Source organism: Rhizobium brockwellii (assembly GCF_000769405.2).
GTDB lineage: Bacteria > Pseudomonadota > Alphaproteobacteria > Rhizobiales > Rhizobiaceae > Rhizobium > Rhizobium brockwellii.
This window is the reverse complement of record NZ_CP053441.1, coordinates 170,864-226,940: the sequence shown is the minus strand read 5'-3', so window position 1 is coordinate 226,940 and position 56,077 is coordinate 170,864. Positions and strand designations below refer to the sequence as shown.

At 61.8% G+C, this 56,077-nt stretch carries 54 protein-coding genes (2 of these 54 cut by a window edge); 29 read left to right on the top strand and 25 right to left on the bottom strand.

Annotated elements, in window-relative coordinates:
• Positions 1–405: the start of an ABC transporter substrate-binding protein gene (locus RLCC275e_RS29155; protein WP_033183659.1), read on the bottom strand. The gene continues 801 nt to the left of window position 1, outside the view; 405 of the gene's 1,206 nt are visible here — the first part of the coding sequence; it begins with the start codon at positions 403–405; its stop codon lies off the left edge, out of view.
• Positions 406–579: 174 nt separating this feature from the next.
• On the opposite strand from RLCC275e_RS29155, the gene RLCC275e_RS29150 reads away from it, so the two are divergent.
• The gene (locus RLCC275e_RS29150) at positions 580–1,533 is read left to right on the top strand and encodes a LysR family transcriptional regulator (protein WP_033183660.1); all 954 of its coding nucleotides are present in this window, start codon (positions 580–582) and stop codon (positions 1,531–1,533) included.
• 55 nt (positions 1,534–1,588) lie between these two features.
• Here RLCC275e_RS29150 and RLCC275e_RS29145 read toward each other — a convergent pair whose 3' ends face one another.
• Positions 1,589–1,927, bottom strand: coding sequence for a cupin domain-containing protein (locus tag RLCC275e_RS29145; RefSeq protein ID WP_024319997.1), 339 nt, complete (start codon positions 1,925–1,927; stop codon positions 1,589–1,591).
• Positions 1,928–2,090: 163 nt separating this feature from the next.
• Here RLCC275e_RS29145 and RLCC275e_RS29140 point away from each other — a divergent pair, with 163 nt between their 5' ends.
• From RLCC275e_RS29140 to RLCC275e_RS29125, 4 genes are all read left to right on the top strand, one after another.
• Positions 2,091–3,278: an acyl-CoA dehydrogenase gene (locus tag RLCC275e_RS29140; RefSeq protein WP_033183661.1), complete on the top strand. Its 1,188-nt coding sequence runs from the start codon at positions 2,091–2,093 to the stop codon at positions 3,276–3,278.
• Positions 3,279–3,370: 92 nt separating this feature from the next.
• Positions 3,371–3,829: a DUF4126 family protein gene (locus tag RLCC275e_RS29135; RefSeq protein WP_033183662.1), complete on the top strand. Its 459-nt coding sequence runs from the start codon at positions 3,371–3,373 to the stop codon at positions 3,827–3,829.
• Positions 3,826–5,187: an FAD-containing oxidoreductase gene (locus RLCC275e_RS29130; RefSeq protein ID WP_033183663.1), complete on the top strand. Its 1,362-nt coding sequence runs from the start codon at positions 3,826–3,828 to the stop codon at positions 5,185–5,187. Before RLCC275e_RS29135 ends, RLCC275e_RS29130 begins: the two co-directional genes overlap by 4 nt.
• 30 nt (positions 5,188–5,217) lie before the next feature.
• Positions 5,218–5,787: a DedA family protein gene (locus tag RLCC275e_RS29125; protein WP_033183664.1), complete on the top strand. Its 570-nt coding sequence runs from the start codon at positions 5,218–5,220 to the stop codon at positions 5,785–5,787.
• 14 nt (positions 5,788–5,801) lie between these two features.
• Here RLCC275e_RS29125 and RLCC275e_RS29120 read toward each other — a convergent pair whose 3' ends face one another.
• Positions 5,802–6,845: an NAD(P)-dependent alcohol dehydrogenase gene (locus RLCC275e_RS29120; protein ID WP_033183665.1), complete on the bottom strand. Its 1,044-nt coding sequence runs from the start codon at positions 6,843–6,845 to the stop codon at positions 5,802–5,804.
• 491 nt (positions 6,846–7,336) lie between these two features.
• Between RLCC275e_RS29120 and RLCC275e_RS29115 the strand changes: the two genes are divergently transcribed.
• From RLCC275e_RS29115 to RLCC275e_RS29080, 8 genes are all read left to right on the top strand, one after another.
• Positions 7,337–7,426, top strand: coding sequence for a K(+)-transporting ATPase subunit F (locus tag RLCC275e_RS29115; protein WP_003547774.1), 90 nt, complete (start codon positions 7,337–7,339; stop codon positions 7,424–7,426).
• 69 nt (positions 7,427–7,495) lie between these two features.
• Entirely contained in the window at positions 7,496–9,199 is a 1,704-nt protein-coding gene (kdpA, locus tag RLCC275e_RS29110; RefSeq protein ID WP_033183667.1) for a potassium-transporting ATPase subunit KdpA, read from the top strand.
• Between the two features lie 9 nt (positions 9,200–9,208).
• Positions 9,209–9,364 (top strand): hypothetical protein, encoded by a 156-nt coding sequence (locus tag RLCC275e_RS29105; protein WP_165402870.1) that lies wholly within the window; start codon positions 9,209–9,211, stop codon positions 9,362–9,364.
• Positions 9,365–9,408: 44 nt separating this feature from the next.
• Positions 9,409–11,469, top strand: a complete 2,061-nt coding sequence (kdpB, locus tag RLCC275e_RS29100; protein ID WP_033183668.1) for a potassium-transporting ATPase subunit KdpB — start codon at positions 9,409–9,411, stop codon at positions 11,467–11,469.
• A 75-nt stretch (positions 11,470–11,544) separates the two neighbouring features.
• On the top strand, positions 11,545–12,114 hold the full coding sequence (gene kdpC, locus RLCC275e_RS29095) for a potassium-transporting ATPase subunit KdpC (protein ID WP_033183669.1): 570 nt from the start codon (positions 11,545–11,547) through the stop codon (positions 12,112–12,114).
• Between the two features lie 303 nt (positions 12,115–12,417).
• Positions 12,418–15,126, top strand: a complete 2,709-nt coding sequence (locus RLCC275e_RS29090) for a DUF4118 domain-containing protein (protein ID WP_033183670.1) — start codon at positions 12,418–12,420, stop codon at positions 15,124–15,126.
• Positions 15,123–15,815: a response regulator transcription factor gene (locus tag RLCC275e_RS29085; RefSeq protein ID WP_033183671.1), complete on the top strand. Its 693-nt coding sequence runs from the start codon at positions 15,123–15,125 to the stop codon at positions 15,813–15,815. The genes RLCC275e_RS29090 and RLCC275e_RS29085 overlap by 4 nt, the downstream gene beginning before the upstream one ends.
• Positions 15,816–15,872: 57 nt before the next feature.
• On the top strand, positions 15,873–16,328 hold the full coding sequence (locus tag RLCC275e_RS29080) for a PTS sugar transporter subunit IIA (protein ID WP_033183672.1): 456 nt from the start codon (positions 15,873–15,875) through the stop codon (positions 16,326–16,328).
• A gap of 114 nt (positions 16,329–16,442) precedes the next feature.
• On the opposite strand, the gene RLCC275e_RS29075 is transcribed toward RLCC275e_RS29080, so the two are convergent.
• Positions 16,443–17,459 carry a porin gene (locus RLCC275e_RS29075; RefSeq protein WP_033183673.1) on the bottom strand — a complete coding sequence of 339 codons (1,017 nt, stop codon included), beginning with the start codon at positions 17,457–17,459 and terminating at the stop codon, positions 16,443–16,445.
• 362 nt (positions 17,460–17,821) lie between these two features.
• On the opposite strand from RLCC275e_RS29075, the gene RLCC275e_RS29070 reads away from it, so the two are divergent.
• The 5 genes from RLCC275e_RS29070 to RLCC275e_RS29050 all read left to right on the top strand — a co-directional run bounded on the left by RLCC275e_RS29070 (position 17,822) and on the right by RLCC275e_RS29050 (position 22,688).
• Positions 17,822–18,847 carry a sulfate ABC transporter substrate-binding protein gene (locus RLCC275e_RS29070; RefSeq protein ID WP_033183674.1) on the top strand — a complete coding sequence of 342 codons (1,026 nt, stop codon included), beginning with the start codon at positions 17,822–17,824 and terminating at the stop codon, positions 18,845–18,847.
• Positions 18,848–18,855: 8 nt separating this feature from the next.
• The gene (gene cysT, locus RLCC275e_RS29065) at positions 18,856–19,713 is read left to right on the top strand and encodes a sulfate ABC transporter permease subunit CysT (protein ID WP_033183675.1); all 858 of its coding nucleotides are present in this window, start codon (positions 18,856–18,858) and stop codon (positions 19,711–19,713) included.
• The gene (cysW, locus tag RLCC275e_RS29060) at positions 19,703–20,575 is read left to right on the top strand and encodes a sulfate ABC transporter permease subunit CysW (protein ID WP_033183676.1); all 873 of its coding nucleotides are present in this window, start codon (positions 19,703–19,705) and stop codon (positions 20,573–20,575) included. Before cysT ends, cysW begins: the two co-directional genes overlap by 11 nt.
• A 10-nt stretch (positions 20,576–20,585) precedes the next feature.
• Positions 20,586–21,626, top strand: coding sequence for a sulfate/molybdate ABC transporter ATP-binding protein (locus RLCC275e_RS29055; RefSeq protein ID WP_033183677.1), 1,041 nt, complete (start codon positions 20,586–20,588; stop codon positions 21,624–21,626).
• A gap of 225 nt (positions 21,627–21,851) precedes the next feature.
• Positions 21,852–22,688: a cell wall hydrolase gene (locus RLCC275e_RS29050; protein WP_033183678.1), complete on the top strand. Its 837-nt coding sequence runs from the start codon at positions 21,852–21,854 to the stop codon at positions 22,686–22,688.
• A 93-nt stretch (positions 22,689–22,781) separates the two neighbouring features.
• Here the strand turns inward: RLCC275e_RS29050 and pepT are convergent, their stop codons facing one another.
• From pepT to RLCC275e_RS29015, 7 genes are all read right to left on the bottom strand, one after another.
• On the bottom strand, positions 22,782–24,014 hold the full coding sequence (pepT, locus tag RLCC275e_RS29045) for a peptidase T (RefSeq protein ID WP_033183884.1): 1,233 nt from the start codon (positions 24,012–24,014) through the stop codon (positions 22,782–22,784).
• 146 nt (positions 24,015–24,160) lie between these two features.
• Positions 24,161–25,219: an ABC transporter ATP-binding protein gene (locus RLCC275e_RS29040; RefSeq protein ID WP_033183679.1), complete on the bottom strand. Its 1,059-nt coding sequence runs from the start codon at positions 25,217–25,219 to the stop codon at positions 24,161–24,163.
• Between the two features lie 4 nt (positions 25,220–25,223).
• On the bottom strand, positions 25,224–26,054 hold the full coding sequence (locus tag RLCC275e_RS29035; protein WP_027665653.1) for a carbohydrate ABC transporter permease: 831 nt from the start codon (positions 26,052–26,054) through the stop codon (positions 25,224–25,226).
• A 4-nt stretch (positions 26,055–26,058) separates the two neighbouring features.
• Positions 26,059–26,994, bottom strand: a complete 936-nt coding sequence (locus RLCC275e_RS29030) for a carbohydrate ABC transporter permease (RefSeq protein WP_033183885.1) — start codon at positions 26,992–26,994, stop codon at positions 26,059–26,061.
• A 97-nt stretch (positions 26,995–27,091) separates the two neighbouring features.
• Complete coding sequence (locus tag RLCC275e_RS29025; RefSeq protein ID WP_033183680.1) at positions 27,092–28,351, bottom strand: ABC transporter substrate-binding protein; 1,260 nt, start codon at positions 28,349–28,351, stop codon at positions 27,092–27,094.
• Between the two features lie 35 nt (positions 28,352–28,386).
• On the bottom strand, positions 28,387–29,559 hold the full coding sequence (locus RLCC275e_RS29020) for a PLP-dependent transferase (RefSeq protein WP_033183681.1): 1,173 nt from the start codon (positions 29,557–29,559) through the stop codon (positions 28,387–28,389).
• Complete coding sequence (locus tag RLCC275e_RS29015) at positions 29,556–30,278, bottom strand: FadR/GntR family transcriptional regulator (RefSeq protein ID WP_033183682.1); 723 nt, start codon at positions 30,276–30,278, stop codon at positions 29,556–29,558. Before RLCC275e_RS29015 ends, RLCC275e_RS29020 begins: the two co-directional genes overlap by 4 nt.
• Before the next feature lie 389 nt (positions 30,279–30,667).
• Between RLCC275e_RS29015 and RLCC275e_RS29010 the strand changes: the two genes are divergently transcribed.
• A complete protein-coding gene (locus tag RLCC275e_RS29010) occupies positions 30,668–30,946 on the top strand; it encodes a hypothetical protein (RefSeq protein WP_033183683.1) in 279 nt (92 codons plus the stop codon).
• 299 nt (positions 30,947–31,245) lie between these two features.
• Here the strand turns inward: RLCC275e_RS29010 and RLCC275e_RS34730 are convergent, their stop codons facing one another.
• The 4 genes from RLCC275e_RS34730 to RLCC275e_RS28990 form a co-directional block, all read right to left on the bottom strand.
• The gene (locus RLCC275e_RS34730) at positions 31,246–31,659 is read right to left on the bottom strand and encodes a hypothetical protein (RefSeq protein WP_317278428.1); all 414 of its coding nucleotides are present in this window, start codon (positions 31,657–31,659) and stop codon (positions 31,246–31,248) included.
• On the bottom strand, positions 31,646–32,536 hold the full coding sequence (locus RLCC275e_RS29000; protein WP_033183685.1) for a LysR substrate-binding domain-containing protein: 891 nt from the start codon (positions 32,534–32,536) through the stop codon (positions 31,646–31,648). Before RLCC275e_RS29000 ends, RLCC275e_RS34730 begins: the two co-directional genes overlap by 14 nt.
• Before the next feature lie 210 nt (positions 32,537–32,746).
• Complete coding sequence (locus RLCC275e_RS28995) at positions 32,747–33,562, bottom strand: endonuclease/exonuclease/phosphatase family protein (RefSeq protein WP_020052621.1); 816 nt, start codon at positions 33,560–33,562, stop codon at positions 32,747–32,749.
• A gap of 92 nt (positions 33,563–33,654) precedes the next feature.
• Complete coding sequence (locus tag RLCC275e_RS28990) at positions 33,655–35,118, bottom strand: phospholipase D-like domain-containing protein (RefSeq protein ID WP_033183886.1); 1,464 nt, start codon at positions 35,116–35,118, stop codon at positions 33,655–33,657.
• Positions 35,119–35,276: 158 nt separating this feature from the next.
• On the opposite strand from RLCC275e_RS28990, the gene RLCC275e_RS34725 reads away from it, so the two are divergent.
• From RLCC275e_RS34725 to RLCC275e_RS28960, 6 genes are all read left to right on the top strand, one after another.
• On the top strand, positions 35,277–35,426 hold the full coding sequence (locus RLCC275e_RS34725) for a hypothetical protein (RefSeq protein WP_165402871.1): 150 nt from the start codon (positions 35,277–35,279) through the stop codon (positions 35,424–35,426).
• Between the two features lie 11 nt (positions 35,427–35,437).
• On the top strand, positions 35,438–35,947 hold the full coding sequence (locus RLCC275e_RS28980; RefSeq protein WP_368389638.1) for a uracil-DNA glycosylase family protein: 510 nt from the start codon (positions 35,438–35,440) through the stop codon (positions 35,945–35,947).
• A 75-nt stretch (positions 35,948–36,022) separates the two neighbouring features.
• Positions 36,023–36,277, top strand: a complete 255-nt coding sequence (locus tag RLCC275e_RS28975) for a DUF2934 domain-containing protein (RefSeq protein WP_033183686.1) — start codon at positions 36,023–36,025, stop codon at positions 36,275–36,277.
• A gap of 318 nt (positions 36,278–36,595) precedes the next feature.
• Entirely contained in the window at positions 36,596–36,769 is a 174-nt protein-coding gene (locus tag RLCC275e_RS28970; RefSeq protein WP_165403679.1) for a hypothetical protein, read from the top strand.
• 173 nt (positions 36,770–36,942) lie between these two features.
• On the top strand, positions 36,943–39,660 hold the full coding sequence (locus tag RLCC275e_RS28965; protein WP_033183687.1) for a hybrid sensor histidine kinase/response regulator: 2,718 nt from the start codon (positions 36,943–36,945) through the stop codon (positions 39,658–39,660).
• Positions 39,661–39,790: 130 nt separating this feature from the next.
• Positions 39,791–40,522, top strand: coding sequence for a glutathione S-transferase (locus RLCC275e_RS28960; RefSeq protein ID WP_033183688.1), 732 nt, complete (start codon positions 39,791–39,793; stop codon positions 40,520–40,522).
• 12 nt (positions 40,523–40,534) lie between these two features.
• Here the strand turns inward: RLCC275e_RS28960 and ligD are convergent, their stop codons facing one another.
• The 9 genes from ligD to RLCC275e_RS28915 all read right to left on the bottom strand — a co-directional run bounded on the left by ligD (position 40,535) and on the right by RLCC275e_RS28915 (position 50,202).
• Positions 40,535–41,413 (bottom strand): non-homologous end-joining DNA ligase, encoded by an 879-nt coding sequence (gene ligD, locus RLCC275e_RS28955; protein ID WP_033183689.1) that lies wholly within the window; start codon positions 41,411–41,413, stop codon positions 40,535–40,537.
• Positions 41,410–42,417 carry a DNA topoisomerase IB gene (locus RLCC275e_RS28950; protein ID WP_033183690.1) on the bottom strand — a complete coding sequence of 336 codons (1,008 nt, stop codon included), beginning with the start codon at positions 42,415–42,417 and terminating at the stop codon, positions 41,410–41,412. Before RLCC275e_RS28950 ends, ligD begins: the two co-directional genes overlap by 4 nt.
• A gap of 15 nt (positions 42,418–42,432) precedes the next feature.
• Complete coding sequence (glgX, locus tag RLCC275e_RS28945; RefSeq protein WP_033183691.1) at positions 42,433–44,589, bottom strand: glycogen debranching protein GlgX; 2,157 nt, start codon at positions 44,587–44,589, stop codon at positions 42,433–42,435.
• 104 nt (positions 44,590–44,693) lie between these two features.
• Entirely contained in the window at positions 44,694–45,488 is a 795-nt protein-coding gene (locus RLCC275e_RS28940; protein WP_033183887.1) for an SDR family NAD(P)-dependent oxidoreductase, read from the bottom strand.
• Positions 45,489–45,687: 199 nt separating this feature from the next.
• Complete coding sequence (locus RLCC275e_RS28935) at positions 45,688–46,902, bottom strand: MFS transporter (RefSeq protein WP_033183692.1); 1,215 nt, start codon at positions 46,900–46,902, stop codon at positions 45,688–45,690.
• A 132-nt stretch (positions 46,903–47,034) separates the two neighbouring features.
• Positions 47,035–47,517 (bottom strand): GNAT family N-acetyltransferase, encoded by a 483-nt coding sequence (locus tag RLCC275e_RS28930; protein WP_033183693.1) that lies wholly within the window; start codon positions 47,515–47,517, stop codon positions 47,035–47,037.
• Between the two features lie 76 nt (positions 47,518–47,593).
• Entirely contained in the window at positions 47,594–48,799 is a 1,206-nt protein-coding gene (gene pcaF, locus RLCC275e_RS28925) for a 3-oxoadipyl-CoA thiolase (RefSeq protein ID WP_033183694.1), read from the bottom strand.
• A 9-nt stretch (positions 48,800–48,808) separates the two neighbouring features.
• Positions 48,809–49,498 (bottom strand): 3-oxoacid CoA-transferase subunit B, encoded by a 690-nt coding sequence (locus RLCC275e_RS28920; RefSeq protein WP_033183695.1) that lies wholly within the window; start codon positions 49,496–49,498, stop codon positions 48,809–48,811.
• Complete coding sequence (locus RLCC275e_RS28915) at positions 49,495–50,202, bottom strand: 3-oxoacid CoA-transferase subunit A (protein ID WP_033183696.1); 708 nt, start codon at positions 50,200–50,202, stop codon at positions 49,495–49,497. Before RLCC275e_RS28915 ends, RLCC275e_RS28920 begins: the two co-directional genes overlap by 4 nt.
• Positions 50,203–50,364: 162 nt before the next feature.
• On the opposite strand from RLCC275e_RS28915, the gene RLCC275e_RS28910 reads away from it, so the two are divergent.
• A complete protein-coding gene (locus RLCC275e_RS28910; RefSeq protein ID WP_033183697.1) occupies positions 50,365–51,123 on the top strand; it encodes an IclR family transcriptional regulator domain-containing protein in 759 nt (252 codons plus the stop codon).
• Positions 51,124–51,226: 103 nt separating this feature from the next.
• On the opposite strand, the gene RLCC275e_RS28905 is transcribed toward RLCC275e_RS28910, so the two are convergent.
• Positions 51,227–52,771, bottom strand: coding sequence for an acid phosphatase (locus RLCC275e_RS28905; protein ID WP_033183698.1), 1,545 nt, complete (start codon positions 52,769–52,771; stop codon positions 51,227–51,229).
• Positions 52,772–52,969: 198 nt separating this feature from the next.
• Between RLCC275e_RS28905 and RLCC275e_RS28900 the strand changes: the two genes are divergently transcribed.
• The 3 genes from RLCC275e_RS28900 to arfA all read left to right on the top strand — a co-directional run.
• Entirely contained in the window at positions 52,970–54,259 is a 1,290-nt protein-coding gene (locus RLCC275e_RS28900; RefSeq protein WP_033183699.1) for a cytochrome-c peroxidase, read from the top strand.
• 405 nt (positions 54,260–54,664) lie between these two features.
• Positions 54,665–55,591 carry an ArsR/SmtB family transcription factor gene (locus RLCC275e_RS28895; protein WP_171816977.1) on the top strand — a complete coding sequence of 309 codons (927 nt, stop codon included), beginning with the start codon at positions 54,665–54,667 and terminating at the stop codon, positions 55,589–55,591.
• A gap of 210 nt (positions 55,592–55,801) precedes the next feature.
• Positions 55,802–56,077, top strand: partial view of an arabinosylfuranosidase ArfA gene (gene arfA, locus RLCC275e_RS28890; protein WP_033183700.1) — the start only. The gene runs 1,233 nt beyond the window's last position; 276 of the gene's 1,509 nt are visible here — the first part of the coding sequence; the start codon lies at positions 55,802–55,804; its stop codon lies off the right edge, out of view.

Sequence of the window (56,077 nt, the reverse complement as noted above, 5' to 3'; positions counted from 1 at the left end):
CTTGCCGGTGAGATCCGTCGTCGCCGCACCGGTGACGATGTCGATCTTCTTCTTTTCCTTGCCGATCGCCTGTACGGCGAGCGCCACCGACGAGGTCGTCAGTTCCATGATCGCATCCACCTGCTCGGTGTCGTACCACTGGCGAGCGATGTTGGAGGCGATATCAGGCTTGTTCTGGTGGTCGGCATCGACGATCTCGACCGGTACACCCAGGACCTTGCCACCGAAATCCTCGACCGCCATCTTGGCGGCTTCGACGGAGGACTTGCCGCCAAAATCGGCATAGACACCCGACTGGTCGTTCAGGATGCCGATCTTGACCTTGCCGTCGGTCGCGCTCTGCGCGAGCACCGCTGTGCTGCTTGCAAGCAGAAATGCAACTGATGCAATGAGATTCTTTCGCATATGATCTCCTCCCAGAGATTGGCCAGATTGCGGATCTGTTCAAATTTGGCCAGCCGCACTCCTCAGAACGACGGACCCTCACCTTACGATCACGGAAATTCCGCCCTGAGGCAACGGGTGATTTACAACTAATTCCAAACAGTATCTGTTCGTTTTTGAACAGAGGGGATCGCGATGAACAATCCACCGCAGTTTACTTGGGACGATCTGCAGTTTTTTCTAGCCGTCGCCCGCACTGGACAGCTATCGACGGCAGCGCGCCAGCTGCGCTCCAGCCATGCCACCGTCTCGCGCCGCATCGACCGGCTGGAGTTCACCCTCAAGGTCAAGCTGTTCGAGCGCAATCCGCGCGGCTACGTGCTGACTGCCATGGGCACGCGCTTCGTCGAGACCGCCGAAAGGATGGAGCAGGAGACCGAGCGGCTGCGCGCCGACCTCGCCGACGGCTCGATGGCGCAGCGCGGCCTCGTGCGGCTCAGCGCGCCGGAGGGTTTTGCCAATTTCTTCTTCGCGACCGTGCTGCCGCAGTTTGCCGCGCAGCATCCGCATCTCTCGCTCGAACTGGTGACGATTCAGCAGATCATGTCGTTGTCGCGCAAGGAGGCCGATCTTTCCGTCGTGCTCGACGAGCCGAAGGGCGGGCCTTACTTCGCCGAGAAGCTGACCGACTATCATCTGCAGATCTATGGCTCGCGCGACTATCTGGCGAAGGCCGCGCCCATCACTTGCCGCGAAGACCTGCTTGAGCATCCCTTCGTCAGCTATATCGAGGAGATGATTTTCGCGCCGGGCCTGGATTACCTCGGCGATGTGCACCCGCGCATCAAGCCGCAGTTCCAAAGCTCCAGCATCTTCGCACAGCTCACCGCCACCAGAAACGGTCTCGGCCTCTGCATCCTACCCTATTTCTTCGCCAGCCGTTATCCCGAACTCGTGCGCGTGCTGCCAGACGAGATCGACCTCAAGCGCCATTACTGGATCACCTGTCATCGCGACCTCAAACAGGCGCCACGCGTACGCGCCGTTATCGATTTCCTGCGCGAGGCGGTGCGCGGCGAAGATGCGCGCTTCGTGCCGCCCTATGTCACGGCCGCCGGCCCGGCGCGCCGGACAAGAACGGACATTTAATTAGACCATGAGTGTCGTGCGAAAACCGTTCACACTTTTCGGCATCATGCTCTGGTTACTTCAGGAATTCGGCCCGGTGCGGCGTGAATGCATCGATCAGCCGGCCCTTTTCCAGCGCCTTGACGCCATGGATCAGATTGGGGGGTACGATGAAGCTGCCGCCCTGCTTGAGCACCTCGGTTCGGCCATCGATCGTCACTTCGAAACTGCCTTCGGCCACGTAGCTGGCCTGGATGTGCGGATGCGAATGGGCCGCGCCCACGGCGCCGCTTTCGAAAGCCACTTCCACCATCATCATCTCGGGCAGATAGGTCATGATACGCCTGACGACGCCGGGCTCGGGATTGACCCATTCGGCGCCTTCGGCCGATACGAACAGATCGCTTGACGACATTTCCGCCTCCTCGTTCCAGAATCGATCGCGGGCAAAGTGGATCATGCCGACGCTTTTGAAAAGATGGCGCGGCCGGTCTTTTCGAGACTGCCGCCTTCTGTTGACGCGGTGGGCTGGCGGGTCTATGGCCAACTTGAGCGAGGCAAGCTGAGGAGACACCGCCATGCAGCATACGCGCGAAGTTTTCGACTGGGCCGATCCGTTCCGCCTGGTAGAGCAACTGACCAGCGAAGAGCGCATGGTGCAGGACACCGCCCACGCCTATGCGCAGGAAAAGCTTGCTCCCCGCGTTCTCGACGCCTTCCGCAATGAAAAAACCGATCCTGAGATCTTCCGCGAAATGGGCGAACTCGGCCTGCTCGGCCCGACGATCTCGCCGGATTATGGTGGCGCCGGCCTCGGTTATGTGGCCTACGGCCTGATCGCCCGCGAGGTCGAAAGGGTCGACAGTGGCTATCGTTCGATGATGAGCGTCCAGTCCTCACTGGTGATGGTTCCGATCGAAACCTTCGGCTCCGAGGCGCAGAAGCTGAAATACCTGCCGAAACTCGCCACCGGCGAATGGATCGGCTGCTTCGGCCTGACCGAACCCGATCATGGCTCCGACCCCGGCTCGATGGCAACACGCGCCAAGAAGGTCGACGGCGGCTACAGCCTCACCGGCTCGAAGACCTGGATCTCCAACGCGCCGATCGCCGATGTCTTCGTCGTCTGGGCAAAGACCGAGGATGGCCTCATCCGCGGCTTCATCCTCGAAAAGGGCTGGAAAGGACTTTCGGCGCCCGCGATCCACGGCAAGGTGGGCTTGCGTGCCTCGATCACCGGCGAAGTCGTGATGGACGGGGTCTTCGTGCCTGAAGAAAACCTTCTGCCTGATGTGACCGGCCTCAAGGGACCATTCACCTGCCTCAACTCGGCCCGTTTCGGCATCGCCTGGGGCGCGCTCGGTGCTGCCGAGGATTGTTATGCCAGAGCCCGGCAATATACGCTGGAGCGCAAGCAGTTCGGCCGGCCGCTCGCCGCCAACCAGCTGATCCAGAAGAAGCTCGCCGATATGTTGGCGGAGATCTCGCTCGGTCTTCAGGGCTGCCTGCGGCTCGGCCGCATGAAGGAGGAAGGCCATCCACCGGTGGAGCTGACCTCGATCCTCAAGCGCAACAGCTGCGGCAAGGCGCTGGAGATCGCGCGTGCGGCCCGCGACATGCTCGGCGGCAACGGCATCTCCGACGAATTCGGCATCGCCCGGCATCTCGTCAACCTCGAAGTGGTCAACACCTATGAGGGCACGCACGACATCCACGCGCTGATCATCGGCCGGGGGATCACCGGCATCGCCGCCTTTGCAAACTAGGCCGGCTGCCGGGGAAGGCGAATTGCCACGCGCCTGACAATGTGCAACCTTCCCTGACGACGGCAAGAGCCGGCAAAAAGGGGGATCGCCGCATGTTTCTGCTTCTTGCATTGCTGATTGGTGTCATATCAGGGCTTCGCGCCATGACGGCGCCGGCCGCCGTCGCCTGGGGCGCGGCGCTTGGCTGGTTTGATGTCTTGCAGACGCCGCTGGCCTTCATGGGTTATCAATGGACGCCGTGGATCTTCACGCTTCTCGCCGTCGTCGAACTGATCACCGACCAGCTGCCGTCCACGCCGTCGCGCAAGGTGCCGGTGCAGTTCGGCGCCCGCATTGTCACCGGCGCGCTGGCCGGCGCCACGATCGGTGCCGCCAGCGGCCTGCTGTTCGGCGGGTTGATCGCCGGGGTGATCGGCGCCGTCATCGGCACATATGGAGGCGCCGCCCTCCGCGGCAGGCTTGCTGCCTCCTTCGGCAAGGATCTGCCGGCCGCTCTCATCGAGGATGCCGTCGCCGTCATCGGCGCGCTATTGATCGTGGCCTTGTCATGAAGAGCTTCGACGCCATCGTCATCGGGGGCGGCCAGGCCGGCCCCTTCCTCGCCGCCCGCATGGTCGAAAAGGGCATGAAGGTGGCGCTGATCGAGCGCAAGTTCCTCGGCGGCACCTGCGTCAATGCCGGCTGCATGCCGACGAAGACGCTGGTCGCCAGCGCCCGCGCCGCCCATGTCGCGAGAAACGGCGCCGTTTACGGCGTCAATATTCCGGGCGAGATCGCCATCGACATGAAGGTGGTGAGGGCCCGTGCCGAAACCGTGACCATGAACGCCCGCAACGGCCTGATCGGCTGGTTCGCCGGCATGGACGGCATGACCGTGATCTACGGCCACGCCCGTTTCGAGGACCCGAAGACCGTCAGCGTCAACGGCGAGACGCTGACCGCACCGCGCATCTTCCTCAATGTCGGAGCGCGGCCGGTCATCCCCGACCTGCCGGGGATCAAGGATATCGATTACCTCACCAGCACTTCGATTATCCATCTCGATACGCTGCCCCGGCATCTGGCCGTCATCGGCGGCAGTTATATCGGGCTGGAATTCGCGCAGATGTATCGCCGCTTCGGCGCCGAAGTCAGCGTCATCGAGCATGGCCCGAAGCTCGCATCGCGCGAGGACGAGGATATTTCAGACGCGATCGCCGATGTCCTGCGCTCGGAGGGCATCGACATTCATACCGGCGTCAGCGACATCGCCTTCGCCAGGAGCAGCGACGGAATAACGGTCGCCACCGATTCAGCGAGGATCGATGCGAGCCATGTGCTGATCGCCACCGGCCGCAAGCCGAACACCGACGATCTGGGCCTCGATGCCGCCGGCGTCATCACCGACAAGCACGGTTATATCACCGTCAATGACAGCCTTGCCACCAATGTCGACGGCATCTGGGCGCTCGGCGACTGCAACGGCCACGGCGCCTTCACCCACACCTCCTACAATGATTTCGAGATCGCCGCCGCCAATCTGCTCGACGGCGCCGACCGCAAACTCTCGAGCCGCATCCCGGCCTATGCGCTCTACATCGACCCGCCGCTCGGCCGTGTCGGCATGACGGAGAAGCAGGCACGCGCCTCGGGACGCAAGATCATGATCTCGACCCGGCCGATGAGCCGCGTCGGCCGCGCCAACGAGCGCGGCGAGACCAAGGGCTTCATGAAGGTGATCGCCGACGCCGAGACCAAAAAAATCCTCGGCGCTGCGATCCTGGGCATCGAGGGCGACGAGGTGATCCACGGCATCATCGACGCGATGAATGCAGGAACGACCTATCCCGCTTTGCAATGGTCGGTGCCGATCCATCCGACAGTGTCGGAGCTGATCCCGACGCTGCTTGGGGATCTGAAGCCGGTTTAGCTGTACAAACCCTGAGCCGAGGACAGCTGCGTGTCTATCGAACTGCTGATCGAGCAATACGGCCTGTTGGCGATATTTCTGGGTGCGGCCTTCGAAGGCGAAACAGCCGCCTTCCTTGGCGGCGTCATTTCTCACCGCGGGCTGCTGACCTATTGGTCGGCGTCGCTGGCAGCAACGGCGGGATCTTTCGCCGGCGATCAGTTCTGGTTCTTCGCCGGCCGTTACGCGGCTCGATGGGGTCTCGTCCGCCGGCTGATGGAAAGACCGGCGCTGGCGCGCGCCACCCGGCTTCTGGAAAGATATCCCACAGGCTTCATCCTTGCGTTTCGTTTTCTGGTCGGCCTGCGGACGATCAGCCCGATCGTCATCGGGACGACGCGAATAGCGACGGGTAAATTCATCATCCTGAATGTTGCGGCCGCGCTGGTGTGGGGGCAGCTTTTCACGGCGCTCGGTTACTTGTTCGGGCACGGCATCCAACAGACATTGGGCCACCTTCCCCTTCATCGCCATCTGCTGATCGCAGTCGGAGCCGCGGCTGTCGTCGCAGGCGCGGCTCTTGTCTTTCGCAAAATGAAACTGAGAGCCCGGCCCTCATAGAAGCGCTGTAGCGCCTATTCCATCACGATTTGCAGCTTCACGTCGCTCGGCCGAGCCTCGACCGCGCGATCAAACGCCTTGATCGAATCCTCGAATTTGAAGGTCTCGGAAATCAGCGGCTTCAGATCCACGCGTCCCGAGCCGAGCAGCGCGATCGAACGCTCATATTGGTGCGCGTAGCGGAACACCGTCTCGATGCGGATTTCCTTGGTGGATGCCGTCGAGACGTCGAAGCCGATCGGGTTGACCGGCAGTCCAACGACGACGATGACGCCGCCCGGGCGCGGCAGCGCCATGATCGTTTCCCAGGCCTTCGGCGAACCCGAGCATTCGAAGACGACATCGGCGCCCCAGCCGTCGGTCAGCCGGCCGACCTCTTCGGCCAGGTTCTTCTCGCGGATATTCACCGCAATGACGCCCTGGTACTGCGCGGCGATATCGAGCTTCGGCTGGGCAAGATCGGCGACGATCGCGCGGGCGCAGCCGCCGGCAAGGGCCGCGATCGCCACCATCGTGCCGATCGGCCCGGCGCCGAGGACGACGGCAGTATCACCAGGCGTAATCTTCGCCTTGGTGGCCGCCTGCATACCGACGGCGAAGGGCTCGACCATGGCGCCTTCGGCAAAGCTGACATTGTCAGGCAGCTTGAAGGTGTAATTGGCGGGATGCACGACCTCCGGCGTCAGCACGCCGTGAATCGGCGGGGTCGCCCAGAAGGTGACGGCCGGGTCGATATTGTACATGCCGAGCCGGCTTGCCTTGGAATTCGGATCCGGAATGCCGGGCTCCATGCAGACGCGGTCGCCGACTTTCAGATGCGTGACGCCGGCCCCGACCTCGACCACCGTGCCTGCCGCCTCATGGCCGAGCACCATCGGCGCGTTGACGACGAAGGGGCCGATCTTGCCGTGGGTGTAATAATGCACGTCCGAACCGCACACGCCGACGGTGTGGATCCTGATCTTCACCTCGCCGGGGCCGGTTTCGAGCGGCAGATCGATATCGCGAAGCGCAAGCTCATGCTGGCGCTCGAGGACAAGCGCGCGGACTTTGGTCATCGTCGGTTTCCTTCCCTAGTGGCTTGCCCATGACTCCATCGGGCAGCGTCGAAGCCGACTATAAAGCCCGAAGCCTTCCCAATTCAACCAGATTGCGAAGGCTTTTGCTCAACAAATGAAAAAATGCTCACTCGGACTTGCCGAGGTTCTGTGCCGGCAACGGTCCGTCGGGAAACAGCGCCAGCCTGGTCTGACGGCGAGCAGCCTCGGAAGGGCATTTATAAGATTTTTATATAGATGGCCTGTCGTCCGTCTCGAACCTTTATGCGCTTCGGCTCCATATTGATGGCCGAGAGATCGAAAAGATCATCTCCACGCCAGAAAGCATGAAAGGCGGCCTCCCGGCGCCCTTTGTCTTGTCTGACTCCAAGAAGAACAACAGGAGTCACGATCATGATGGATATCATTCTACTCGGCACCGCGATCATATTCTTCGCGCTGTGCTTTGCCTACACCCGAGCCTGCGACAGGCTTTGACAGGAGAAGCGACGATGACCCTCGATTATGTCTTGAGCGGTGCCGTAACCGTGTTTCTCACCGTTTACCTCACCTACGCTCTCCTTCGCCCAGAACGCTTTTGAAGAGAACTGGCGCTTCTGAGGTCGCGCATGCGCGACCGAGAAGCAGCCGGGTATTGAAAGTTACCCCAAATGACCCTCAACGGATGGCTTCAGATCCTGCTTTATTGCGGGATCGTCCTCGTGCTCGTCAAACCGCTCGGCGGTTACATGACGCGTGTCTACAATGGCGAGCGCACATTCCTCTCCCCGGTCCTCGTTCCGATCGAACGGGGGCTTTACCGTATTGCAGGCACCAGCGAGCGCGAGGAGCAGCATTGGACCTCCTATGCCTTCGCGATGCTGATGTTCAACCTGCTCGGCGTGCTCGTCCTCTACGCGCTCCTGCGCCTGCAGGACATCCTGCCCTATAATCCGGCCGGCATGGCCGCCGTCCCGCCGGAGCTTTCGTTCAACACCGCCGTCAGCTTTCCCACAAACACCAACTGGCAGAATTACGGCGGCGAAAGCACCATGTCGTACCTGACCCAGATGGCCGGCTTCACGGTGCAGAACTTTCTGTCCGCCGCGACCGGCATGGCGATCGCTGTCGCCTTCATCCGTGCCTTCGCACGGGCGTCGGGCAAGGCGATCGGCAATTTCTGGGTCGATATGATCCGCGGCACGTTCTACATCCTGTTGCCGATCTGCATCGTGCTGACCATCGTCTACGTCTATCTCGGCGTGCCGCAGACGCTTGGGCCCTATGTCAATGCGACCACGCTCGAAGGCGCGCAGCAGACGATTGCCGTCGGCCCCGTAGCCTCGCAGCTTGCGATCAAGATGCTTGGCACCAACGGCGGCGGCTTCTTCAACGCCAATTCGGCCCATCCGTTCGAAAATCCCGACGCGATCTCCAATCTCATCCAGATGGTGTCGATCTTCGCGATCGGTGCGGCTTTAACCAACGTCTTCGGCCGCATGGTCGGCAACCAGCGCCAGGGCTGGGCGATCCTGGCCACGATGGGCGTGCTGTTCCTCGCAGGCGTCATCATCACCTATTGGGCGGAAGCTGCCGGCAATCCGCTGATGCATGCTTTCGGTCTGGGTGGCGGCAATATGGAAGGCAAGGAAGTCCGCTTCGGCGTCGCCCTGTCCTCGCTCTTTGCGGTCATCACCACGGCGGCCTCGTGCGGCGCGGTCAACGCCATGCATGGCAGTTTCACCGCGCTTGGCGGCCTCATCCCGCTGATTAACATGCAACTCGGCGAAATCATCGTCGGCGGTGTCGGCGCAGGTTTCTACGGCATCCTGCTGTTCATCATCGTCGCCGTCTTCGTCGCCGGCCTGATGGTCGGCCGCACGCCGGAATATCTCGGCAAGAAGATCGAGGCGAAGGAAATGAAAATGGCCGTTCTCGCCATCCTCTGCCTGCCGCTCGCCATGCTCGTCTTCACCGCGATCGCCACCGTGCTGCCTTCCGCCGTCGCCTCCGTCGGCACCGCCGGCCCGCACGGTTTCTCCGAGATTCTCTACGCCTATACGTCGGCTGCGGCCAACAACGGCTCGGCGTTCGGCGGCCTGACCGGCAATACGCCCTGGTACAACATCACTCTCGGCATCGGCATGCTCGCTGGCCGCTTCCTGGTCATCATCCCGGCGCTTGCCATCGCCGGCTCGCTGATCGCCAAGAAGACGGTCCCAGCCTCGGCGGGCACCTTCCCGACGGACGGTCCGCTCTTCGTCGGCCTTCTCGTCGGCACGATCCTGATCGTCGGCGGTCTGACTTTCTTCCCGGCACTGGCGCTCGGCCCGATCGTCGAACACCTGGTTGCGATCGCGGGGCAGACCTTCTGAGGTAATGTCATGATCCTCCGTCATAGGCTCCGCAAAGCCCTCCATCCACGTCCCGGTACGCCGGGACGTGGAAATGGCCCGATGGCCCGCGCCTCCGACATCATCCTGGTGATGATGGCAGGCCTCCTCGTCATCGCCGCCGCATTCAAGATCTTACAGGGCTGACCGGCCGCCGGTTCGCCATCCTCGTTTCAAAGCTGGAGTCTCTTATGAGCCAGGCAAAATCCGCGAGCATCATGGATTCTCGCATCCTCATTCCGGCCGTGGGCGCCGCTTTCAAGAAGCTGAACCCACGGGCGCTTGCCAGAAACCCGGTCATGTTCGTCGTGGCCACGGTCTCGGTGCTGACCACCGTCCTCTTCCTGCGCGATCTCGTAGCAGGCAACGGCAATCTCGGCTTCTCGTTCCAGATCAATCTCTGGCTCTGGTTCACCGTCCTCTTCGCCAATTTCGCCGAAGCCGTCGCCGAAGGCCGCGGCAAGGCGCAGGCGGATTCGCTGCGCAAAGCGCGCACCGAAACCCAGGCGAAGCTTTTAACCGGTACGGACCGCACCCAGTTCAAGTTGGTGCCCGGCACTAGCCTCAAGGTCGGCGATGTTGTGATCGTCGATGCAGGCGACATCATCCCGTCAGATGGCGAAGTCATCGAAGGCGTCGCCTCCGTCAACGAAGCGGCGATCACCGGCGAATCCGCCCCTGTTATCCGCGAATCCGGCGGCGACCGCTCGGCCGTCACCGGCGGGACGCAGGTGCTGTCCGACTGGATCCGCGTGCGCATCACCGCGGCTGCTGGCTCGACCTTCATCGACCGGATGATTGCGCTCGTCGAAGGCGCCGAACGCCAGAAGACGCCGAACGAGATCGCGCTTAACATCCTGCTCGCCGGCATGACGCTGATCTTCGTGCTCGCCACCGCGACGATCCCGAGCTTTGCTATCTATGCCGGCGGCTCGATCCCGATCATCGTGCTCGTCGCCCTCTTCGTCACCCTGATCCCGACAACGATCGGCGCGCTGCTGTCGGCAATCGGCATTGCCGGCATGGACCGCCTCGTTCGCTTCAACGTGCTTGCCATGTCCGGCCGCGCGGTCGAAGCCGCCGGCGACGTCGACACACTGCTGCTCGACAAGACGGGCACGATCACACTCGGCAATCGCCAGGCGACGACCTTCCGTCCGGTCCGCGGCGTTTCCGAACAGGATCTTGCCGATGCCGCCCAGCTCGCCTCGCTTGCCGACGAAACGCCGGAAGGCCGCTCCATCGTCGTGCTCGCCAAGGAGAAATACGCGATCCGCGGCCGTGACATGGCAAGCCTGAAGGCCACCTTCGTGTCGTTTACCGCCCAGACCCGCATGAGCGGCGTCGATCTCGAAGGCGCTTCGATCCGCAAGGGTGCCGTCGATGCCGTGCTGACCTATGTCAACGGCGACGCATCCCCGAAGAACGGCAGCGAGGTCGTGCGTGAACTGCAGTCGATCGCCGACGAGGTCGCCAAATCGGGCGGCACGCCGCTGGCCGTTGCTCGCGACGGCAGGCTGCTCGGCATCATCCAGCTGAAGGATATCGTCAAGGGTGGCATCCGCGAGCGCTTCACCGAGCTGCGCCGCATGGGCATCCGCACCGTGATGATCACCGGCGATAACCCGCTGACGGCAGCCGCCATCGCAGCCGAAGCCGGCGTCGACGACTTCCTCGCCCAGGCAACGCCGGAGATGAAGCTGGCGCTGATGCGCGAGGAACAGTCGAAGGGCAAGCTCGTCGCCATGTGCGGCGACGGCACCAACGATGCGCCGGCGCTTGCCCAGGCCGATGTCGGCGTCGCCATGAACACCGGCACCGTCGCCGCCCGCGAGGCCGGCAACATGGTCGATCTCGATAGCGATCCGACGAAGCTCATCGAGATCGTCGAGATCGGCAAGCAGCTCCTGATGACACGCGGCGCGCTGACGACGTTTTCGATCGCCAACGACATTGCCAAGTACTTCGCCATCATCCCGGCGATGTTCCTGACCTTCTACCCGCAGCTCGGCGTGCTCAACATCATGGGATTGTCGACGCCGCAAAGCGCCATCCTCTCGGCAATCATCTTCAATGCGCTGATCATCATCGCGTTGATCCCGCTGTCATTGAAGGGTGTCCGCTACCGTCCGATCGGCGCTGGCGCGCTGCTCAGCCGCAACCTGCTCATCTACGGCCTCGGTGGCATCATCGTCCCCTTCATCGGCATCAAGGCGATCGACATGGCTGTCGCAGCCCTCGGCCTCGCCTAAGGCCTGGAGTCATCCCGGTTCCGAGAGGATCGGAACCGGAGCTCTTCGCAAAAGAACACTCCAAGGAGTAAGACAATGTTGAAAGAACTTCGTCCGGCAATCGTCATGATCGTCGCCACCACGGCCATAACAGGCCTTCTCTATCCGCTCGCCATGACGGGTGCTGCCCAGGCCCTCTTCCCGACCCAGGCGAACGGCAGCCTGATCGAGAACAACGGCCAGGTGATCGGCTCGACGCTGATCGGCCAGGCCTTCACCAGCGACAAATATTTCCACGGCCGCCCCTCGGCCGCCGGCGACGGCTACAATGCGACTGCCTCCAGCGGCTCAAACCTCGGCCCGACCAGCCAGAAGCTGATCGACCGCGTCAAGGGTGACTACGAGGCAGCCAAGGCGGCGAACCCGACGGCTGACGTGCCCGCAGACCTCGTCACCGCATCGGGCAGCGGCCTCGATCCGCATATCTCCCCGGAGGCCGCTTACTTCCAGGTGGCGCGCGTCGCCAAGGCGCGAAGCCTGGACGAGGCCAAGGTCAAGGCGCTGGTCGACGGTGCCGTTCAAGGCCGCGAACTCGGCATTCTCGGCGAATCCACAGTCAATGTTCTGGCGTTGAATCAGAGCCTTGATGCTTCTATGACTCAGTGACCCTGGCAGGCTGGGGACGAGTTTGGCGAAAAGGCCAACCCCGCTCTCCGTCATCCTCGGGCTTGACCCGAGGATCCATGCCCGTGGCTGCTGACGGATGCGGCTTGGATGCTCGGGTCAAGCCCGAGCATGACGGAGGGCGGGGCTGACGGAAGGAGCCACTCACGGAGCAGACGCCCGTGTCAGGAATGCCATGCGTCAGCTAAATCAAACAATGCCGGCCCCTCGGCCGAACTGACTTGATGAGGGACCGGGAAGACTAGCGCCCGTCCTCGGGAGCCATCTACAGAAAGACCGAACTACATGCCAGACGACAATCGCGACCAGGCCGGCAGGCCCTCGCCCGATGCGCTTCTCGAAAAAGCCCGGGCGGAGTCGCGGGGCCGTCTGAAGATCTTTCTGGGTGCCGCCCCCGGCGTCGGTAAGACCTACGAGATGCTCGTCTCCGGCCGTGCGAAGATCGCCGACGGTCTCGACGTCGTCATCGGCGTCGTCGAGACCCACGGCCGCAAGGAGACCGAGGCGCTCGTCGCCGGCTTCGAGATCATCCCCCGCGTCGAAATCAGCTACAAGGGCCGGCCGCTCGAGGAAATGGACCTCGACGGCATCCTCGCCCGCAGGCCGGATCTCGTGCTGGTCGACGAACTCGCCCACACCAATGCAGAGGGCAGCCGCCATCCGAAGCGCTATCTCGACGTCAAAGAATTGCTCGATCGCGGCATCGACGTCTATACGACGCTGAACATCCAGCACGTCGAAAGCCTGAACGACGTCGTTTCACAGATTACCCGCATCCGTGTGCGCGAGACGGTGCCGGACTCAATCATTGACCTTGCCGACGACGTCGAGATCATCGATCTGACGCCGGATGATCTCATCAAGCGGCTGCATGACGGCAAGGTCTATATGGCGCGCACGGCCGAGCGGGCGCTCACCAACTACTTCACCCCTGGCAACCTGACGGCGCTGAGGGAACTCGCACTGCGCAAAACTGCCCAGCGCGTCGACGATCAGTTGCTCACCCACATGCAGGCCCATGCCATATCAGGCCCCTGGGCGGCGAGCGAGCGCGTTCTTGTCTCGGTCGACCACCATCCGCGCTCAGCGTCACTGGTGCGCTACGCCGCCCGCATGGCCTCGCGCCTGCGCGCGCCTTGGGCCGCCGTCTATATCGAGACCAACCGCTCGATCAATCTGAGCGAGGCCGAGCGTGACACGGTCGCATCGACGCTGCGCCTTGCCGAGCAGCTCGGCGGCGAGGCGATCACCCTTCCCGGCCGCGAGGTCGCCGAAGAGCTCGTCGGTCACGCCACCGCCAACAACGTCACCCACATCGTCATCGGCGCCCCGAAGAAGCCGACATGGCGAGACTGGTGGAGCCGCTCGATCACCGACGAGCTGATCCGCAGGGCCGGAGAGATCAGCGTCCACGTCATTTCAGGCAACGAGAAGGACGGCACCACCACGCGCGGCGTCAAGGCCGCCGTCACCGCGCCGCCACTGGATTTCAGGGCCTACCTGCTGGCGACCGGCTATGTCGCTATCGCGCTCGGCGTCAGCGTCGTGCTCGACCAGGTGCTCGACGTGCGCAACCTCGCCCTCGTCTTCCTGATGGCGGTGCTGACCTCGGCCGTCCTCCACGGCCTGCGGCCGGCCCTTTACAGCTGCATCCTCAGCGCGCTGTCCTTCAACTTCTTCTTCCTGCCGCCCCGCTACACGTTGACGATCAGCGATCCGGAAAGCGTGCTTGCGCTCTTCTTCTTCCTGGGCGTCGCCATCATCGCCAGCAACCTGACCGCAACCGTGCAGCGCCAGGCCGCCGCCGCCCGCCAGCGGGCGCGCACGACCGAAGACCTTTATCTCTTCTCGAAAAAGCTCGCCGGCACCGGCACGCTCGACGACGTTCTCTGGGCAACCGCCTTCCAGCTTGCCTCGATGCTGAAGGTCCGCGTCGTGCTGCTGCTGCCGGAAGAGGGCAGCATCGCCGTCAAGGCCGGTTATCCGCCTGATGATACGCTCGACGATGCCGATATCGCCGCCGCCCGCTGGGCCTGGGAGCACAATCACGCCGCCGGCCGCGGCGCCGATACCCTGCCCGGCGCCAAACGCCTCTATGTGCCGCTGAGAACCGGGCGCACCGCCGTCGGTGTCATCGGCCTCGACAGTGACCGCCGCGACGGACCGCTGCTGACGCCTGAGCAACAGCGCCTGCTCGATGCGCTGGCCGACCAGGCGGCCCTTGCCATCGAACGCGTCCAGCTCGTCGCCGATGTCGACCGAGCAAGACTTGGGGCCGAAGCAGACCGGTTGCGCTCGGCCCTACTGACTTCGATCTCGCACGACCTGAAGACACCGCTTGCCGCCATCCTCGGCGCCGCCGGCACGCTGCGCGATTATTTCGCCTCGATGCCGGAGGCGGACCGCAGCGACCTCCTGTCGACCGTCGTCGACGAATCCGAACGCCTCAACCGCTTCATCGCCAACCTGCTCGACATGACCAAGATCGAATCCGGCGCGATGGAGCCGAACTATGCGCTGCATTATGCCGGCGATATTGTCGGCAGCGCACTTCGCCGTGCCGCAAAGATCCTCGACGCCCACAAGACCGAGATGAGCATTCCCGCCGACCTGCCGATGGTGCGCGTCGATCCTGTCCTGTTCGAGCAAGTGATCTTCAATCTGCTCGACAATGCCGCGAAATACGCGCCCGAGGGATCGGTGATCCATATCGAGGGCTGGGCCGATGCCGACAACGTCGTCGTGCAGATTTCGGACGAAGGCCCAGGCATTCCGCCGACTGATCTTAACCGCGTCTTCGATACCTTCTACCGCGTGCGCAAGGGCGATCAGGTGCGCGCCGGCACCGGTCTTGGCCTTTCCATCTGCCGCGGCTTCATCGAGGCGATGGGCGGCACGATCACCGCCGGCAACCGGATGGGCCGTCCGGGCGCAGTCTTCACCATCCGCCTGCCGAAACCCAACGACATTCCGAAACTGGATGAACTCAGATGACCGGTTCAGCCGTCAAAATCCTCGTCGTCGACGACGAGCCTCCGATCCGCAAGCTGCTCCGCGTCGGCCTGACCGCTCAGGGCTACGAGGTGCGCGAGGCGCCAAACGCCAGCACCGCCCGGCAGTCGGTCGCCGACGATATGCCCGATCTCATCGTGCTAGACCTCGGCCTGCCCGACACATCAGGCCACGACCTGCTGCAGGCGTGGCGCGATGAAGGGCTTTCCATGCCGGTCGTCATTCTGTCCAGCCGCACCGACGAGGCCGGTATCGTCAAGGCGCTGGAAAGCGGCGCCGACGATTACGTCACCAAGCCCTTCGGCATCAACGAGCTCGGCGCTCGCATCCGCGTGGCGCTGCGCCACCGCCTGCAGCAGCAGGGCGAAAAGGCGATCTTCCAGACCGGTGGGCTGTCGATCGATCTCGTCAAGCGCATCGTCAAGGTCGACGGCACGGAAATAAAGCTGTCGCCGAAGGAATACGACATCCTGCGCGTGCTCGCCCAGCATGCCGGCAAGGTGCTGACACACCAGTTTCTTCTCAAGCAGGTATGGGGGCCGGCGGCGGATGTGCAGTATCTGCGCGTCTATATCAGGCAGCTGCGGCAAAAGGTCGAGCAGCTTCCAGACCAGCCGCACTATATCACCACCGAGACCGGCGTCGGCTACCGGCTCAGGGAACCGGATTGACCTCCCTTCCCTCCCGCTGCCCGAACAGTATCGAGCCCGAACAGCATCGAGAATGACATGAACCTTCCCAACATCATCCGGCCGGAACACACCTTCATCGGCGTGTCGGCGCCGACCAAATGGCGCGCGTTGCAGACCATCGCCGACAAGGCCGCAAAAGCTTTCTCCGTCGATGGCCAGACCATCCTGAAGGCGCTCGAAGCGCGTGAGAAGCTCGGCTCCACCGGCATCGGCAACGGCATTGCCATCCCGCATGCGGCAATCGACGGCATGACCAGCCCGCGCGGCCTTCTCATCCGCTTTGCCCAACCGCTGGATTTCGAGGCGATCGACGATATCCCGACCGACATCGCCTTCGTGCTGCTCTTCGGGGAAAACAATCGCGGCGAATATCTGAACGTGCTTTCCGCCATCGCCAGGCGGCTGCAATCGGACGGCGTGATTGTCGCCATGCGCAAGGCAAGGACGGTCGACGAATTCTATTCCGATTTCATCGCCGATTCACGGGTGTGACGTCCAAATTCAATAGCGAGAGCATGATGTCGCCCGAAAATCGCTCACACTTTTCGGCATCATAAAAAAGGCGCGGCCCGAAGGTCGCGCCCGCTCGTCTGCAATCAGACTATCTTAGAAATCGCGCTGGAAGCGCAGGAAGCCGAACACTTCGTCGTCGCCTTCGTCCTCATCGTGATATTGCACGCTGAGCTTCGAACGCAGGTCTTCGACGATCTGGTAGTCGATGGTGACACCGGTCGTGTAGGCGCTGCCGCCGGTGAAGCCGTTGCCGTCAGCCTCGAGAGCGATGTTCTCGAAGTACTGGAAGCCCGGGGTGACCGACCACTTGTCGTTGATCTTCAAGGCATACTCTGCTGCGATCGTCCATTCGGACTCTTCGTAGTAGTAGTTGGCGCCGCTTGCCCATACGCCGGCAATGCCGAGCGTGCCGGGGCCGATGTCGGCATAGACGATACCGCGGACAGCGACTTCGCTGGTGTCGGTGTCATAACCGGCAAGCAGGTAAGCGCTGATGGCGCCGGCCTTGTAGGAGACCTGGCCTGCGACACCGAAGTTGTTCGGGCCTTCGCCCGGCTTGGTGGCGTAGTCTTCTTCCAGTTCGTCGACCGAGATGCCGGCCGCGAAAGCGCCATTCTCGTACTGATAGCGGATCGAGTTATGGGTCGTCTCGTTGCTGGCGAGCGTATCGGTCTCGCCGCTCATGTCGTCATCCCACCAGCTGTACAGCTTACCGGCGCGGAAACCGGCAATGTCGAGATAGCCCTCATCCAGCAAAGCTTCCTGATCGGAGGCATTGTCGGCATTGTAACGCAGCGTGATGACGCCGGTGAGCGTACCGTACTCGGTGTCGTTCTTGGTCTGGAAGGTGACCTGACCACGAGTCCAGAAGTTTACGTCGGAATCGCCGGAGATCTGCTCACCGAAGCGCACTTCGGTTCGGATGTAACCGCCGATCGAAAGGCATGTTTCCGTCCCCGGAATATAAAAATAGCCGGTACCGTAGGCGTCGCAAACGCGAACATATTCCACGGGCTCGGGTTCCGCCGCCACGATGGCGTCGGCTGCGCGGGCTCCGGAAGCCGCGGCAAGGGCGGCGACGGAGGCAAAAAGGATAGTTCTGATATTCATTTTGAATGGCCCTTAACAGGTTTGGAATGCGAGGCGCACTTCAAGGGTTGCCCCCGCGTAGCAGTCGGCGAATACGACCGCACGGGAGCCATATAGGAATCCGCAAGTGCCATCGCGGCAAAATCTTGGCAAAAATCTGCATCACCATGTCGTTTTCGTGGAGGAACTGTGGCCAAAAAAACACGGCCCTGCGGCGGGGAGCGCCCGGCGACCAATTGGCCGCGGCCAACTTCGGCACGTCCATTTCCAAATTGCCCCTTAAATGGAATGGCATTCTAACAGCCATGCCGGAACCGGAAGAACCTTCGTTTCATTATACGACCGAGTTGATAGAGTTAAGCCAGAAAACAGGAGGGTTCCCCATGCAGACACAACGGCTCACCCGGCTCCTCGCGGCGGCGGTCATGGCAGGCAGCTTCGCGATCGGAAGCATTGCTCCGGCATTCGCGGATCAGACGCTTCTTAACGTTTCATACGATCCGACCCGTGAATTGTATAAGGATTTCAATGCCGCCTTTGCCGCCAAGTGGCAAAAGGACAACGGTGAAACCGTGACGATCCAGGCTTCGCATGGCGGTTCCGGCGCCCAGGCCCGATCCGTCATCGACGGTCTCGACGCCGATGTCGTGACACTTGCCCTCGAAGGCGATATCGACGCCATCGCCAAGGCGACCGGCAAGATCCCGGCCGACTGGAAGACCAAATTCCCCAACAATTCGACGCCCTATACGTCGACGATCGTCTTCCTCGTCCGCAAGGGCAACCCGAAAGGCATCAAGGATTGGGGCGACCTGGTCAAGGACGACGTGCAAGTCATCACGCCGAACCCGAAGACCTCGGGCGGCGCCCGCTGGAACTTCCTGGCCGCCTGGGCATGGGCCAAGCAGGCGAACGGCGGCGACGAACCCAAGGCGCAGGAATACGTTGCGAAACTGCTGCAGCATGTTCCGGTTCTCGACACCGGCGCTCGCGGCGCCACGACCACTTTCGTCCAGCGCGGCCTCGGCGATGTGCTGCTCGCCTGGGAAAACGAAGCCTATCTTTCGCTCGAAGAGCTCGGTCCCGACCAGTTCGAGATCGTGACCCCGGCTTTCTCCATCCGCGCCGACCCGCCAGTCGCCATCGTCGACGGCAATGTCGACAAGAAGGGTACGCGCAAGGTCGCCGAAGCCTATCTCAACTACCTCTATTCGGACGAAGGCCAGAAGATCGCCGCCAAGCACTATTATCGGCCGATCAAGCCGGAAGCCGCCGATCCGGCTGACATCGCCCGCTTCCCGAAGCTGACGCTGGCGACCATCGACGACTTCGGCGGCTGGAAGAGCGCACAGCCTAAATTCTTCGGCGACGGCGGCGTATTTGACCAAATCTACAAGCCGGCCCAATAATAGACTTCATGAAAGCACATAGCCCCACGCGGTGGCGGTTCAAGCGGCCGAGCGTCATTCCGGGTTTCGGAATGGCGCTCGGCCTTACCTTGACCTGGCTCACCCTTCTGATCCTCATCCCGCTCTCGGGCCTTGCCGTCCGGTCGAGCGCGCTCGGCTGGGAGAAATTCTGGTCGATCGCGCTCGATCCGCGCACGCTGAACGCGCTGCGCATCAGCTTCGGCAGCGCCTTCATCGCCGCGATCGTCAATGCCGTCTTCGGTATCATTCTCGCCTGGGTCCTGGTGCGTTACCGCTTCCCCGGCAAGCGCATCATCGATGCCATGGTCGACCTGCCCTTCGCGCTGCCGACCGCCGTTGCCGGCATCGCACTGACGACGCTCTATGCGCCGAACGGCTGGATCGGCCAGTTCCTGACGCCGCTCGGCATCAAGATCGCCTTCACCCCCGCCGGCATCGTCGTGGCGCTGATCTTCGTCGGCCTGCCCTTCGTGGTGCGCACCGTGCAGCCGGTCATGGAGGAAATCGACAAGGAAGTGGAGGAAGCTGCGGCAACGCTTGGTGCCAACCGCTTCCAGACGATTTTCCGCGTGCTGCTGCCGGGGCTGGCGCCCGCCGTGCTCACCGGCTTTGCGCTCGCCTTTGCCCGCGGCGTCGGCGAATACGGCTCGGTCATCTTCATCGCCGGTAACCTGCCGTTCAAATCGGAGATCGCGCCGCTGCTGATCATCATCAAACTCGAAGAGTATAATTATGCGGCAGCGACCGGCATTGCGGCGATCATGCTGATCATCTCGTTCGCCATGCTGCTCGTCATCAATCTCATTCAGAGCTGGAGCAGGCGGAGGTACGGCTATGGCGCTTGATGCGACCGCTCAACCAACGAAGCTGCGTTCGGTGACCACCGAAAACAGGATCGCGCGCTTCAGCCTGATCATCCTCTCGCTCGTCTTCCTGCTGCTGATCCTGCTTCTGCCGCTCGCAGCCGTCTTCGTCGAGGCCTTCCGCAAGGGCGCCGGCCCCTTCTTTCAAGCGCTCGCAGACGCCGAGACTTTCTCGGCGATCCGGCTGACGCTGATCGTTGCCGGCGTCAGCGTGCCTCTCAACCTCGTCTTCGGGGTCGCCGCCGCCTGGGCGGTCGCCAAGTTCGAGTTCAAGGGCAAGGCTTTCCTGACGACGCTGATCGACCTGCCGTTCTCGGTCTCGCCCGTCATATCGGGCCTGGTCTTCGTTCTGCTGTTCGGCGCCAATACCTGGCTCGGCCAGTGGTTCAGCGCTCACGACATCAAGATCCTGTTCGCCGTGCCGGGGTTGATCCTCGCCACCATGTTCGTCACCTTCCCCTTCGTCGCCCGCGAACTGATCCCGCTGATGCAGGAACAGGGAACGGCCGACGAGGAGGCAGCCCTTTCGCTGGGCGCCAGCGGCTGGCAGACCTTCTGGCACGTGACGCTGCCAAATATCAAATGGGGCCTGCTCTACGGCGTGCTTCTCTGCAACGCCCGCGCCATGGGCGAATTCGGCGCCGTCTCGGTGGTATCAGGCCACATCCGCGGCCAGACGAACACCATGCCGCTGCAGGTGGAAATTCTCTATAACGAGTATAATTTCACCGGCGCTTTTGCGGTCGCCACGCTTTTGGCCTTGCTCGCGCTCGTAACTCTTGTTTTGAAGACGCTGCTGGAAATGCGCTATAGCGCCGAAATCGCCGCCAGCCGACGGCACTGAAGGATTTGGAATGGAAGTACGCGTTCAAAACATTCGCAAGGAATTCGATCGTTTTCCGGCGCTGCACGATGTCTCGCTCGACATCCGCTCCGGCGAGCTGATCGCACTGCTGGGCCCCTCGGGCTCCGGCAAGACGACGTTGCTGCGGCTGATTGCCGGCCTTGAAAGCCCGACGGAGGGGCTGATCTTCTTCGGCGACGAGGATGCCTCGAAGAAATCAGTGCAGCAGCGCAATATCGGCTTCGTCTTCCAGCACTATGCTCTCTTCCGCTACATGACGGTGCTCGAAAACGTCTCCTTCGGCCTGAAGGTCAGAAACAGCGCGCGGCGGCCGCCGAAGGCCGATATCCGCAGGCGGGCGCTGGAACTGCTCGACCTCGTCCAGCTTTCCGGTCTCGAAAAGCGTTACCCGGCCCAGCTTTCCGGCGGCCAGCGCCAGCGTGTGGCGCTCGCCCGCGCCATGGCGGTCGAGCCGAACGTGCTGCTGCTCGACGAACCCTTCGGCGCGCTCGACGCCCAGGTGCGCAAGGACCTGCGCAAATGGCTGCGCGATATCCACGACCGCACCGGACACACCACCGTCTTCGTCACCCACGACCAGGATGAGGCGCTGGAGCTTGCCGACCGCGTTGTCGTCATGAGCCAGGGCGCGATCGAACAGGTCGGCACGCCGGACCAGGTCTACGACAATCCGAATTCTCCCTTCGTCTTCGGCTTCATCGGCCAGTCGAACTGCCTGCAGGTCGAGATATCAGACGGCGACATTCGCTTCGAAGGCCGCTCGCTCGGCCTCAATGCCGAAGGCGAGCCGGATGGCACGGCGCAGCTCTATTTCCGCCCGCATGACGTCAGGCTCTGCGAATCGGCCGAAAACTGTATCGCAGGCCAGCCGGTCTCCAGCCGCCGCGTGGCAGGCACCCGCCATATCGAATTGGATATCGGCAACGATCGCCCGCATATCGAGATCGAATTGCCGCCGAGCGAGGCCGACAGGCTCGACCGCAACCGGGTGTCTTTCAAGCCGACCCGCTGGAAGCTGTTTCGCAGCTGATGGAGATCGGGACGCTGCAACACCTTGAATTCCTGCATAATTTTATCCCTAAACCGATTCCGATTTAGGGAATTATGCAGGAGGCCATCGCCGGAATCGTATATCGCGAGCATTCATCGGTCTTTTTGTGATCTACGGTTGTTTGTATTTCGGTCACATGACGAGTAAAAACGTTTTCGCTAATCATAAAGGGCTGGACTAAATCCCAATAGGAGGCACCTGACGTTGAGGGCGGAGATTTCCTTTGGAAAATCCCTGATCGGGATTTTGTTCGTAGGACTGGCAGCTGCTAGCTGCACGACGACATCGAAACCGGCGGCAACGGCGGGGAACACCAAGACGAAGCAGGGCCAAGCGGCGAAAGTCACGTTCAATTATACGGCCAAAGACCGCGAGTGCCTGCAGCGCGCGATGTATTTCGAATCGCTGCATTCGGACGAGGACGGCTACATGGCTGTCGGGACCGTCGTAATGAACAGGCTCACCTCCGGCGCCTATCCCACATCGATCTGCGGCGTGGTGGCCCAGAAAAAGCAGTTCGCGCCCGGCGTGATGACGCGTGAAGTCAAGCCGCAGGCAGAAACCGAGCTTGCCAGCGCGGCCGATGCAATCCTTGTTAAAGGCGCACGCCATCCTGCGGTGAAGGACGCGATGTTCTTCCACACCGATGGGCTAAAATTCCCCTACGACAATATGCACTATGTGACGGTTGCCGGCGGCAACGCCTTCTACGAAAAGCGCGACTCCAACGGCATGCTTGAAACGCCGCCGCCGCTGCCCTCCTACGAGGTGGCGATGAACTATGTGCCCGGCGAAAGCATGCTGCCGCCGCAATTCGAGGCCCTGATTCCCTCGGCGGTTCCCGTTCCTCTCCCGGCTCCGGACCCCATGGCGACGGCGAGCACGGGGCAGATGCGGATCACGGCGCCGGTGACCGCGCCGGAGACATCACCGGTAACATCGGTCGAGCCCGAGCCGGGAATGCCCATTGCGATCCCTATTCCACGCCCCGCCTATGACAGCGTGATGCTGCGTGAAAGCCTTCCGGCGAACGGCGGTTAAACCGCCCTTCTGGTTTAAGAGTTAGGTCGAAGCGCGTTTTGTTGCCGCGCAATTCCGGACGCAAAACTGCGGCGCACTTTTGCTGGACTTGGCTTAGGCGCGCTCTTCCCAGACCCTCGCCAGTTCCACGATCGTTTTGACCGCCTTTTCCATATCCTGACGGCTCACCCATTCGAGCGGCGAGTGGAAAGCATGACCGCCGGCGAAGATGTTCGGGCACGGCAGCCCCATGAAGGAAAGGCGCGAGCCGTCGGTGCCGCCGCGGATGCTACCGCGCAGCGGCGTCATGCCGGCCCGGCGCACCGCCTCGATCGCGTTCTCGACGATCTCCGGGTGACGATCGAGCACCACCTTCATGTTGCGATACTGCTCCTTGACCTGGAAATGATAGGTCGAGCCGGGATAGGCTGATATGACGTCCTTGACGATGGCTTCGAGCATCGTTTCCTTTTCCGTCAACCCCGTGTCGGTGAAGTCACGGATGATGAAGCTCAGCGCAGCCTTCTCCATCGAGCCGGTGACGCCGATCGGATGGATGAAGCCCTGCTGGCCTTCCGTGGTCTCGGGGGCAATATCCCTCGGCAGCCGGTCGATGATGGCGCCGGCGATCTTGATGGCGTTTTCCATGCGGTCCTTGGCGAAACCGGGATGGATCGCCACACCTGAAATGCTGATTTCGACGCCGTCGGCCGAGAAGGTCTCATCCTCGATATGGCCGGCCGTCTCGCCGTCCATCGTATAGGCGAAGTCGGCACCGAGTTTCTTCAGGTCGACCTTGTTGACGCCGCGCCCGACTTCTTCGTCGGGGGTGAACAGGATCTTGATCGTCCCGTGCCTGATATCAGGATTGTCGACGAGGATCTGAGCCGCGGTCATGATCTCAGCCAGTCCGGCCTTGTCGTCGGCGCCGAGCAATGTCGTTCCATCGGTCGTGACGATGTCGTTGCCGATCTGGTTCTTCAGCTCGGGATGATCGCTGACGCGGATCACCCGACCCGTGTCGCCGGCAAGCTTGATATCCCCGCCGGCATAATTCCTGACGATCTGCGGCTTGACATCAGTGCCGTTGAAATCGGGCGCCGTATCCATGTGCGAGCAGAAACAGATGACCGGCACCGTCTTGTCGCTATTGGCCGGAATGGTCGCGTAGACATAGCCGTGTTCATCGAGATGCGCGTCGGCAAGACCGATCTTCAGCAGTTCATCGACCAAAACCCGGCCCAGATCCTTCTGCTTGCCGGTGGTCGGCTGCGTCGACGAGGCAGGGTCGGATTGCGTGTCGATAACGACATAACGGAGAAAGCGGTCGAGAACAGTGTCGGTCATGGCATCCAATCCAGCAAGATCACACGAACGATATAGCCCTCCCGGACGATGCGGCAAAAGGTTTTTCCGCTCGCAGCACGTGAGGGTTTCGCCATTCAATCCGTCTTTCAGCCATCACGCGGCGGCGAGCAAGCTACCTCAACCACTCAGTCGACGCGTTTTCCTTCACCGTCGAACACATGCAGATACTGGGCCGGGAAGGCCACATTGACTTTCGGACCCGCCTTCAGCGCGTCGCGGTTCAGCGTGAAGATCTTGAACGGCAGGCCATGCAGGGCAAGGTGCAGGATGATGCCGAAGCCTGTCGGTTCGACGAGTTCCACATCCGCGGAAAGCCCCGCCCCGCCGTCGCTCATCACAACATGCTCCGGCCGGATGCCGAGCGTCACCTTTGCGCCGTCTGAAAGCGGCAGAGGCTTTGCAAGCGGCACGATCGTGCCGTCCTTCAGCTTCACGCCGCCTGCATCATAGCTGGCCTCGAGGAAATTCATCCCCGGCGATCCGATGAAGCCGGCAACGAAGAGATTGGCGGGGCGGTCGTAGAGCTCCAGGGGACTGCCGACCTGCTGGACCACCCCGCCATGCATGGCGACGATCCGGTCCGCCAGCGTCATTGCCTCGATCTGGTCGTGGGTCACGTAGATCGAGGTCGCCTTCAGGTCGCCATGCAGTTTCTTGATTTCGGCGCGCATCTGCTCGCGCAGTCGCGCATCGAGGTTGGACAGCGGTTCGTCGAACAGGAAGGCCTTCGGCTGGCGCACGATGGCGCGGCCCATGGCGACGCGCTGTCGCTGGCCGCCGGAAAGCGCCTTCGGCCTGCGTTCGAGCAGCGGATCGAGGCCGAGCTTGGCGGCGGCCGCAGCCACCGCGCTTGCAATCTTCTCCTTCGCCACCTTCCGCAGCCTGAGGCTGTAGCTCATATTGCCGGCGACGTTCATATGCGGGTAAAGTGCATAGGACTGGAACACCATGGCGATGTCGCGATCCTTGGGATGCAGCTCGTTTACCCTATTGCCGGCGATGCGGATCTCGCCTGCTGTGACCTCCTCCAGCCCGGCGATCATGCGCAGCAGCGTGGACTTGCCGCAGCCGGACGGGCCGACGAGCACGACGAATTCGCCGTCCCGGATTTCGAGGTCGACGCCGTGCAGCACCTGCACATGGCCATAGGCTTTGCGGATATTCCGGATATCGATCGATGCCATTTGTTTAACCCTTGACCGCGCCGGCCGTCAGGCCCTGGACGAGATAGCGCTGGATGAGCAGGAAGAAGAGGCCGGCCGGAATGAGCGCCATGACGCCCGCCGCCATCATCTGCCCGAAGTCCACCGAGAATTTCGAAACGAAGGTGAGAAGGCCGACCGGGAAGGTCGCCGCGTCATTGCCGTTGATCAGCATCAGCGCGAAGAGCAGCTCGCTCCAGGCGGCAGTGAAAACGAAGCCGAGTGTGGCGGCGATACCCGGCAGCGTCAGCGGCAGGATGATCTGGCGAAACGCCGTGAACTGCGTCGCCCCGTCGATCTTCGCCGCCTCTTCGAGATCCCTCGGAATGCCGTCGAAGAAGGACTGCATCAGGAAGGTGGCGAAAGGCACGTTGAAGGCGGTGTAAACGATGACGAGCCCGGTCAGGCTGTTGGTCAGATGCAGAGGAGACAGGATCTTGAAGATCGGCGCCACCAGCATGACGAGTGGGAACATCTGGGTCAGCAGCATCAGGGCGACGATCCAGTATTTTGCCCGGAAATTGAAGCGCGACAGCGCATATCCCGATAACGAGGCGCAGATCGTCACGGTGACGGCCGTCGAGGCCGAGACGATCAGGCTGTTCTTGAAGAAGGTCGGAAAGGCGCTGTGCCGCAGCACGAAGGCATAGTGATCCCATGTCGTGCGCGACGGCCACATGCGCACGCCCTCGCTATAGAGCAGGTCGTTCGGCGTCACCGAGACCTTGAGCAGCCAGAACAGCGGAAAGAGCGCGAAGGCGATGTAGCAGAGGATCGCCAGACGGTGTGCGATGGTGGGAATGACGGATCGTCTCATGATCTCAATCCTTGTTCAGCAGCGTCTGCCGGAGCAGGATGATCAGCATCGAATAGGCAAGCAGCAGCACGAGCAGCACCAGCGCGATCGCCGAGGCATAACCGAAATCGAGCCGCCTGAAGGCTGTCGTGAAGATGTAGCTGGCGACGATCTGCGTTCGGTCTGCCGGCCCGCCATTAGTCATGACGACGATGAGATCGGCGAAATTGGAAATCCACACGGTGCGCAGCAGCACGGTGATGGCGATCGTTGGCGCCAGAAACGGCAGGGTGATCGAGCGGAAACGCTGGAACCAGCCGGCGCCGTCGATCGACGCCGCCTCATAGAGATCGCGCGGGATCGCCTGCAAGGCGGCGAGCAGGGTAATGGCGAAGAAGGGAATTCCCCACCAGACATTGGCGACGATCGGCCCCCACATCGCATAATTGGGGTCGGAAAGGATATTGCCCGGCTCATGCATCAGCCCTAGGGCGAAGAGCCAGTGCGGGATCGGCCCGATGACGGGATTGAACAGCCAGGCCCAGTTGAGGCCAGCAAGAAAGGACGGCACGGCCCAGGGCAGGAAGACCAGCGCCTGCGCGATTGCCCGGCCCTTAAACGGCTTGTCGAGCAACAGCGCCAGGATGAGCCCGAAAACGAACTGCAGGACGACGGAGGCGCCGGTCCACCAGAGCGTATTCCGCAACGCGCCATAGAAGGCGGCATCGCCTGAAAGCTCGCGGAAATGATCGAGCCCGATGAAGCCGCCGGAAAACGGATTGAGCAGCTGGATATCGCGGAAGGCGTAGGAAATCCCGACCGTCAGCGGCACCAGCATGACCGCGATGATCAGGATCAGCGACGGCGCGCTGTAGAGATAGGGCTCCGAAGCATCGGCAACGCGACGCAGCCATGGCCTGCGGTCGCGACGCATGTCGAGCGTATCGGCGGAAATAGTCATCAGCCAAGAGTTCCCGTTCGCGGCGTTCATGCGCCGTCTGTGTCATCAAAGTAGCGACGGCGGCCCCGTCGAAAGGCCGCCGCCGTCAGTCCGTTGCTTACTTCTTGGCGAGGAACTTCTGCTGCGCCTTGGTGAGGTATTCCGCCCACTGGTCGGCCAGATCCTTTGCGGAGATATCGCCGAGCAATGCCTGCTGCGAGGTCTTGATCGCCAGCGAATCCTTGAAGAAGGCGAATTCCTCGAGATAGGTCGGCATGACTGTTGGTACCGTGTTCGGGTCCGCCAGTTCCTCGAACCAGCCCTTGAACTGGTCACCGGCATAGAAGGGATCCTTCTCGGCCGCCGTATAGGCCGGCAGGGCGCCGATGCGCTTGTTCCACTCGATATTGCCTTCCGGCCCTTCGAGGGTGGCGATCAGCTTCCAGGAGAGATCCTTGTTGCTGCTGGTCGTGAACATCGACCATCCGCCATAGCCGATCGTCGGGAAGGACTTGCCGTCGGGACCCTTCGGCAGCGGCATGACGCCGAAATCTTCCTTCTTCATGCGTTCGGCGATGGCGATCAGCGCATCCGGATCCTGGTCGAGGAATGCGCAGGTGCCGGAATAGAAGCCGGCGACGACTTCGTTGAAGCCCCAGTTGACGCTGTCCTTCGGCGCATAGCCCTTCTTGTAGAGATCGACCATCCATTCGATGCCCTTGGCCCAGCCAGGGCTGTTCATCGTCGAGGTGCCGTCGTCGTTGAAATACTTGTTCGAGCCGGCCATCGAGGCGGCGAAGATCATCCAGCCATTGAGGCCGCCCGCTCCGCCGCGCATGCAGTAGCCGTATTTGCCGGACAGTTTGGAAACCTTCTCCGAAGCGGCGGTGAATTCTTCCATCGTCTTCGGTGGCGCGGCGACGCCGGCTTCGGCAAGCAGCTTCTTGTTGTAGAACATCGCCCTCAGATAGAATCCGTAGGGCAGCATATAGGCGGTGTTCTTGACGTCGCGGCCGAGTTCGAGCGCGCGCGGCGTCAGCTCCTTGGTATGCTCCCACTTTTCGAGGTAGGGCTCCAGGCTCTCGAGCATGCCGTTATTGGCATAGAGCGACAGCCAGGTATCGGGCATCTCCATCACATCGGGCACGTCGCCGGCCGACACCATGGTCGCGAACTTCTGAAACGCTTCGTTCCAGGGCAGCGAGATGATGTCGACCTTGGTGCCGGGATTGGCGGCTTCGAATTTGCCGACGATCGATTTCAGCGTTTCGGTGCGCTCCGGGCTGGTGATGACTTCGACAAGCTTCAGCGTCGTATCGGCAAAGGCCGTGCCCGCCATCATCGAAGCAAAGAGCGTCGAGATTATTAGTTTTTTCATGGCTCAGTTCCCCCTTGTTAGGTTTCTCTCGGGTTTCAGGATTGTGAGGCGGCGGCGAGCGCCTCCTCGATGTCTCTCCACAACGCCTCGGTTCCTTCCAGGCCGACATGGAGACGTACGGATCGCGCATGGATGCCGAAGGCATGTGCGGAATTCGGCTGTGCCTTCTGCTGAAGCACCACCTCGCCCGGTACGATCAGGCTTTCATGTCCACCCCAACTTACGCCCAGTTTGAAGAGCTTGAGGTGATCGGCGAAGGCGCGGATATCGACGCCTTCGCGGAATATGAAGGAAAACAGGCCCGAGGTGCCGATGAGGCCAGTGGGCAAACGGTTGGCGAGCCCTGGATGGCAGACTGTCTCCACCACGTCGAGCTTCTGCAGGCGCCTGGCGATTTCGAGAGCGGATGCCTCGTGGGCCCTCATGCGCAGCGGCAGCGTCCGCAACCCGCGGATCAGCAGCCAGGCGTCGAACGGCGAAAGCTTGCCGCCGAGATAGGGATAGGCCTCGGCCTTGACGCGCGCAATCATCGCCTTCGAACCGGCGATGACGCCCGCCACCACATCGCTATGGCCACCGAGATATTTCGATGCCGAATGAATGACGAGGTCGACGCCGAGCGTCAGCGGCCGCTGGAAGAACGGGCTTGCCCAGCTGTTGTCGATCATCGAGACGACGCCGTGTTGTCTGGCGAGTGCTGCGAGCGCGCCGACATCATGCGCTTCCATCACCCAGCTCGTCGGGCTTTCCATGTAGAACAGCTTGGCGCCGGGCAGCGCCTTGGCGACCGCTTCCTCGTCGCGCCCGTCGACATAGGTCACCTCGATCTTCATCCGCTTCAAGATGGTGCCGAACAGGCGAAAGGCATCGGGATAGACATGCTTGACGGCAACGATGCGGTCGCCCGGCTCGACGAAGCTTAAGACAGCCGACGAGATCGCCGCCATGCCGCTGGCAAAACCCAGCGCATCCTCGGCACCTTCGAGCTTGGCGAGCATTTCCTCGAAGGCACGTACCGTCGGGTTCAGGCCGCGCGTATAGATCGGCCGCACCTTTTCGCCGCGATAGGAGGCGATCATCTCGTCGTAATCGGAAAAGGTGAAAAGCGACGTCTGGAAAATCGGCGGCACGACGGCGTCGGCGAAGTTGCCTTCGTCATGCGCGGTGATGAGGGAAGCAAGATCGAACGGTTCAGAGCCGTTGCTCATTTGGACATTTCCTTGATGTCTTCCTCGACGATATCGAGAATTTTCAATGTTTCGGCGCGCGCCGCCTCGGGATCCCCGGCAGCGATTGCATTGAAAAGGGTACGGTGAAAGGGAAAGGACCGGCGCGCGAAATCCTGCCGGTCGAAGGGATGTTCCCAAAAGCGCTCGAAGGTCTCGCGCATCTGCTCGAGAAGCTGGCGAAACAGCGGATTGTGGGTGGCGTCGTAGACAGCGAGATGGAAAGCCAGATCCTCCGGCCCGGAGGTGCCTTTCTCGATATGCACCCGCTCCATCTCGTTCAGCTTCTCCTCGATGACGACGAGATCCGTGCTCGTGCGCCGCCGGGCCGCAACCATGCCCGCCTCGCATTCGATGCCGCGGCGAACCTCCAGCGTCTGCAGCAGCACGTCGCGCAGATGAACCGTGTCGAACGACAGCGGCATATGGATCGTTGCCCTGGAAACCGGTTTCAGCAGATAGGTGCCGCTGCCCTTGCGCGTCTCAATGACGCCGAGCGCCTGGAAGTGGCGGATCGCTTCGCGAATGGTGGAGCGTCCGACGGCAAGGGCTGCCATCAGCTCGCGCTCGGCCGGCAAACGGTCGCCCGCCTTCAACCTGGCTTCCTCGACATAATCCGCCAGCGCATCGGTCACCTGACGCGCGCGGTCCATGACCGGAAGCGGCCGGATCACCGGCCTGTCGCTGCTATTTGCCTTCATGGTTCCCCATTTTCTTATCAGGCAGCCGACCTTTAGAATTGGTCTGACATCTTAGCATTTCTCAAAGAGCGAAAGACGTCAAGGGGCGTTTGTTCTCAGGTTGGTCCGCCGCTCCACAATTCCTTCTGCACCTCCGAAATGGTCTCAAAAATACCTGATCCGATATCCCTTCATCGGTCACGAAAAGATCTCGACACGGGATGTGGCAGGCCTACCGGATAGCGCCGAAGTCGAAGTCTCTTTGATATCCGGAGCGGCGGAATGTAGGCGGACCAGCGGCAGTAGGTGCCGCTAGTCCACGAGGCGGCACCCGGCGGCGCTTACCGCAGGCACGCAGTGGAACCGGCTCTCTCTTCAGGTGTTCCTGTCGATCAGCAGGGAGCTTTCAAATGACCTACGTCGCATCGCCAAGCTACGACCGTAACAACGCCAGCCGCGCTTCGAACCTCCGTCAGTGTCTCGAGACCGCCAGACGCCACCTCGATGAGACTTCGCACAACTCGGAAACCGAGAAAATCGAAACGCTCGTGGCTTCCGCCATCGAGGCGGGTTGGGAAGAGGATGAAGTGCGCGAGGCACTGAGTGTCGGCGACGAACAAGGAAACAAGATGCCGCAGCACAAACCACTCGTCCCAACGATCGGCGTGGTCCCTTCGTCATCTTTCTGACAAGTGGCGGACGCTAGCGCGGTCCTGGCAAGCGGCGAGATTTTCCGCGTATCCCGCCGTGTGATCACCTGTGCGGATAGTTGGCCAATCGCCACCACTCAGGCGCCGAGCGGCATTCCGTCAGGCGTGCTCAAGAAACTCGATGTCCGGCAGGAGCAAAGCGCGCAGAAGCGGCCCGCGCGGCGTCGGATCTCCTGGTTCATTGGAGGCCGGTCGGCAAAAAGCCCCGTCCAACCCTCCGGCGTGATCCTCTCTCCAGCAAACCATCTGACTGTGGCCTGAAAGGCGTCGGCTCCGACCTAGTTAGTCAACGACGGTCGAGGATGGCGGCCGTCGGGCTTTGGAAAATTCGAAATCAACGACAAGAGGATAAGTTGATGAAAAGGACGTTCTGCATTATTGCGCTTTGATATCCGCGCTGTCGGCGATGACGGCTTGCCGTACGTGTTTGCGAACGCCACCCTGGTCAAGACGTCGACAGGCGGTGGCAGCGACGCCCTCGCGCTTTCCAGGAAGGTCAGCCAGGCCTGGGTCAACTTCGCGCGCAACGGCAAGCCGAGCGCCGAAGGCTTGCCCGACTGGCCGGCCTGCACAATCGACAAGCCATTGACCATGGTTCTCGACAAGGAGCCCCCGATCCAGCCGGCGCCGGCCTGCCCCGCGACAAAGGCGTCTATTCTTCGCCAACATCTGCCGCCTTCAAGATCCCCCAATCCGGGATCCGATCCAACGGACGAAGAGCGAGGCAGGTGGTCCGAGCCGTTTGAAACTCCGCGCAACGAGCCAGTAGGCGCCGTGAGGAATGGCAAGATCGAAGAGCCGAAGCAGCCGGCCCGCTTTGATCTCCTCCTCGGCGAAGATCTCGTCCATCAGCGCTACGCCCTGCCCGCGCAGGACCGCCTGCATCACCAGGCCGCCATCGGCATAGATCGGCCCCCGCGCCGTCTGCGGCATGGCGACATCAGCCGCTTCGAACCAGCGCGACCACACGTCCCGGTTTTCCTCATGCAACAGCGTGTGGCGCAGAATGTCCTCCGGCTGCTTGATAGCCGGCCCCGTCTTGAGCAAGACAGGCGCTGCGACCGCTATCATTCTGACATCGGCGAGACGTTCGCTCTCGGCCCTTGGCCAGGCGGTCACGCTGGCGCTGTGGCGGATGGCGATCTCGGCCTGACCGCTGCGGAACTCGACGAGGCGCGGATCGGAGTCGATCGTCACGTCGATCTCGGGATGCTGCTCGTGAAACTCCGGCAGGCGGGGAACGAGCCAGCACGCCGCGAAGGAGGGTTCCGCGCTGATCGTGACCCCAGCAGTCGCCGGTCGGCAGCGGATTTCCTCCAGGCATTCGTCGATCCGGTCAAAGGATAACGTCATGATCGACAGCAGCCTGTTGCCTGAGGCGGTCAGATGGACGCTGCGATGCCGGCGCTCGAAGAGCGCTTCGCCCAGCAACGTCTCCAGCTCGCGGATCTGCCGGCTGACCGCCGCCTGCGAGATGAACAGCTCCTGCGCCGCCAGCGTGAAGCTTTCGAGGCGGCCGGCGACCTCGAAACTCCGCAAAGCCGTCAATGGCAGGCGTCCACGCTTCATCCATAACCTCAAGTCATTCGAGGCCGACGATAAGCTCGTTTGAAGGCGCGAGGCAAGGGGAGGCATATGATCGCAAAGGAGAGATATCGATGCGCGAGCGGATATTCGAGATCATATTGAACGTCATCCGGTTGGTGACGTTTCAGCCGTGCCTGAGTGAAAGCGCCGGCCGAAGTGACAAATGCGACAGCACCCATTGTCGCCATGACATCAGCCCGGCACCGGTTCCAGATCGATCAGCGCCTTGATCGGCAGGTGGTCGGAGGCGATACGCGCCAGTGGCGTATCATGTGCTTCCACCTCCGAGATGATCCCCTTGCGGTTGGCGATGATCCGGTCGAGCGCCAGAAGCGGCAGGCCGGCGGGGAAACTCGGGACGGCGGGCGGCAGCGGTCCGAAGGCGGATTGGAAGGTGTTGAGCGAAGAACGGTCGCCGAGCCGCCATTCGTTGAGGTCGCCGAGCAGGATGGTTGGCATCTCGTGCCTGTCGTTGATCAGCTCGACCAGCATGCGGGCCTGCTGGGCTCTGCTATGGCGCAGCAGCCCGAAATGCGCGGCGATGATGCGCAGCACCCCGCCCTTCTCGAGTTCGATCTCGGCAACGAGCGCGCCGCGCGGCTCCAGCCCCGGCAGCTTGACCTGATGCACGTCATGCACCAGCCCCTTCTTGAAGAGCACGACATTGCCGTGCCAGCCATGCGCCTTCGCCATGCCGGCAACCGGCACCGCGATCAGTCCCGTCTCCCGCTCCAGCCGCCCGAGATCGAGAATGCCGGTGCGCTCGCCGAAGCGCGTGTCGGCCTCCTGCAACGCGATCACGTCGGCGCCGATTTCGTGGATGACCCGGCTGGTGCGCTCCGGATCGAAGCGGCGGTCGGTTCCGATGCATTTGTGCACGTTATAGGAGGCGATCAGCGTTCCGGCACTGCGCGGCCTTGCCTCCGTATAGGCTGCGTCGAGCCGCTTTTTCCTGCTCCTGATCGAGGCGAGAATGCTGGCGGGAAGGCTGTCTTTTCTGGCGTGCATCGGCAGGCGCATTGTTCCGTTGATCGAGAAGGCTTGTCTCAGCAGTATAGGCAGGCAAGCCGGACTTGCCACGTCCGATCACAAAAAATCCTTCAGAGATAGGGCGACCCTAGCCATAGCACCTTCTCGAGCAGCCGCACCGCAAAGGGTCGCGCCTGCAGCCCCTCAAGCGTCACCGGCGTTGCCGTTTTCAAGGTTTCCTCGATGTGCTCGTCGATCTCGGCGGCGAAGCCCTCGTTCAGCACTTCGAGATCGACCTCGAAATTCAGCCGCAGCGAGCGCGGGTCGAGATTGGAAGAGCCGACATAGGCCCAGGTACCGTCGATCGTCAGAAGCTTCGAATGGCTGAAGCTGCCGGTGGAGCGCCAGATGCGGCAGTAATTCTTGAGGATCTGGTCGAATTGGGCCGTCATCGCCCGGTCGACCAGCACGAGGTTGTTGACCGCAGGCACGACGATATCGACTTCGACGCCGCGCCGCGCCGCCGTCACCAGGGCGCTGATGAGTTCGCGGTCCGGCAGGAAATAGGGCGACATAATGCGGATCGATTGGCGCGCCACGGAAAAGGCGCCCATCAGCATCTTATGGTTGGTCTCGACGCTGCGATCCGGGCCGGAGGCGACGACGCGCATCAGGATGGGATCGCCGGGGCTGCGCTCTGGCGGTTCGATGCGCCAGGGCTCGTCGTTCAACAACTCCTGCGTGGAGAAGCGCCAGTCTTCGGCGGCGAGGTCGAAGAGGTCGGCCACGACAGGGCCGGTGACGCTGAAATGCGTGTCGTGGGCAAAGCTCTCGCCTGTTGCCTCCTCGCTGAAGCCCGCCCTGATGTTCATCCCGCCCGTCAGCGCAATTTTCCCGTCGACGATCAGGATCTTGCGGTGGGTGCGCAGATTGGCGTAGGGCAACCGCAAGCCCATGATGACATTGCCGTTGAAGACGGCGACGGTGACGCCACCTTCCCGGAGATGGCCGAGAATGCTCGGCACCGAATAACGCGCGCCGACCGCGTCGATCAGCACCCGCACCTCGACACCACGGCTGGCCGCCGCAATCAGCGCATCGGCGATGCGAAGGCCGACAGCATCGCGGTCGAAGATATAGGTTTCGAGCAGGATGCTGCGCGTCGCCTCGTCGATGGCGGTCTTCATCGCCGCATAGGCCTCGTCGCCGGTCTCCAGCACATCGATCGTATTGCCTGTCGTCAGCGGATTGCGCGTCACCCGGTCGCCCAGCGTCTGCAGCGCCGCAAAGCGGCGGCCGAACTGGCTGATCACCGTCTCGGCCTCGGCATCGAATGTCTCCAGCTCGTCGAATTCGGCCGCAAGCAGCAGCGCGTCGCGACGGACGCTCAGCGATTTGCGGCGGATGCGGTTGATGCCGGCAATCGCATAGAGCACCGCGCCGATGATCGGAGACAGGATGATGACACCGACCCAGCCGATTGCCGCGCGCACTTCCTCCTTGGTCATGGCGGCATGGATCGCCGCGGCAGCCCCCATGGCGACAGAAACAACAAAGAGGATATGCGGCCAGTAGGTCGACAGGAGATAGAACATCGCTGGCGAATATAGCCGCGAAACGCCGGCGTTCAATCACGCCGCTGTTCTCTCATGACGCGAAATTTTTCGCCGTGACCATTTTGCCGCCGGCACCGCCCGTTTCACCGCGGGAACAATGCCGGTAGAGATAGATTGATCCCGAGGAGATCGCCATCATGACCATAGCCGCAAACGTCGGTCCCGCCTTGGGGCGCGAGGTCGCGGATGCCGACAGCATTGCCGAACTCCGGCATCAGGCCGAAGACTGGAACCGTTGTGACTCTACAAGAATGCCACGCAAAACGTCTTCGGCGAAGGCCCTGTGAAAGCCGAGAGCATGCTCGTCGGCGAGCAGCCGGGCGATCAGGAGGATGTGACCGGCAGGCCCTTTGTCGGCCCGCCGGCCTGCTGCTCAATCGTCAGCGCTGTTATGTCGCCAATGCGGTCAAGCATCACGCCGCGCGTCAGACGGCGGCTGCATTCGAAACCGAGTGCCGGCGAGATCAGGGGGTGCGCCTGGTGGCTCGGCGCAGAGCTCAACATTCTGCAGCCGAAACTCGTCGTGACGCTCGGCGCAAGCGCGCTGTATGCGCTGCTTGGCCCGAAAGCAAAGCTGACGCCGGAGCGCGGCCATATCCTGCAGCCGACAACTCATCCGCCTGCTCTGGTCACCATCCACCCTCTTATCTCTTGCGCATTCGCGACAAGGCGTACCGACAACGGCACCGCCAAGATTTCGTGTCAGATCTGCACAAGGCGGTGGAGTTTCGGTCTCGGTGAATGCCGATTCTCAACCCTAATATGCTGCGATGCGAAATATTTCCGGTTGCGGCGCGATTTCGCTTGAAAGAGCTCCCCTCCTCTGGAACCATCCAAGCAGTATCGCGTTCGAACGACGGCATCATATGACTGGAGATCAGCGATGGCAGAAACTCGGGATGAGTGGATCAAAAAACGTGCATACTCCCTCTGGGAAGAAGAGGGTCATCCGACAGGGCGAGATTCCATCCATTGGGAACAGGCACGTCACGAGCGCGACACGCTCGAGGGCTCAGCTGCGTCTTCCGACGGCAAGGAAGTCAAACCCAAGGCGAAGCGCAGCGTGACGGGCAGCAAGACGAACGGCGTCGTGACACCGGCACCGAAACGGACTGCGAGCCGCAAGTCGGCGTCCTAAACACCGAAATACCGAGCACGTCGAGAAAAAAGGGCGTCGTCGCGACGCCCTTTGATCCCTTTTTGTCATATGCCTGAATTAGTTGTGCTTTATGGAATTTCAGAGGTGGGGCTTCCATGCGGGGGTGAACAGAGGCCGGATGACGCTGAAAGCTTTGAAGCTTCCAAAAAAGGTTAAGCCCTCGCCAGATAACCGGGAACAAGAAGATGCGATGACTGTTTATGGTGGAACGGGGAAGTTGCCATGAACGACGGTCATACCGAAATCCTCTTTTTAGCCAACAACCGCGCCTCGACTGCGATCGTGTGAGGGATGGAGATGTCGCTCCTCATAATCGCCGCGCTACTCTACCTCGGTCTCGCGCTCGGGTTCATCCTTGTCGTCGATAACCTCGTCGGACTGGTTTTCCGCGATCCGCGCGCGCCGGCTCAGTTGGTTTCCGTCTACATCGGCCGCGCCTTTGCCGCATCGCAAAAACTCTATCGAAAATAACAGCCCGCAGGCGCCGTCCGCAGACTGCCAAAATTGTTGAACGTCCGACAGTTAAGGATATTTCGACCGCGCCCTTTCCCTCCCATCGGAAGCCTCTATGTTGACGGTTTGGAAGGCTGAACCCCGAGGCGGCCAGCCCATCGGCGCAGCGGACGTCAAGGAAGCGATTTTGAATGGGAAGCGTCGGGAACGGCTGGCCGAGAGGCGGCGGCGAAATCGGCGAATTGTTACGGCATCCGACTTTCCACGCCGTCGGGCTCGGTCCGGTCGAAAGCTGGCCTGCTTCTCTCAAACATATCGCCGAAATGGTGCTGAATTCCCGCCAGCCCAAATTCGTCGCGTGGGGTCCGGAGCTCGCCTTTCTCTACAATGACGCCTACGTGCCTGTTTTTCCGCAGCGCCATCCCGGCGCACTTGGAAGACCCTTCCGCGAGGTCTGGGCGGATATTTGGGAACAGTTCTCGCCGATCGTCGCCAGCACGCTCGAAGGCAGTTCGCAGCTCTTCAAAGAGCTACTCATCCCGATGCGCCGCGACGGCCGCACCGAGGACACTTGGTTCACCTTCTCATACACGCCGCTGCGCGACGATGACGGCACCGTCGCCGGCATCCTCTGTGCGGCCCTTGATGTCACCGACCAGGTGTCGGCCAAGCGCGGCGAGGAGATGGCGCTGGAAGAACTCCGCGTGAAATCGGAGGCGCTTGCGGTCGTCAACCAGGCGGGTGCGGCGATCACCGCCGAACTCAGTGTCGAACGCCTCACCCAGATTGTCGTCGATGCCGGCGTGATGCTGACCGCCGCGGAATTCGGCGCCTTCTTCTACAATGTCGATGATGGCGAGGGCGGCAGCTACATGCTCTATGCGCTCTCCGGTGTCGATCGGAAGAACTTCGAGAAATTCCCGATGCCGCGCAATACCAAGGTCTTCGCGCCGACCTTCGACGGCGAAGGCATTATGCGCTCCGACGACATCCTGCTCGACCCGCGCTACGGGCAGAATGCACCGCATGCAGGCATGCCCAAAGGGCATCTACCGGTCAGGAGCTATCTTGCCGTGCCGGTGAAATCACGCGACGGCAGCGTCATCGGCGGCTTGTTCTTCGGCCACGCCCAGCCTGGTCGTTTTTCCCAAGCGGCCGAGGCGAGCCTCGTCAGCCTCGCCGGCCAATCCGCCGTCGCGATCGACAATATCCGGCTCTTCCGTGCTGCCAAAGTCGAAATCGACCAGCGCCGCGATATGGAAGATCAGCTGCGGAAACTCAATGAAATGCTCGAGGTCCGCGTCGCCGCCGAGATTGCCGAGCGCCAGCAGGCCGAAGCAGCACTCCAGCAGTCGCAGAAGATGGAATCGATCGGCAAGCTCACCGGTGGCGTCGCCCATGATTTCAACAATCTGCTGCAGGTGATCTCAGGCAACCTGCAGCTTCTCGGCAAGGACGTGGCAGATAGCGGGCGGGCCAAGGAACGCATTTCCAACGCGCTTGCCGCCGTCGAACGCGGCTCGCGGCTGGCAAGCCAGTTGCTCGCCTTCGGCCGCCGCCAACCGTTGGAGCCCAAGGTCGTCAATATCGGCCGTCTCGTCACCGGCATGGACGACATGCTGCGCCGCGCCCTCGGCGAGGAGATCGAAGTCGAGACCATGGTCTCCGGCGGTCTATGGAACAGCTTTGCCGATCCGACCCAGATTGAGAACGCCCTGCTCAACCTTGCGATCAACTCCCGCGACGCGATGGATGGCGCCGGCAAGCTGACGATCGAGGTCGGCAACGCCTTCCTCGACGATTCCTACAGCCGCACCCATCCCGAAGTCACCGCCGGCCAATATGTCGTGCTGGCGGTCACCGATACCGGCTCCGGCATGATGCAGGAGGTAATAGAACAGGCATTCGAGCCCTTCTTCTCGACCAAGCCGGAAGGCAAGGGTACCGGTCTTGGCCTGTCCATGGTCTATGGCTTCGCCAAGCAGTCCGGCGGCCACGTGAAGATCTACAGCGAAATCGGCGAAGGCACGACCGTCAAGCTCTATCTGCCCCGCTCGTTCCAGAGCGAGGATCGCTTCACCAATGTCGACAGTGTGCCGGCAACCGGGGGCGCGGAAACCATCCTCGTCGCCGAGGATGACGAGGGTGTGCGCACGACTGTCGTCGAGATGCTGACGGATCTCGGCTACTACGTGCTGAAGGCCAAGGATGCGCAAAGCGCGCTCACCGTAATCGAAAGCGGCGCCCATATCGACCTGCTCTTTACCGATGTCGTCATGCCCGGCCCATTGAGGAGCCCGGAGCTTGCGCGCATGGCGCGCGAGCGCCTGCCTGATATCGCCGTGCTCTACACGTCGGGCTATACGGAAAATTCGATCGTCCATGGCGGCAGGCTCGATCCCGGTCTCGAACTGCTCTCCAAGCCCTATACGCGCGAGCAGCTCGCCCGCAAGATCCGCCACGTGCTTACTATCAGGACGCAACGCGGCCAAGGGGCGAGCGATGCCGTAGCGCCCGTTCCCGAACATCCCGATATCGCGGTTGAAAAGCTGAAGCTGCTGCTTGTGGAAGACGACGCCTTCATCCGCATGGATACTGCCGAGCTTTTGCAAGATCTCGGCTATGACGTCATCGAAGCTGATAGTGGCGAACGGGGCGTGGAAATCCTCGGACACACCATCGTCGACATCATCGTCGCCGATGTCGGCCTGCCCGGCATGTCGGGTCCGGTCTTTGCCGCCAAGGCGCGCGAGGCCTTTCCATCGGTCGGCCTGGTCTTTGCTACCGGCCACAGCAGCCTGCCGGATGCAAGCCGCCTGTCCGGCTCGGTGCTGCTGGCAAAACCGTTCAGCAGCACCGAGCTCGAACGGGCGGTGATGACCGCCGTCCAACAGCGGCCTATTGGCTAGAGCAATTCCAGGAAAAGTGCGAAGCGGTTTTCCCAGGCAAAGTGCGAAAGCGGTTTCTCGCAACACCCTTGAAAAGGCCAAGGACGAATTGCGAAAAGACTTTGGTCGTCAATCGAAGGATTAAGCGCTGATGGCATATGAGCTTTATTACTGGGACGGCATTCAGGGCCGCGGCGAATTCGTGCGGCTGGCACTGGAAGAAGCCGGCGCCGACTATATCGACATTACCCGCCAATCTGGCCGCGGGCGCGGCACTGGCGCCATGTTTGAGATCATGGAGAGCGAGAACGAACCGCACATACCCTTTGCCCCGCCTTTCCTGAAGGACGGCGACCTCATCATCCCGCATGTCGCCAACATCCTGTTTTATCTAGGCCCGAAGCTTGGCCTGGCGCCTGAGAATGAAGGCCTTCGTTATGTCGTCAACGGTCTGCAGCTGACCGTCACCGATTTCGTCGCCGAGGTGCACGACACGCACCACCCGATCGACATGTCGCTCTACTACGAGGACCAGAAGCAAGAGGCAAAAGCCCGCTCCGCCGCCTTCATCCGCGACCGCATTCCGAAATTCCTCGGTTATTTCGAGCGTGTGCTACAACAGAATCCGAAAGGCCCCGACCACATCGTCGGCGATGCGCTGACCTATGTCGATCTCTCGCTCTTCCAGGTGATCGAGGGCCTGACCTACGCCTTTCCGAAAGCCATGGCGAACCGCAAGGCGGAATATCCCGCCCTCCTCGCCCTGCATGATGCTGTGGCAAAGCGGCCGAACATCGCCCGTTATCTCAAGTCTTCGCGCCGCCTCGGCTTCAGCGAAGAGGGGATTTTTCGGCATTACCCTGCGCTCGATAGCGAGGGATGAGAAAAGCGCCGCTCATTCCAGAGGCACCGCGGCATCAAAGAAATCGCCCCACGGGTCCTTTCGTTGGGCCTTCAATCGCTGCGGCACGTTGGCGAGCGTGAAAGCCGCCGGACCGATCTCTTGGTTCAACTCCTGCCAATGGAGCGGCATCGAAACCGGCGCGCCCGGCCGTGCCCGCGTCGAATAGGCTGCGACTGCCGTGTTGCCGCGGCCGTTGCGGAGGTAATCGATGTAAATATGCCCGCCGCGTTTCGCCTTGGTCGCGGTTGCCAGATATTTCTCCGGCGCATCGGCCGACATGCTTTCGGCAAGCGAGTGGGCGAAATCCTTCACCTCGGCCCAGCCGGCCTTCGGGGCAAGCGGCGTCACCACATGCAGTCCCTTGCCGCCCGATGTCTTGACGAAGGCTGCAAGGCCACGGGCTTCCAGCCGCGTCTTCAATTCAAGGGCTGTTGTTATCACCGCGCTCCAAGCCACGTCCTCGCCGGGATCGAGATCCATGGTGATCAGATCAGGCTTTTCCCAATTGTCGGTTGTCGCGCCCCAGGGATGGATTTCGAGCACGGCCGATTGCACCAGCGCCACGACACCGTCGAAATCGGCGATGCGCAACAGCTTTTCGCCATCGGCATCCTCGGGATCTGTTATCTCCTCGATATGAGCGTTCATGCCCTTCCAGGCATGTTTCTGGAAAAACCGCTGATGGCCTTTTATTCCGTCCGGCAGCCGCAGCAGCGCCAAGGGCCGGTTGACGACAAAGGGCGCCATGAAGCGCCAGACCTCCGCATAATAATCCACCAGAGCCTGCTTGGTCACGCCCTCGTCCGGCCAGTAGAGCCGATCGGGATGGGTGAGCGCTACATCTGATGTCGGCGGGCTGCTCGGGCTCATTCTTCGATCTCGCGTGTGAGGAAATCAAGTAGCCTATTTTCCTCGGCCCGCAAGCCGCGCAGCGGTTCGCTGCCGGCCTCGATCAGCGGCTGGTCCTTGCCGGCAAGCCCGATGATCGAGGGATGGATGTAGCTCGACCGCGAAATCGCCGGTGTATTGTGCAATACATCGGCCGCAGCTTCCGACATTTCCTTCACCGTCGGTCGGCCGCCGCCGGCGATCGTCTCGCGCGCCGCGCCGAAGGCAGCCAGCGATCCGGCCCAGGTGCGGAACGTCTTCGCCGAAATGGGAATTCCCGATATCTCTGCAAGATAAGTATTCAACCGGCCGGAATCGATCGGCTTCAGCGCCCCGCTTTCATCCTTCCAGACGAAGAGCTGGCGGCCGGGAAGATCCGCGATCTCCTCCAGGATCTTTTGCAGCCTGGGATGCTTGAGACTGCGCTGCACGCGCTTGCCGCCCTTGGCGCGGAATTTCAGCTCGATCTGTCCCTCGACGATCTTGAGGTGTCGCTTCAGCAGCGTCGTTGCGCCATAAGTACCGTTTTCCCGGACATAAGCCTGGTTGCCGACGCGCAGATGCGCTTCGTCGAGCAGCGTCGTCAAAGCGGCAAGAACGCCATGGACATCCTCGGTGCCGGTGTCGAGATGGCGCAGCACGGTGCGGCGTATCTTCGGCAAAGCTCGGCCGAATTCGATCAGCTGGTGGAATTTCCCGGCGCTGCGGAAGGATTGCCATTCCTTGTGGTAGCGGTATTGCTTGCGCCCGCGCGCGTCAAAGCCTGTCGCCTGCAGATGGCCGTTGTCGTAGAGGCAGATCCAGACATTTTCATAGGCCGGTGGTAGACCGAGCGCGCCGATGCGCGCCCGCTGCAATTCGTCGGCAAGGGTCGTGCCGTCTGGCATCACATAGCTGAAGCCCTTTCCCTTCCTTCGTCTGCGGATGCCTGGTTCGGTATCGCTGACATAGACGAGACCAAGGTCGGTGATGGCTTCGGCATTCATGTTCTCTGCGACCCGTTACTTGCTCCTGCGGCCGAACTGAAACCACCACCGGCGCCCGGCCTTGGTCATGTCCTTCAGCGGCTCGGTCTGCCCCTCCGGCGCAAAGACGGCCACACTCTGGGCATAGACCATGACCGGGTTATCCTGATCGTGGACTTTAAAGGCATCCCTCTCCGCCCCGGTGTCGGCAATCCGCGACCATTTCGCCAGTCCATTCACCTCCGGCACGTTGAATTCGCAGTCGCCGCCAGCGTTGAAGATGAGGAAGAGGTCATCCATCGTCTCGGTCTCAGGCGCATGCGCGCTCTTCGAGAGATAGACGCCGAGCACCCGCAGCTCATCATCGTTCCAGGCGCCGTCATCCATGAAGCCGCCGTCCGGCTTGTACCAGGCTATCTCGATACGACCGTCCTCGCTGGTCTCACCGGTCAGGAACCGCTCCTGTCGCAGCACGGGATGGGCCTTGCGGAAAGCGACGGCCTGCCGGCAGAAATCGAGAAAAGGATCGTCGAGCCCCGCCCAATCGGTCCAGCCGATTTCGTTATCCTGGCAGTAGGCATTATTGTTGCCGGCTTGGCTGTTGCCGAGCTCGTCGCCGGCCAGGATCATCGGCACGCCCTGGGACAGCATCAGCGTCGCCATCATGTTGCGCCGCCGCCGTGCCCGCGCGGCGTTGATATCCGCATTATCGGTCGCACCCTCGGCCCCCATATTGTCGGAATGATTGTCCGAATGGCCGTCCCGGTTATCCTCGCCGTTCGCTTCGTTGTGCTTGTCGTTGAAGGAGACCGTGTCCATCAGCGTGAAGCCGTCATGGGCCGACAGAAGATTGATCGAGGAGGTCGCTCCCCGGTCGGAATGGTTGAACTGCAGCGCCGAGCCAGTGACGCGCGCCGCCACCTCCGACACCATGCCGCCATCGCCCTTCCAGAAACGTCGGACGTCGTCGCGGAACTTGTCGTTCCACTCGCGGAAGGGATGTGGGAAGCCGCCGACCTGATAACCGCCCTCGCCCACGTCCCAGGGCTCGGCGATCAGCTTGACACCGGCTAGGATCGGATCCTGGCGGATGGCGCCGAAAAACAGGCCCTGCCGATCAAATTCCATGTCCTGGCGGCCAAGTGTACTGGCGAGGTCGAAACGGAAGCCGTCGATATGCATGACGCCGACCCAGTAACGCAAACTGTCGAGCACCATCCGCATCACCATAGGATTGGCGGCATTCAGCGTGTTTCCGGTGCCGGTCGTATCGAAAGTGTGGCGGGGATCGTCGGGGGAGAGAATGTAATAGCTCGCATTGTCGAGCCCGCGGAAGGACAGCGTCGGTCCCTTCTCACTGCCTTCGGCGGTATGATTGTAGACCACGTCCATGATGACTTCGATGCCGGCGGCATGGAACTTCTTCACCATGGTCTTGATTTCGGTGATCTTGTCGCCGGACATGTAGCGCGATTGCGGCGCGAAGAAGCCGAGTGTCTGGTAGCCCCAATAATTGCGTAGGTTGTTTTCCAGGAGATAGCGATCGTCGAGGAAATACTGGATCGGCAGAAGCTCGATCGCCGAGATGCCGAGCTTGACGAGATGGTCGATGATCGGATCGCTGCACATACCGAGAAAGGTGCCACGCAGCCGATCTGGCACCTTCGGATGCGTCATCGTCAGGCCGCGCACATGCGCCTCGTAGATGATGGTATCGGGCCAGGGACGGCGGATCGCCTCTTCACCCGCCCAATCGAAATCCGGATCCTGGACCACGCCCTTGACCATGAAGGGTGCACTATCGCGCTCATCGAAGGAGAGGTCGTCCTCGCCGATCTGATAGCCGAACAACGCATCGTCCCATTTCAGATCGCCCGTCACCTGCTTGGCATAGGGATCGAGCAGGAGCTTGTTCGGATTGAAGCGATGGCCGGCGGCAGGATCGTAGGGACCATGAGCGCGATAACCGTAGACCGTGCCCGGCCCGACGCCGGCAATATAGCCCGACCAGATGTCGCCTTCGCGTTTCGGCAGCGGCAGCCGGGCGATCTCATTCTTTCCGTCGGGCGAGAAGAGGCAGAGCTCCATCTGTTCCGCATGGGCGGAGAATATCGCGAAATGGGTGCCAGAACCCGTATACTCCGCTCCCAGCTCCGGCTTGAGGAAGTCGAGTTCCGAAAATGAAAAGCTCATGGTGCCCCGCTTGCTGAAAAAACCAAGCGGGTAACGTCACGGCGGTTCGAAAGTTCCCTTTTAAAAGGGGGAAAGCGAAGGATCTTGCTCGCCGATCGAAGCGGTTACGGCATCAACTGGCCGCCATTGACCTCGATAATCTGGCCGGTGATGTAACCCGACAGCGTCGGCGAGGCGAGGAAGAGATAGGCGCCGACGCAATCTTCCGACGTGCCGACGAAGCCCATCGGGATCGACTTGCGCTGCAGCTCCATCTGCTCGTCATTGGTATAACGCTCATGGAAGGGCGTCGCGATAACGCCCGGCGCCACCGCGTTGACGCGGATCCTGTCGGGGACGAATTCCTTGGCATGACCGCGGGTGATCGTCGAAACGAAGCCTTTGGACGCAGCATAAAGGATCGCACCATTGCCGCCGCCATTGCGTGCGGCGATCGAGGTGGTGTTGATGATGAAGCCACCCTGCTTCTTCAGCCAGGGATGCGCCGCACGCGTGGCCGCCAGCACCGAGCGGGCGTTGAGGTCCATGACCGCGGCATAATGCGCGTCGGTATAGTCCGAGGTCGGCTTGCGACCCAGCATGCCGCCGGCATTGTTGATGAGCCCGTCGAGATGACCGAAGGTCTTCGCCGTCTCCTCGACAACACGCTCGGTCTCGCCTTCCCTCGACACGTCTCCCTGGATCAGATGCACCGTGCCGCCGGCAGCCCGGATCTCCTCGGCAAGTTTTTCCGCCGGTTCGCGGCTGGCATTGTAATGCACGCAGACCTTGGCTCCTTGAGCCGCAAAGGCGCGGGCGAGCGCCGCGCCGATCCCGGTCGAGGCGCCGGTGATCAGCACGGCCTTGCCGGACAGGTCCGGCAGCTTGATGGATGCGAGCGATTGCGCAAGTTCGACCATGGCGACGATTGCCTCCCGAAAAACCAAGGACATAGGTGATGAAACGAATAGGAGAAGTCTTATCAGGGGAAATCGACGAAGGGCAATGCACGAAAGGGCGAGATTTGTATCGCCCATAGAAGGCCGGGCGGTCTTCATGCAAGCGGCCATCGTCACCGACGGCCGCCTGAGGTTGCGGCAAGATCCGAAAAGGGTCGCGTTACGGCGCCATGCCAAAGGCCGGCTGCGGCTTCTGGCGGGCGAGAGGCGGGAATGCGAGCGCTATCGCCGCCGCACCCAGTCCGACCATGGCGGAGCCGATGAACAGCCAGGAATAATTGGCGAAAGTGTCGAATATCCAGCCGCCGATCAAAGGGCCGAAGGCCATGCCGAGGCTGGAGAGCATCGTCGCCGCGCCGAAGACGGTGCCGATGATGCGTGGCCCGAAATATTCCCGCGCCAGCACGGCATAGAGCGGCATCACACCGCCATAGGCACTGCCGAAGACGATGGCGAGCGCATAGAATTCGCCGAGCCGGCTGACCAAGAGATAGGTCGCAAGGGCTGCCGCCTGCACCAACAGGCCGGCGACCAGCACCGGCTTCACCCCGATCCTGTCGGCAAGGCTGCCATAGAGCAGCCGGCCACCCAGTCCCGCCAGGCCCTCGACGCTGTAGATGCTGACGGCGGCCATAGGTGCGACGCCGCAGATCGTCGCATAGTTCACCATGTGGAAGATCGGCCCGGAATGCGCTGCGCAGCAGGCTGCGAAGGTCAGGCCAAGCACGATGAATTGCGGCGATCGAAAGACTTTCGACAGTTGCGGCCGGGCGCCGTCGGCCGCGAACTCGGTTCCGCTATCGACGGTCTCGACAGGTGGGCGCCTGACGAGCAGAGCGGCCGGCACCAACAGCACCCAGGCTGCGACGCCGATGATCAACATGGCCGACCGCCATTCATAGGCCGAGATCAGCCAGCGCGCGAAAGGTGAGATGGTCATCGGCGCGACGCCCATGCCGGCGGAGACCAGCGACACCGCAAGGCCGCGGTTTTCGTCGAACCAGGCGGTCGTCGCCGCGATCATCGGCGCGAAGAACGTGCTGGCGGCCAGTCCGACAAGGATGCCGTAGGTTAGTTGGAATTGCAGCAGCGTCTCGGCGCGGCTCGCGAGAACCAGCGCCAGGCCCAGCAGCACCGACCCAATCAGCACGACGACGCGCGGGCCGAACCGGTCGCTTGCCGCACCCCAGAAGAATCCGCCGAAACCCATGACGATGAAATTCAGCGTCATGGCGCTGGCGATGCCGACATGCGACCAGCCGGTCGCCGTAGCGATCGGCTCCTGGAAAATCGCCAGCGAGAACATCGCGCCGAGCGCAACGCATGTCATCAAAGCGCCCGCAGCGACGATGACCCAACGATAGGAAACACTCATGGCTTCATAACCTCCATGCCGACAGAGTGATCGCGACGCATGCGGCAAGCCTGCCACATTTTGCGCCTGCAATCCAAAGACGTTTGAACCGCTGCGAATTCGACAGCGCACTCACATCTTTTTTCTTCGCACTTAGAGGGTACGAAACATCACCAATGCGTCGACGTAACCCTGTGTCGGATGAAGGAAGACGCCAGGGAGCCGGCCGACGATATCGAAGCCGAGAGATTGCCACAGCCCAACGGCGCGTTCATTGCTGCTGACCACGAAATTGAACTGCATGGCGCGAAAGCCCAGCAAGCGGGCATGCTCCAGGGAATGCTCATGCATCAGCCGGGCGACGCCACGGCCGCTCGCGGCAGCGTCGGTCATGTAGCCGCAGTTGCAGACATGCCGGCCGCCGCCTGCCTGATTGGCCTTGATGTAATAGGTGCCGAGGATCGCGCCATCCTCTTCGGCGACGAAGGTCTCGCGGTCCGGCCCCATCCAGTAGGCCAGCGCATCCGCTTCGCTCAGATCGCGATCGAGCGCGTAGGTTTCGCCGGCGCGGATCGTCGGACCGATGATCCTCCAGATCGCGCTTTGATCATTCTTGTCTGCGGGTCGGATCAACATGTCCGATTTCTACAGAAGCCTGATATGGCGCGCAACGGGTCGAAAGCCTCCGGCGAAAGCTGGAAGCGTCCCGACCTCAAACCCTTTCAAGTGCGATCGCAATCCCCTGCCCGACGCCGATGCACATGGTCGACAGCGAATATTGTCCACCGGTCTGCAGAAGCTCGAGCGCCGCCGTGCCGGTGATGCGTGCGCCCGACATGCCAAGCGGATGGCCAAGCGCGATCGCGCCGCCATTGCGGTTTACCCGCGCATCATCGTCGGCAATCTCGAGCGCGCGCAGCACCGCCAGCCCCTGGCTGGCAAAGGCCTCGTTGAGTTCGATCACGTCGAACTGCTCCTGAGTCATGCCGAGCCGTGCCATCAGCTTGCGCGAGGCCGGGATCGGGCCGACTCCCATCACCCTTGGCGGAACGGCGGCAGCCGCGCCGCCGAGGATGCGGGCGATCGGCGTCAGGCCGTATTTTCGCGCCGCCGCTTCGGAAGCGACGATCAGCGCCGCCGCCCCGTCATTGACGCCGGAGGCATTGCCTGCCGTCACTGTGCCGCCTTCCTTCTTGAAAGGCGTCGCGAGTTTCGCCAGCGTTTCGATCGTCGTCGCACGCGGATGCTCGTCTTCGACGACGACGACAGGATCACCCTTGCGCTGCGGGATGGTCACCGGGGTGATTTCCTTCGCCAGCCGTCCGTTTGCCTGGGCGGCGGCCGCCTTCGCCTGGCTTCGCACCGCGAAGGCATCCTGGTCTTCGCGGCTGACATGATAGTCCTCGGCGACGTTCTCGCCGGTCTCCGGCATGGAATCGACGCCATATTGCTTCTTCATCAGCGGGTTGACGAAGCGCCAGCCGATCGTCGTGTCGTGAATTTCCGCCGCCCGTGAAAAGGCCGTCTCGGCCTTCGGCATGACGAAGGGCGCGCGTGACATGCTCTCGACGCCGCCTGATATCATCAGCTCGGCCTCGCCGGAGCGGATGGCGCGCGCCGCCGTGATCACCGCATCCATGCCGGAGCCGCAGAGCCGGTTGATCGTCGTGCCGGGTACTGCGATCGGCAGGCCGGCAAGCAGGGCCGACATGCGCGCGACATTGCGGTTGTCCTCGCCCGCCTGATTGGCGCAGCCGAAGATGACGTCGTCGACGGCGTCCCAATCGACGGCGCCGTTGCGCGCCATCAATGCCTTCAGCGGGATCGCGCCGAGATCGTCGGCGCGCACCTGGGACAGCGAGCCGGCGAAGCGGCCGATCGGCGTTCTGATATAGTCGCAGATAAAGGCTTCGGTCATGGCTTTTCCTCAGAGTTGCGGGACGACGAGGTCGCCAACCGGACCCTCGACGTGCAGCGGCGCGCCGGTCATCGCCTGTAATTCCTCTTGCGACATCGCGGCAAGCTTCTCGCGCAGGACAAAGCGTCCCCTGACGATGTCGATGACGGCATGGCTGGTATAGACGCGGGTGATGCAGGCAACGCCGGTCAGGGGGAAGGTGCATTTCTCCACCAGTTTCGGTTCGCCTGTCTTGGTGACGTGCTCGGTAATGACGCAGACCTGCTTGGCGCCGTGCACCAGGTCCATGGCGCCGCCGACGGCCGGCACGCCTTTGCTGCCCACCCGCCAGTTGGCAAGGTCGCCGCTCTGGGCAACCTGATAGGCGCCGAGGATCGCGACGTCGAGATGGCCGCCGCGCACCATGGCGAAGCTGTCGGCGTGATGGAAGAAGGCAGCACCCGGCTTCAGCGTCACCGCCTTCTTGCCGGCGTTGATCAGGTCCCAATCTTCCTGGCCTGCCGCCGGCGGTTCGCCGAAATTCAGGATGCCGTTTTCCGTGTGGAAGATCGCTTGGCGGCCGGGTGGCTGATAGCGGGCGACCATTTCGGGAAAGCCGATGCCGAGGTTGACATAGGCGCCGTCGGCGATGTCCTGCGCGGCGCGCCAGGCGATCTGCGCATTGGAAAGCTTGATGTCTTCGCGAGTATCGATGGTCATACGTAGGCCACTCCGGCTCGAATGAGCTCTTCTTCCTGCTGGGGATTGGGAACAGTGACGACGCGGTCGACGAAGATGCCTGGTGTCACCACATGCTCGGGATCGATGCCGCCGGCCGGCACGATGGATGAGACCTGGACGATGGTCTTCGCCGCCGCCATGCACATCAGCGGATTGAAGTTGCGGCCGGCCTTGTTGTAGGTGAGGTTGCCCTGGATGTCGCCGATCTCAGCCTTGACGATTGCGAAGTCGGCCTTCAGCCAGCGCTCCTGCACGTAATGGCGGCCATCGAATTCGGCGATGACCTTACCGTTGGCCAGTTCGGTGCCGTAGGCCGTCGGCGTATAGAAAGCCGGGATACCGGCCCCGCCGGCGCGGATGCGCTCGGCAAGGGTTCCCTGCGGCACCAGCTCGAGCTCGATTTCGCCGGCCAGATATTTATCGGTGAAGGCGCGCGGATCCGACGAACGCGGGAATGAGCAGATCATCTTTCTGACCATGCCGGCATCGATCATCGCAGCGATACCGATGCGCCCGTTGCCGGCATTGTTGTTGATCACGGTGAGGCCCTTGGAGCCCTTGTCGATCAAGGCATGAATGAGCTCGATCGGCGCGCCCGAGCCACCAAAACCACCGATCATGACGGTCGCGCCATCTCCGATCTCAGAGACGGCTTCCGCCGTGCTCCCGACTGTCTTGTCCATGCGGGACCTCTCCTTGGCTAGATGCGGCCGGGAAACTGGCCCTCCCGTCCTTTGAGAGTCAGGGATAAAGCGCAGCGGGCCGGACGGCAAGAAATTTGTGCGATATTTGACATTTGTTCATATATCGCACAAAATGGATGAATCGATCGGAGAACCAAACCCATGCGCGAAACGGATTTCGTCAGCGGCTTCGCCCGCGGCCTGAAGGTTATCGAAGCTTTCGGTGAAACCCGGCAGCGGCTTTCCATCGCCGAGGCATCGAAGCTGACCGAGCTTGACCGCGCCACTGTGCGCCGCTCGCTGCTGACGCTCGCCGAGCTCGGTTATGCCGATTATGACGGCAAGTTCTTCACGCTGACGCCGAAGATCCTGCGTCTTGGCCATGCCTATCTCGCGGCGACGCCGCTGCCGGCGCTGCTGCAGCCGCATCTCGATCATCTTTCGGAAAAGGCCGGCCAGAGCGCCTCGGCTTCGGTGCTCGACGGCACCGACATCGTCTATATCGCCCGCGCTTCGCAGCGCCGCGTCATGTCGATCAACCTCACCCCCGGCAGCCGCCTGCCCGCCTACTGCGCCTCGATGGGGCGCGTGCTGCTCGCAGCCCTTGCCGAGAGCGAGGCGCGCGCCATCATCGCCCGCAGCGAGCTGAGGCAAAACACGCCGAATACCAAGACCGACCCCGAGGACCTCGTCACCGAATTCCGCCGGGTCCGCGCCGAGGGTTACGCCATCATCGATCAGGAGCTGGAGATCGGCCTCTGCTCCATCGCCGTGCCTGTTGACAACGACCGCGGCGAAACGGTCGCGGCGATCAATATCGGCGCGCCGGCCGCCCTCGTCCCCGCCGCGGAGATGAAGGAACGCTATCTGCCGCTGCTGAAGGAAACACAGGCCGCGTTGCGGCCGCTGCTGCGCCGGTGACGGTAAGCAGTTCCAGCAAAAGTGCGCAGCGGTTTTTGCGTCCGGAATGCGTAACAGAAGGAGATGGAGCGGCCCCGGTTAGAACAGGGGCCGCTCCAATCGGTCAATGCGTCAAATCGAGCGCGGCCGTCAGGTCACCCATTGGCGGCCGGTCGTTATTGCGCAGCGCCTTGTCGCGGGCGATGATCCCCGGCAGCACCGGCAGATCGTAGCGCGCAGTGATGAAGCGGATGATCGACGTCGTGTCGTATTGGGTGTGATCGACCATGCCGCCCTTGGCGAAGGGTGAGATGATGAAGGCCGGAATACGGTTGCCCGGACCCCAGCGATCGGCCTTCGGCGGCGCGACGTGATCCCAGAAGCCGCCATTCTCGTCATAAGTGACGATGACGAGCATATGGCCCCATTGCGGGCTCTTCTCGAGGTGGGAGACGATATCGGCAAGATGCTGGTCGCCGCTCGAAACATCGGCATATCCGCCATGTTCGTTGAGGTTGCCCTGCGGCTTGTAGAAGGAAACCGCCGGCAGCTTGCCATCGTCGATATCCTTGAGGAAGGCTTCGCCGCCAAGGCCGCCATCCCTCAGATGCTCCGCACGCGCCGGGGTGCCAGGCGCGAAATTGGCGAAATAGTTGAACGGCTGGTGGTGGAACTGGAAGTTCGGCACCGGCGTGCCATTCTTGCCGTCCAGGGCTGCCTGCCAGGCGCCGCTATACCAGGCCCAGCTGACGCCCTTCAGCGACATGAGGTCGCCGATGGTGATTTCATGCTGCGGCGGCAGCGTTGTTGCGGCCGCCGGATCGGCATAGGCCGCGTCACCGTCCTTGGCCGGCGGATTGGCGCTCGGCTGGTAGGGCGGCTGCATGGTGTTGACGGCGTAGAAGTCAGGCGTCAGCGTGCCGTCGGAGACGAATTTCGGGGCGCCCTCCAGCGCCGACTTCGGGGCGTTTTCCGCGACGGTCAGCGACGTGCCGTCCGCATCGACCTTGGCGATGGTGGGCTTAGCCGGGCTCTTGTCGGCATCCGGATAATAGGGCGCGCAGGCGCAGACCAGCGCGAAGTGATTGAGGAACGAACCGCCGAAGGCGCCCTGGAAGAAGTTGTCGGCAATGACGTATTTCTTGGCGACCTGCCACATCGGCAGGATGGAGCCGTCGTAATGACCCATGACCAGGCTGCCGGAATCGGCCCAGGCGACGAACTTGTCGTTCTTGCCGCCGTCGATCTGCATCTGCTCCTGGTAGAAGCGATGCCATAGGTCGCGGGTGATGACCGAAGGCGCCTCTGCGAAACCCTTCGGATCGTCGATCGCGAAGGAGGCGTTGGCAAGATGGGCCGACTGCGCCTCGGTGACGGCAGGCGAGACACCCTTGGCGGTGAGGCCGCCCCAGGCCGGCGGCAGTTCGGACAGCGGCTGGCCATCGCGGTCGAGCTGGCGGACGCGATCGGCGGTCGCGTTCGAGAGCCCGTCGACGCCGGGAAAGCTGCCGTAGAGATTATCGAAGCTGCGGTTTTCGGCATAGATGACGACGACATTGTCGATCTTGTCGTAACCGGCCGGCGCCGCATGCGCTGCCGTCGCCACCGCAACCGGCACGATGGCCGATCCGGCGAGACAGATGGAATGGAGGAGGTTCAGTCTTTTCACGGGGAGTACCTCATGGCTAGGGGGCGTTGGCTAGAGGGAGCGGAGAACGCTCGGGGGCACCTCGACGCTATTCCGGCCGTCTATCAACTTTGTGACATCAGGACTTGCCGTGATGCCGCAGGAGGTGGCCGTCATCAATTTGTTGCAGCTTGGTTCGATCATGGCGGAAACCAGTACTAACTTATTGGAATCCTTATCATGACGACGAAGACTTTTTGGCTTGTGCGCTCCGGCCTGGCCGTCGGCATGGCAACAACGGCGGTCTGTCTTGCCCTTCTTCCGCTGCGGCAAAGCAGCGCGGCGACCGCCGCCGGCGTTCATCCCGGACCGATGTCGCGAACGGAAGCCTTCGCCCGGGCCGAAACGCTCACCGCGCTCGGCCGCAAGATATTCTCAGATCCCTCGCTGTCGGCCTCGGGGCTCCAGGCCTGCGCGTCCTGCCATGATCCGGCTCATGCCTTCGGCCCGGCATCGGCCATGCCGGTTGAAATGGGTGGCGAACATGGAGACCAGCCGGGCCTGCGCGCCGTTCCGACGCTGCGCTATCTGCAATCGGTGCCTGCTTTCACCGAGCATTATTACGATTCCGAGGACGAGGGCGACGAAAGCGTCGACAATGGCCCGACGGGCGGCCTGACTTGGGACGGCCGGGTCGATCACGGCGCCGATCAGGCGAAGATACCGCTGCTCTCGCCCTTCGAGATGGGCAACAAGGATGCGGCCGAGGTGGTGGCGAAGCTGCAGAAGGCCGCCTATGCCGACGACATCAAGGCGGTCTTCGGCGAGACCGTGTTCGACAATCCTAAGGACGCCTTCGATGCCGCCGTCGAGGCGCTCGCCACCTTCGAACAGAGCGGCCCGGATTTCTATCCCTATTCCAGCCGCTACGATGCCTTTCTCGCCGGCAAAGCGACGCTGACGGCGCAGGAGCTGCACGGACGACGGCTGTTCGAGGACCCAGCCAAGGGCAACTGTTCGAGCTGTCACTTAAGCGAGCCCGCCAATGACGGCGAGCCGCCGCAATTTTCAGACTTCGGCTTCCTCGGGCTCGCCGCACCCCGCAACATGGCGATACCCGCCAACAACGATCCCAACTATCACGATCTCGGCCTTTGCGGCCCTCAGCGCACCGACTTTGCCGGACGCAGCGAATATTGCGGCCTGTTCCGCACCCCGACACTACGCAATGTCGCGCTGAAAAAGAGCTTCTTCCACAATGGCTATTTCCACTCGTTGCGCGACGTCGTCTCCTTCTATGCAACGCGGGACAGCGATCCCGGCCGTTGGTATCCGAAAAATTCAGACGGCACGGTCCGTAGATATGATGACCTGCCGCAGGCCTATTGGGACAATCTCAACCAGGATCCGCCCTTCGGCAGGAAACCGGGCGATGCCCCCGCCCTCACCGATCCCGAGATCGACGACATCGTCGCTTTCCTCGGAACCCTGACCGATGCCGATCTGCAATCTGACGCGACCGGACATTGATCCGGGCCGGCGGACCACTCTTGTTGTGGACCTGCCAGGCTGAGGACTGAAACGCATTCGCGACCGTTGCTTGAGATATGCAATCAATGATTTATATGCTGTCATTGATGAATGGAGGTAGCGATGGCCAGCATAACAATCAGGAATCTCGCCGATGCCATTCGCGCCCGCTTGCGATCGGTCGGGGGAATTGAGCTCGAAATTCCGCCCCGCCAGCCGATCCGAGACGCGCCGGACTTTGACGCGTAACGCTCCGGATACCGCCGTCATATCGGAAGTCGGAAGGGCTTCACGTTCATTCATGGCGGCTTGAAACCGGGCCGTTATCCTACAAACCGCCGAAGCATTCCCACTTGATGTATCATAATTTCCGATATACATCATTTCATCGGAAATGGTGGGGGAATGATGGAACGCTCGTTTTTGACGATTGCCGCCGGCGAGAATAATGATGCGATACGCGCGCTTTCGGCGCCGGCGCGGCTAGAGATGCTCAAGCTGCTCTGCGCCAAAGGGCCGATGAATATCAACGATATCGCGCGTGCTCTTTCCCTTCCCCAATCCACCGTCGCCACCGGGATCCAGATTTTGGAAGACGCCCGGCTTGTCGATTCCCAGCTGACGAAGGCCCGCAAGGGAAACCAGAAGATCTGCTCGGCGATCTACAGCGAAATTCTGATCAGCTTTGAGGAAAGTGCCGCCCAAAGGGCCAACAATATTATCGAAGTCGAGATGCCGGTCGGGCTCTACACCAGTTGCGACGTCCATGCGCCATGTGGTCTTTGCTCCACCGAGAGCGTCATCGGCCCCCTCGATGTTCCCGACTATTTCCTCGATCCGCAGCGCATGCAGGCCGGGCTCGTCTGGTTCGGCAGGGGCTATGTGGAATATAAATTCCCAAACAATGCCAAGGTGTTGAACAAGGATATCCGCGCCATCGAGTTTTCGCTGGAGCTGTCGTCCGAGGTGCCCGGCACCAATCCGGACTGGCCGTCTGACATAACCCTCTGGGTCAATGGAATGGCGATCGGAACCTGGACCTCGCCCGGCGACTACGGCGACAAGCGCGGCGCCTTCACGCCGGCATGGTGGAAGCTCGAGGGCTCGCAATATGGGATGATGAAGACCTGGCGCATCTCCACGCGCGGAACCTTCATCGACGGTATCGCCGCCTCGAATGTCACGCTCAGCGATCTCGCCCTTACCCAGCATTCCTCGATCCGGCTCCGGGTCGGCATCGCCGAGAATGCCGGCCATACCGGTGGCGTCAATATTTTCGGCCGTGGCTTCGGAAATCACGGACGCGATATCATCATGCGGCTGCACGTCTGAAAAATTGAAATCGGAAATCTTGATTTAAATATCACAATTCTTTCCAGTTTCGGCGATCGATAAAGTCGCCCAAGTAACTGGAATCAAACATTTTTTTCTGAAAGCCATATTAGTATGATTAAAGTCGCAACTTGGTTGACACAACAACATTCCTGATATCAAGTTAGAGGCAAGAAAACAAAATATCTGATATATAAACGGGAGGATCCGTTGAAGACGAACGTTGTGGTTCACCGCGATTTCCGCATCGCGACCATTGATTCCAGGCTCTACAGTTCATTTCTCGAGCATCTCGGCAGGGCGATCTACGGGGGCATTTATGAGCCCGGTCACCCGACGGCCGATGAGGACGGATTCCGCCAGGATGTCCTTGATCTCGTCCGTGATCTCGACACGCCATACTGCCGTTATCCCGGCGGCAACTTCGTCTCGGCCTATAATTGGGAAGACGGCGTTGGCCCGCGTGCCGAGCGCCCGGTTCGCCTC

Bases quoted from the DNA above. Each gene is read 5' to 3' on its own strand.
- RLCC275e_RS29150 (WP_033183660.1), top strand. From the start codon at position 580: ATGAACAATCCACCGCAGTTTACTTGGGACGATCTGCAGTTTTTTCTA.
- RLCC275e_RS29145 (WP_024319997.1), bottom strand. From the start codon at position 1,927: ATGTCGTCAAGCGATCTGTTCGTATCGGCCGAAGGCGCCGAATGGGTC.
- RLCC275e_RS29140 (WP_033183661.1), top strand. From the start codon at position 2,091: ATGCAGCATACGCGCGAAGTTTTCGACTGGGCCGATCCGTTCCGCCTG.
- RLCC275e_RS29135 (WP_033183662.1), top strand. From the start codon at position 3,371: ATGTTTCTGCTTCTTGCATTGCTGATTGGTGTCATATCAGGGCTTCGC.
- RLCC275e_RS29130 (WP_033183663.1), top strand. From the start codon at position 3,826: ATGAAGAGCTTCGACGCCATCGTCATCGGGGGCGGCCAGGCCGGCCCC.
- RLCC275e_RS29120 (WP_033183665.1), bottom strand. From the start codon at position 6,845: ATGACCAAAGTCCGCGCGCTTGTCCTCGAGCGCCAGCATGAGCTTGCG.
- RLCC275e_RS29115 (WP_003547774.1), top strand. From the start codon at position 7,337: ATGACCCTCGATTATGTCTTGAGCGGTGCCGTAACCGTGTTTCTCACC.
- kdpA (WP_033183667.1), top strand. From the start codon at position 7,496: ATGACCCTCAACGGATGGCTTCAGATCCTGCTTTATTGCGGGATCGTC.
- RLCC275e_RS29105 (WP_165402870.1), top strand. From the start codon at position 9,209: ATGATCCTCCGTCATAGGCTCCGCAAAGCCCTCCATCCACGTCCCGGT.
- kdpB (WP_033183668.1), top strand. From the start codon at position 9,409: ATGAGCCAGGCAAAATCCGCGAGCATCATGGATTCTCGCATCCTCATT.
- kdpC (WP_033183669.1), top strand. From the start codon at position 11,545: ATGTTGAAAGAACTTCGTCCGGCAATCGTCATGATCGTCGCCACCACG.
- RLCC275e_RS29090 (WP_033183670.1), top strand. From the start codon at position 12,418: ATGCCAGACGACAATCGCGACCAGGCCGGCAGGCCCTCGCCCGATGCG.
- RLCC275e_RS29085 (WP_033183671.1), top strand. From the start codon at position 15,123: ATGACCGGTTCAGCCGTCAAAATCCTCGTCGTCGACGACGAGCCTCCG.
- RLCC275e_RS29080 (WP_033183672.1), top strand. From the start codon at position 15,873: ATGAACCTTCCCAACATCATCCGGCCGGAACACACCTTCATCGGCGTG.
- RLCC275e_RS29075 (WP_033183673.1), bottom strand. From the start codon at position 17,459: ATGAATATCAGAACTATCCTTTTTGCCTCCGTCGCCGCCCTTGCCGCG.
- RLCC275e_RS29070 (WP_033183674.1), top strand. From the start codon at position 17,822: ATGCAGACACAACGGCTCACCCGGCTCCTCGCGGCGGCGGTCATGGCA.
- cysT (WP_033183675.1), top strand. From the start codon at position 18,856: ATGAAAGCACATAGCCCCACGCGGTGGCGGTTCAAGCGGCCGAGCGTC.
- cysW (WP_033183676.1), top strand. From the start codon at position 19,703: ATGGCGCTTGATGCGACCGCTCAACCAACGAAGCTGCGTTCGGTGACC.
- RLCC275e_RS29055 (WP_033183677.1), top strand. From the start codon at position 20,586: ATGGAAGTACGCGTTCAAAACATTCGCAAGGAATTCGATCGTTTTCCG.
- pepT (WP_033183884.1), bottom strand. From the start codon at position 24,014: ATGACCGACACTGTTCTCGACCGCTTTCTCCGTTATGTCGTTATCGAC.
- RLCC275e_RS29040 (WP_033183679.1), bottom strand. From the start codon at position 25,219: ATGGCATCGATCGATATCCGGAATATCCGCAAAGCCTATGGCCATGTG.
- RLCC275e_RS29035 (WP_027665653.1), bottom strand. From the start codon at position 26,054: ATGAGACGATCCGTCATTCCCACCATCGCACACCGTCTGGCGATCCTC.
- RLCC275e_RS29030 (WP_033183885.1), bottom strand. From the start codon at position 26,994: ATGACTATTTCCGCCGATACGCTCGACATGCGTCGCGACCGCAGGCCA.
- RLCC275e_RS29025 (WP_033183680.1), bottom strand. From the start codon at position 28,351: ATGAAAAAACTAATAATCTCGACGCTCTTTGCTTCGATGATGGCGGGC.
- RLCC275e_RS29020 (WP_033183681.1), bottom strand. From the start codon at position 29,559: ATGAGCAACGGCTCTGAACCGTTCGATCTTGCTTCCCTCATCACCGCG.
- RLCC275e_RS29015 (WP_033183682.1), bottom strand. From the start codon at position 30,278: ATGAAGGCAAATAGCAGCGACAGGCCGGTGATCCGGCCGCTTCCGGTC.
- RLCC275e_RS29010 (WP_033183683.1), top strand. From the start codon at position 30,668: ATGACCTACGTCGCATCGCCAAGCTACGACCGTAACAACGCCAGCCGC.
- RLCC275e_RS29000 (WP_033183685.1), bottom strand. From the start codon at position 32,536: ATGAAGCGTGGACGCCTGCCATTGACGGCTTTGCGGAGTTTCGAGGTC.
- RLCC275e_RS28995 (WP_020052621.1), bottom strand. From the start codon at position 33,562: ATGCACGCCAGAAAAGACAGCCTTCCCGCCAGCATTCTCGCCTCGATC.
- RLCC275e_RS28990 (WP_033183886.1), bottom strand. From the start codon at position 35,118: ATGTTCTATCTCCTGTCGACCTACTGGCCGCATATCCTCTTTGTTGTT.
- RLCC275e_RS34725 (WP_165402871.1), top strand. From the start codon at position 35,277: ATGACCATAGCCGCAAACGTCGGTCCCGCCTTGGGGCGCGAGGTCGCG.
- RLCC275e_RS28980 (WP_368389638.1), top strand. From the start codon at position 35,438: ATGCTCGTCGGCGAGCAGCCGGGCGATCAGGAGGATGTGACCGGCAGG.
- RLCC275e_RS28975 (WP_033183686.1), top strand. From the start codon at position 36,023: ATGGCAGAAACTCGGGATGAGTGGATCAAAAAACGTGCATACTCCCTC.
- RLCC275e_RS28970 (WP_165403679.1), top strand. From the start codon at position 36,596: ATGTCGCTCCTCATAATCGCCGCGCTACTCTACCTCGGTCTCGCGCTC.
- RLCC275e_RS28965 (WP_033183687.1), top strand. From the start codon at position 36,943: ATGGGAAGCGTCGGGAACGGCTGGCCGAGAGGCGGCGGCGAAATCGGC.
- RLCC275e_RS28960 (WP_033183688.1), top strand. From the start codon at position 39,791: ATGGCATATGAGCTTTATTACTGGGACGGCATTCAGGGCCGCGGCGAA.
- ligD (WP_033183689.1), bottom strand. From the start codon at position 41,413: ATGAGCCCGAGCAGCCCGCCGACATCAGATGTAGCGCTCACCCATCCC.
- RLCC275e_RS28950 (WP_033183690.1), bottom strand. From the start codon at position 42,417: ATGAATGCCGAAGCCATCACCGACCTTGGTCTCGTCTATGTCAGCGAT.
- glgX (WP_033183691.1), bottom strand. From the start codon at position 44,589: ATGAGCTTTTCATTTTCGGAACTCGACTTCCTCAAGCCGGAGCTGGGA.
- RLCC275e_RS28940 (WP_033183887.1), bottom strand. From the start codon at position 45,488: ATGGTCGAACTTGCGCAATCGCTCGCATCCATCAAGCTGCCGGACCTG.
- RLCC275e_RS28935 (WP_033183692.1), bottom strand. From the start codon at position 46,902: ATGAGTGTTTCCTATCGTTGGGTCATCGTCGCTGCGGGCGCTTTGATG.
- RLCC275e_RS28930 (WP_033183693.1), bottom strand. From the start codon at position 47,517: ATGTTGATCCGACCCGCAGACAAGAATGATCAAAGCGCGATCTGGAGG.
- pcaF (WP_033183694.1), bottom strand. From the start codon at position 48,799: ATGACCGAAGCCTTTATCTGCGACTATATCAGAACGCCGATCGGCCGC.
- RLCC275e_RS28920 (WP_033183695.1), bottom strand. From the start codon at position 49,498: ATGACCATCGATACTCGCGAAGACATCAAGCTTTCCAATGCGCAGATC.
- RLCC275e_RS28915 (WP_033183696.1), bottom strand. From the start codon at position 50,202: ATGGACAAGACAGTCGGGAGCACGGCGGAAGCCGTCTCTGAGATCGGA.
- RLCC275e_RS28910 (WP_033183697.1), top strand. From the start codon at position 50,365: ATGCGCGAAACGGATTTCGTCAGCGGCTTCGCCCGCGGCCTGAAGGTT.
- RLCC275e_RS28900 (WP_033183699.1), top strand. From the start codon at position 52,970: ATGACGACGAAGACTTTTTGGCTTGTGCGCTCCGGCCTGGCCGTCGGC.
- RLCC275e_RS28895 (WP_171816977.1), top strand. From the start codon at position 54,665: ATGATGGAACGCTCGTTTTTGACGATTGCCGCCGGCGAGAATAATGAT.